49 protein-coding genes (1 of these 49 cut by a window edge) are annotated in these 57,124 nt (G+C 69.6%); 25 read left to right on the plus strand and 24 right to left on the minus strand.

Features of this window, described 5'->3' with window-relative positions; all coding sequences use genetic code 11:
• Positions 1–1,280 (minus strand): PAS domain-containing protein (locus AC07OC_RS24195; protein ID WP_492910597.1); only part of this gene is annotated, 1,280 nt, incomplete at its 3' end.
• A gap of 280 nt (positions 1,281–1,560) precedes the next feature.
• On the opposite strand from AC07OC_RS24195, the gene mutS reads away from it, so the two are divergent.
• Positions 1,561–4,179, plus strand: a complete 2,619-nt coding sequence (gene mutS, locus AC07OC_RS24200) for a DNA mismatch repair protein MutS (protein ID WP_218341644.1) — start codon at positions 1,561–1,563, stop codon at positions 4,177–4,179.
• A gap of 57 nt (positions 4,180–4,236) precedes the next feature.
• Here the strand turns inward: mutS and AC07OC_RS24205 are convergent, their stop codons facing one another.
• Entirely contained in the window at positions 4,237–5,448 is a 1,212-nt protein-coding gene (locus tag AC07OC_RS24205; RefSeq protein WP_370627878.1) for an alpha/beta hydrolase family protein, read from the minus strand.
• 319 nt (positions 5,449–5,767) lie between these two features.
• On the opposite strand from AC07OC_RS24205, the gene AC07OC_RS24210 reads away from it, so the two are divergent.
• The 7 genes from AC07OC_RS24210 to AC07OC_RS24240 all read left to right on the plus strand — a co-directional run bounded on the left by AC07OC_RS24210 (position 5,768) and on the right by AC07OC_RS24240 (position 15,320).
• Positions 5,768–6,595, plus strand: coding sequence for a proteasome-type protease (locus tag AC07OC_RS24210; RefSeq protein WP_218293832.1), 828 nt, complete (start codon positions 5,768–5,770; stop codon positions 6,593–6,595).
• Positions 6,596–6,642: 47 nt separating this feature from the next.
• On the plus strand, positions 6,643–7,455 hold the full coding sequence (locus AC07OC_RS24215; protein WP_492245753.1) for an alpha/beta fold hydrolase: 813 nt from the start codon (positions 6,643–6,645) through the stop codon (positions 7,453–7,455).
• Positions 7,456–7,584: 129 nt separating this feature from the next.
• Positions 7,585–8,406 carry a carotenoid biosynthesis protein gene (locus AC07OC_RS24220; RefSeq protein WP_218293830.1) on the plus strand — a complete coding sequence of 274 codons (822 nt, stop codon included), beginning with the start codon at positions 7,585–7,587 and terminating at the stop codon, positions 8,404–8,406.
• Positions 8,403–9,878 (plus strand): oxygenase MpaB family protein, encoded by a 1,476-nt coding sequence (locus AC07OC_RS24225; RefSeq protein ID WP_494602438.1) that lies wholly within the window; start codon positions 8,403–8,405, stop codon positions 9,876–9,878. Before AC07OC_RS24220 ends, AC07OC_RS24225 begins: the two co-directional genes overlap by 4 nt.
• A gap of 44 nt (positions 9,879–9,922) precedes the next feature.
• Entirely contained in the window at positions 9,923–11,680 is a 1,758-nt protein-coding gene (locus AC07OC_RS24230; RefSeq protein ID WP_494602483.1) for a diguanylate cyclase domain-containing protein, read from the plus strand.
• A 268-nt stretch (positions 11,681–11,948) separates the two neighbouring features.
• Positions 11,949–13,739, plus strand: coding sequence for a diguanylate cyclase (locus AC07OC_RS24235; RefSeq protein WP_218341647.1), 1,791 nt, complete (start codon positions 11,949–11,951; stop codon positions 13,737–13,739).
• A 93-nt stretch (positions 13,740–13,832) separates the two neighbouring features.
• Positions 13,833–15,320 carry an FAD-binding oxidoreductase gene (locus AC07OC_RS24240; protein WP_218341648.1) on the plus strand — a complete coding sequence of 496 codons (1,488 nt, stop codon included), beginning with the start codon at positions 13,833–13,835 and terminating at the stop codon, positions 15,318–15,320.
• Positions 15,321–15,372: 52 nt separating this feature from the next.
• On the opposite strand, the gene AC07OC_RS24245 is transcribed toward AC07OC_RS24240, so the two are convergent.
• From AC07OC_RS24245 to AC07OC_RS24275, 7 genes are all read right to left on the minus strand, one after another.
• Positions 15,373–16,704, minus strand: coding sequence for a diguanylate cyclase domain-containing protein (locus tag AC07OC_RS24245; RefSeq protein ID WP_218293826.1), 1,332 nt, complete (start codon positions 16,702–16,704; stop codon positions 15,373–15,375).
• Positions 16,705–16,920: 216 nt separating this feature from the next.
• On the minus strand, positions 16,921–17,766 hold the full coding sequence (locus AC07OC_RS24250) for a MipA/OmpV family protein (RefSeq protein ID WP_255591799.1): 846 nt from the start codon (positions 17,764–17,766) through the stop codon (positions 16,921–16,923).
• A gap of 10 nt (positions 17,767–17,776) precedes the next feature.
• Entirely contained in the window at positions 17,777–18,601 is an 825-nt protein-coding gene (locus AC07OC_RS24255) for an undecaprenyl-diphosphate phosphatase (protein WP_218293825.1), read from the minus strand.
• Positions 18,602–18,708: 107 nt separating this feature from the next.
• Complete coding sequence (locus AC07OC_RS24260; protein ID WP_494602485.1) at positions 18,709–20,151, minus strand: efflux transporter outer membrane subunit; 1,443 nt, start codon at positions 20,149–20,151, stop codon at positions 18,709–18,711.
• An 87-nt stretch (positions 20,152–20,238) separates the two neighbouring features.
• On the minus strand, positions 20,239–23,421 hold the full coding sequence (locus AC07OC_RS24265) for an efflux RND transporter permease subunit (protein ID WP_218341649.1): 3,183 nt from the start codon (positions 23,419–23,421) through the stop codon (positions 20,239–20,241).
• Positions 23,418–26,522: an efflux RND transporter permease subunit gene (locus AC07OC_RS24270; protein ID WP_218293823.1), complete on the minus strand. Its 3,105-nt coding sequence runs from the start codon at positions 26,520–26,522 to the stop codon at positions 23,418–23,420. The genes AC07OC_RS24265 and AC07OC_RS24270 overlap by 4 nt, the downstream gene beginning before the upstream one ends.
• Positions 26,523–26,534: 12 nt before the next feature.
• Complete coding sequence (locus AC07OC_RS24275) at positions 26,535–27,869, minus strand: efflux RND transporter periplasmic adaptor subunit (RefSeq protein ID WP_218293822.1); 1,335 nt, start codon at positions 27,867–27,869, stop codon at positions 26,535–26,537.
• A gap of 349 nt (positions 27,870–28,218) precedes the next feature.
• Here AC07OC_RS24275 and AC07OC_RS24280 point away from each other — a divergent pair, with 349 nt between their 5' ends.
• From AC07OC_RS24280 to AC07OC_RS24310, 7 genes are all read left to right on the plus strand, one after another.
• The gene (locus AC07OC_RS24280) at positions 28,219–28,629 is read left to right on the plus strand and encodes a DUF2306 domain-containing protein (RefSeq protein ID WP_492245757.1); all 411 of its coding nucleotides are present in this window, start codon (positions 28,219–28,221) and stop codon (positions 28,627–28,629) included.
• A 50-nt stretch (positions 28,630–28,679) separates the two neighbouring features.
• On the plus strand, positions 28,680–29,252 hold the full coding sequence (locus tag AC07OC_RS24285) for a DUF6622 family protein (RefSeq protein WP_218293820.1): 573 nt from the start codon (positions 28,680–28,682) through the stop codon (positions 29,250–29,252).
• A 67-nt stretch (positions 29,253–29,319) separates the two neighbouring features.
• A complete protein-coding gene (locus AC07OC_RS24290; protein ID WP_218293819.1) occupies positions 29,320–29,613 on the plus strand; it encodes a 2TM domain-containing protein in 294 nt (97 codons plus the stop codon).
• 10 nt (positions 29,614–29,623) lie between these two features.
• Complete coding sequence (locus AC07OC_RS24295) at positions 29,624–30,697, plus strand: alpha/beta hydrolase family protein (RefSeq protein WP_494602442.1); 1,074 nt, start codon at positions 29,624–29,626, stop codon at positions 30,695–30,697.
• A 127-nt stretch (positions 30,698–30,824) separates the two neighbouring features.
• Entirely contained in the window at positions 30,825–31,130 is a 306-nt protein-coding gene (locus AC07OC_RS24300; RefSeq protein WP_218293817.1) for a 2TM domain-containing protein, read from the plus strand.
• A 41-nt stretch (positions 31,131–31,171) separates the two neighbouring features.
• The gene (locus AC07OC_RS24305; protein ID WP_494602444.1) at positions 31,172–32,242 is read left to right on the plus strand and encodes a sensor histidine kinase; all 1,071 of its coding nucleotides are present in this window, start codon (positions 31,172–31,174) and stop codon (positions 32,240–32,242) included.
• Positions 32,239–33,087, plus strand: coding sequence for a LytR/AlgR family response regulator transcription factor (locus AC07OC_RS24310; RefSeq protein ID WP_494602446.1), 849 nt, complete (start codon positions 32,239–32,241; stop codon positions 33,085–33,087). The genes AC07OC_RS24305 and AC07OC_RS24310 overlap by 4 nt, the downstream gene beginning before the upstream one ends.
• A gap of 21 nt (positions 33,088–33,108) precedes the next feature.
• On the opposite strand, the gene AC07OC_RS24315 is transcribed toward AC07OC_RS24310, so the two are convergent.
• The 7 genes from AC07OC_RS24315 to AC07OC_RS24345 all read right to left on the minus strand — a co-directional run bounded on the left by AC07OC_RS24315 (position 33,109) and on the right by AC07OC_RS24345 (position 39,669).
• Positions 33,109–33,741: a LysE family translocator gene (locus tag AC07OC_RS24315; protein ID WP_218293814.1), complete on the minus strand. Its 633-nt coding sequence runs from the start codon at positions 33,739–33,741 to the stop codon at positions 33,109–33,111.
• A gap of 176 nt (positions 33,742–33,917) precedes the next feature.
• Complete coding sequence (locus tag AC07OC_RS24320) at positions 33,918–34,556, minus strand: ABC transporter ATP-binding protein (RefSeq protein WP_255591800.1); 639 nt, start codon at positions 34,554–34,556, stop codon at positions 33,918–33,920.
• A gap of 32 nt (positions 34,557–34,588) precedes the next feature.
• Positions 34,589–35,509 carry an EamA family transporter gene (locus AC07OC_RS24325; protein WP_218293813.1) on the minus strand — a complete coding sequence of 307 codons (921 nt, stop codon included), beginning with the start codon at positions 35,507–35,509 and terminating at the stop codon, positions 34,589–34,591.
• Positions 35,506–36,498, minus strand: coding sequence for an SDR family oxidoreductase (locus AC07OC_RS24330; protein ID WP_218341657.1), 993 nt, complete (start codon positions 36,496–36,498; stop codon positions 35,506–35,508). Before AC07OC_RS24330 ends, AC07OC_RS24325 begins: the two co-directional genes overlap by 4 nt.
• A complete protein-coding gene (locus AC07OC_RS24335) occupies positions 36,495–37,424 on the minus strand; it encodes a bile acid:sodium symporter family protein (protein ID WP_218293811.1) in 930 nt (309 codons plus the stop codon). Before AC07OC_RS24335 ends, AC07OC_RS24330 begins: the two co-directional genes overlap by 4 nt.
• 31 nt (positions 37,425–37,455) lie before the next feature.
• Positions 37,456–38,790, minus strand: coding sequence for a flavin-containing monooxygenase (locus AC07OC_RS24340; RefSeq protein ID WP_218293810.1), 1,335 nt, complete (start codon positions 38,788–38,790; stop codon positions 37,456–37,458).
• A gap of 54 nt (positions 38,791–38,844) precedes the next feature.
• A complete protein-coding gene (locus tag AC07OC_RS24345; RefSeq protein ID WP_218293809.1) occupies positions 38,845–39,669 on the minus strand; it encodes an SDR family oxidoreductase in 825 nt (274 codons plus the stop codon).
• A gap of 97 nt (positions 39,670–39,766) precedes the next feature.
• On the opposite strand from AC07OC_RS24345, the gene AC07OC_RS24350 reads away from it, so the two are divergent.
• The 5 genes from AC07OC_RS24350 (at position 39,767) to AC07OC_RS24370 (ending at position 43,376) form a co-directional block, all read left to right on the plus strand.
• Positions 39,767–40,519: an IclR family transcriptional regulator gene (locus tag AC07OC_RS24350; RefSeq protein WP_218293808.1), complete on the plus strand. Its 753-nt coding sequence runs from the start codon at positions 39,767–39,769 to the stop codon at positions 40,517–40,519.
• A gap of 32 nt (positions 40,520–40,551) precedes the next feature.
• Complete coding sequence (locus AC07OC_RS24355) at positions 40,552–40,920, plus strand: hypothetical protein (RefSeq protein ID WP_492808298.1); 369 nt, start codon at positions 40,552–40,554, stop codon at positions 40,918–40,920.
• A gap of 371 nt (positions 40,921–41,291) precedes the next feature.
• Positions 41,292–42,179: a transglutaminase-like domain-containing protein gene (locus tag AC07OC_RS24360; protein WP_218294433.1), complete on the plus strand. Its 888-nt coding sequence runs from the start codon at positions 41,292–41,294 to the stop codon at positions 42,177–42,179.
• A 153-nt stretch (positions 42,180–42,332) separates the two neighbouring features.
• Positions 42,333–42,503: a hypothetical protein gene (locus AC07OC_RS24365; RefSeq protein WP_162995995.1), complete on the plus strand. Its 171-nt coding sequence runs from the start codon at positions 42,333–42,335 to the stop codon at positions 42,501–42,503.
• 180 nt (positions 42,504–42,683) lie between these two features.
• On the plus strand, positions 42,684–43,376 hold the full coding sequence (locus AC07OC_RS24370) for a glutathione S-transferase family protein (protein WP_494602449.1): 693 nt from the start codon (positions 42,684–42,686) through the stop codon (positions 43,374–43,376).
• A 30-nt stretch (positions 43,377–43,406) separates the two neighbouring features.
• Here the strand turns inward: AC07OC_RS24370 and AC07OC_RS24375 are convergent, their stop codons facing one another.
• The 7 genes from AC07OC_RS24375 to AC07OC_RS24405 all read right to left on the minus strand — a co-directional run bounded on the left by AC07OC_RS24375 (position 43,407) and on the right by AC07OC_RS24405 (position 51,239).
• Complete coding sequence (locus tag AC07OC_RS24375; protein WP_218293805.1) at positions 43,407–44,489, minus strand: XdhC family protein; 1,083 nt, start codon at positions 44,487–44,489, stop codon at positions 43,407–43,409.
• A gap of 101 nt (positions 44,490–44,590) precedes the next feature.
• The gene (locus tag AC07OC_RS24380) at positions 44,591–45,229 is read right to left on the minus strand and encodes an SRPBCC family protein (RefSeq protein ID WP_218293804.1); all 639 of its coding nucleotides are present in this window, start codon (positions 45,227–45,229) and stop codon (positions 44,591–44,593) included.
• 58 nt (positions 45,230–45,287) lie between these two features.
• Entirely contained in the window at positions 45,288–46,502 is a 1,215-nt protein-coding gene (locus AC07OC_RS24385; protein WP_494602451.1) for a vWA domain-containing protein, read from the minus strand.
• Between the two features lie 11 nt (positions 46,503–46,513).
• Positions 46,514–47,452, minus strand: coding sequence for an AAA family ATPase (locus AC07OC_RS24390; RefSeq protein ID WP_494602453.1), 939 nt, complete (start codon positions 47,450–47,452; stop codon positions 46,514–46,516).
• Between the two features lie 111 nt (positions 47,453–47,563).
• Entirely contained in the window at positions 47,564–48,355 is a 792-nt protein-coding gene (locus tag AC07OC_RS24395) for an FAD binding domain-containing protein (RefSeq protein WP_218293801.1), read from the minus strand.
• A gap of 11 nt (positions 48,356–48,366) precedes the next feature.
• Positions 48,367–50,754 carry a xanthine dehydrogenase family protein molybdopterin-binding subunit gene (locus AC07OC_RS24400; protein ID WP_494602455.1) on the minus strand — a complete coding sequence of 796 codons (2,388 nt, stop codon included), beginning with the start codon at positions 50,752–50,754 and terminating at the stop codon, positions 48,367–48,369.
• Between the two features lie 14 nt (positions 50,755–50,768).
• On the minus strand, positions 50,769–51,239 hold the full coding sequence (locus AC07OC_RS24405; protein WP_218293798.1) for a (2Fe-2S)-binding protein: 471 nt from the start codon (positions 51,237–51,239) through the stop codon (positions 50,769–50,771).
• A 205-nt stretch (positions 51,240–51,444) separates the two neighbouring features.
• Between AC07OC_RS24405 and AC07OC_RS24410 the strand changes: the two genes are divergently transcribed.
• Entirely contained in the window at positions 51,445–52,626 is a 1,182-nt protein-coding gene (locus AC07OC_RS24410) for a helix-turn-helix domain-containing protein (protein ID WP_494602457.1), read from the plus strand.
• Positions 52,627–52,796: 170 nt separating this feature from the next.
• On the opposite strand, the gene AC07OC_RS24415 is transcribed toward AC07OC_RS24410, so the two are convergent.
• Positions 52,797–53,612: a TOBE domain-containing protein gene (locus tag AC07OC_RS24415; protein ID WP_218341666.1), complete on the minus strand. Its 816-nt coding sequence runs from the start codon at positions 53,610–53,612 to the stop codon at positions 52,797–52,799.
• 309 nt (positions 53,613–53,921) lie between these two features.
• On the opposite strand from AC07OC_RS24415, the gene modA reads away from it, so the two are divergent.
• The 4 genes from modA to AC07OC_RS24435 form a co-directional block, all read left to right on the plus strand.
• A complete protein-coding gene (gene modA / locus AC07OC_RS24420; RefSeq protein WP_255591847.1) occupies positions 53,922–54,629 on the plus strand; it encodes a molybdate ABC transporter substrate-binding protein in 708 nt (235 codons plus the stop codon).
• A 75-nt stretch (positions 54,630–54,704) separates the two neighbouring features.
• A complete protein-coding gene (gene modB, locus AC07OC_RS24425; protein WP_218293791.1) occupies positions 54,705–55,388 on the plus strand; it encodes a molybdate ABC transporter permease subunit in 684 nt (227 codons plus the stop codon).
• Positions 55,389–55,399: 11 nt separating this feature from the next.
• Positions 55,400–56,503 carry a molybdenum ABC transporter ATP-binding protein gene (gene modC / locus AC07OC_RS24430; protein ID WP_218341668.1) on the plus strand — a complete coding sequence of 368 codons (1,104 nt, stop codon included), beginning with the start codon at positions 55,400–55,402 and terminating at the stop codon, positions 56,501–56,503.
• Between the two features lie 95 nt (positions 56,504–56,598).
• On the plus strand, positions 56,599–57,124 hold the 5' portion of the coding sequence (locus tag AC07OC_RS24435) for an EAL domain-containing protein (protein WP_492808313.1). 1,181 nt of this gene lie beyond the right edge of the window; only the first 526 of its 1,707 coding nucleotides appear in the window; it begins with the start codon at positions 56,599–56,601; the stop codon falls past the right edge of the window.

Raw genomic sequence — 57,124 nt, forward strand, 5'->3', positions numbered from 1 at the left:
TTGGGCAGGCCCGTCAGCGCGTCGAAGAACGCCAGGCGCTCGATCTCCTGCTCCGCTCGCTTGCGGTCCGTGATGTCCATCGTGAAGCCGTGCGATACCACCGAGCCATCGGGCTCGCGGTGCGGAATGGCATTGGTCATGTGCCAGCGGACGCTGCCGTCGGGCATGCGCACGCGGTATTCGCACTGCCAGGGCACCAGCTTGCGCACCGAGGTGATGGCGGAGCGCTGCACCTGGGGCAGATCCTCGGCCAGCACGCGGTGCATGAGCACGCCGTGGTCGGCCGTGACCTCGTGCGGCTCCACGCCCATGAATTCGCGCACCGCATCGCTGATGTACTGCACGCTGGTGCCGCCATCCGCGTGCAGGCGGTATTCGTAGATGAAGCCCGGAATGCGGCTGGCGATGCGCTGGATGAACAGCAGCTGTTCGCGCAACTGCTCGGCGGCGCGGTGCTCGTCCGTCACGTCCTGCACCACGCCCATCACCACCTGCACCCCGTCGCGCGGGAGCGTGCGCCGCACGCGGGAACGCATCCACCGCACCTCGCCATCGGGACGGCGCCAGCGGTATTCCACATCCCCGCCGGCTCCACGCTCGCGCACCTTGTCGAACACCTGGCGGTCTTCGGGCAGGATGCCGCTCACGGCGCGCTCCGGGTCCACCCATTCCTGCTGCTCGAAACCCGCGATCTCGCACAGCCCCGGGGACCACAGCAGCACCGTCTCGCCCGGGTCTTCGATGCGGCGCCAGTGGCCGGTGCGCGCCAGGCTCTCCATGGCGTTGAAGACCTCGGTCTGCTCGCGCAGCTCGCGGCGCACCTCCTCCAGCGCGCGTTCGGAAGCGGCCAGCGCCGAGCGCAGGGTTTCGGCCTCGGTGGCATCGCGCACCGTGACCACGATGCAGTCATTGGTCACGCGGCGGGCAGAAAGATCCCAGGCCAGCAGCAGCCGGCCCGGCTCGCGCACCACCTGGCGGCATTCGAGCGGCGCCCCCACCCGGACCACGCCGTGCAGCTGGTCCAGCAGCGCCGTGCCTTCCAGCAGGTCGAACACCTCGCTCGCATCCGCGCCCGGGTTGCGCACGGCGCCCAGGCCGGGCATGCGGCGGGCGGCGGCGTTGGCGGCCAACAGCAGCAAGCGGCCCCGCTGCAGCCGGAACTCCATCAATGCCACCGGAACGGCATCGACCAGGGCCTGCAAGCGCGCCTGCGCCATGGGCTCTATGGGGCCCTCACCAGCGGGGGCGAGGAGATCGGTCAACAGTTCGGACGAGATCACGGTCGCTCTGGAACCTCTGAAGCCTGCGGTTGGGATGGGTCCCGCCTGCGCAGGGCGGGGCCGACGGTCAAAAGCCAAAGTGCCAGCATACAGGCAAGAGTATGTCTAAACGTAACATTCGTTCAAAACCTGGGGCATTTCCCCAAGGGAAAACCCGAGGCCCGCCGGACACGCCGCAGGGACCGGCACGGGCCCGCCGCCAGGTTTCGCCGCGCGGGGCCCGCGGCGGCGCGTGCCGGGCGAACTGCTACAGTCCACGCCTCATTTCCCGGCCCCCCGCATGTCCGACACGCTCGAACACCACACCCCCATGATGCAGCAGTACCTGGCCCTGAAGGCCGGGTATCCCGAAACGCTTGTGTTCTACCGCATGGGCGATTTCTACGAGGTGTTCTATGGCGACGCCGAAAAGGCGGCGCGCCTGCTCGACATCACCCTCACGCAGCGCGGCCAGTCGGGCGGCCAGCCGGTGACCATGGCGGGCGTTCCCTTCCATGCGCTGGAGAACTACCTGGCCCGCCTCATCAAGATGGGCGAGTCGGTGGCCATCGCCGAGCAGGTGGGCGAAGTGGGCGCGGCCAAGGGGCCGGTGGAGCGCAAGGTGGTGCGGGTGGTCACGCCCGGCACGCTGACCGACACGGAGCTGCTGTCCGACAAGTCCGAATCGCTGCTCATGGCCGTGCACCAGGCGCCGCGCGCGCGCTGCGGCCTGGCGTGGCTGAGCGTGACGCAAGGGCGCGTGTACCTGGCCGAATGCGCGCAGGACGAACTGGGCGGGTGGATCGCGCGCGTGGGCCCCAGCGAGCTGATCTACAGCGCGGGCGTGACGGACCGCTTCGAGCAGCAGCTGCAGGCGCTGCGCCAGGGCGGCGCCTTCAACTGCCCCATGAGCCCCCGGCCCGACTGGCAGTTCGACAGCGCCCTGGGCGAGCGCAAGCTGCTCGAAAACCTGGGCGCCGCCAGCCTGCAGGCCTGGGGCGCGCAGGACCTGGGCGAGGCGCACGCCGCCGCGGCCGGCCTGCTGGCCTATGCCGAGCACACCCAGGGCCGCACGCTCACGCACGTGCACAGCGTGCAGGTGCAGCGCGGCGACGACCTCATCGACCTGCCCGCCACCACGCGGCGCAACCTGGAGCTCGTGAAGACCCTGCGCGGCGACGACGCGCCCACGCTGTTCTCGCTGCTGGACACCTGCATGACCGGCATGGGCAGCCGCCTGCTCAAGACCTGGCTGCTGGAGCCGCGCCGCGACCGCGCCGAGGCACGCCAGCGCCTGTCGGCCACCACAGCCTTGCGGGGTGCGGGCGGCGCAGGCGGCGGTGCGGGCCCCTGGTCCACACTGCGCGGCGAGCTCAAGGGCGTGAGCGATGTGGAGCGCATCACCGCCCGCATCGCGCTGCGCCAGGTGCGCCCGCGCGAGCTGGTCGCGCTCTGCAAGACGCTACAAAAATCAGAGCTGCTAGCGCTTTCTGGTCAAGCGCCAGAGCCCTATTTGATTCAGATCTTCAGCCACCTGCATCCGCCCGAGGGCTGCACCGCCCTGCTGTGCGCGGCCATCGCCGAGGAGCCCGCCGCGCTGGTGCGCGACGGCGGCGTGATCGCCCCGGGCTTCGACACCGAGCTCGACGAACTGCGCGCCATCCAGACCAACTGCGATGCCTTTCTGCTGGACCTGGAAACGCGCGAGAAAACCCGCACCGGCATCGCCAACCTGCGCGTGCAGTTCAACAAGGTGCACGGCTTCTATATCGAAGTGACAAGCAGCAACCTTGGCCGGGTGCCCGACGACTACCGCCGCCGCCAGACCCTGAAGAACGCCGAGCGCTTCATCACGCCCGAGCTCAAGGCCTTCGAGGACAAGGCGCTGTCGGCCAACGAGCGCGCCCTGTCGCGCGAGAAGTGGCTGTACGAGCAGATCCTCGACCAGCTCCAGCCCCACGTGCCCGCGCTCACCCGCCTGGCGCAGGCCCTGGCCACGCTGGACGTGCTGTGCACGCTGGCCGAGCGCTCGCTCACGCTGAACTGGTGCGCGCCGCAGTTCGTGCCCGAGCCCTGCATCGAGATCGAAGGGGGCCGCCACCCCGTGGTCGAGGCACGCCTGGCCGAGACGTCGAGCGGCAGCTTCATCGCCAACCACACGCGGCTGAACGCCAATACGCGCATGCAGGTCATCACCGGCCCCAACATGGGCGGCAAGTCGACCTACATGCGGCAGGTGGCGCTGATCGTGCTGCTGGCCAGCATGGGCAGCCACGTGCCGGCCGCGAGCTGCCGGCTGGGGCCCATCGACGCGATCCACACCCGCATCGGCGCGGCGGACGACCTGGCCAACGCGCAGTCGACCTTCATGCTGGAGATGACCGAGGCCGCGCAGATCCTGCACGCGGCCACGCCCCACAGCCTGGTGCTGATGGACGAGATCGGCCGGGGCACCAGCACCTTCGACGGCCTGGCGCTGGCCAGCGGCATCGCCACGCACCTGCACGACAAGACCCGCGCGTTCGCGCTCTTTGCCACGCACTACTTCGAACTGACCGAGCTGCCCGCCAAGGCGCGCCACGCGATCAACATGCACGTGAGCGCCACCGAGTCGGGCGCGGACATCGTGTTCCTGCACGAGATCCAGCCCGGGCCGGCCAGCCGCAGCTACGGGATCCAGGTGGCCAAGCTCGCGGGCATGCCCTCGCCGGTGCTGCACCACGCCCGCCATGCGCTGGCCGCGCTGGAGGAGCGCGCGGGCGAGAACGACCTGCAGGTGGACCTGTTCGCCACCCCGGCCGCGCCCGAGGGCGCGGGCGCCAGCCCGGTGGAGGCCGCGCTGGCCGGCATCAATCCCGATGCGCTGAGCCCGCGCGAGGCGCTGGATGCGCTCTACCAGCTCAAGAAGATGGCGGGCTGAGGCGACGCCACAAGGCTCCCGGCCCGGCGCCCCGGAAGGCCACCGCGGCGCCCCGGCTCAAAGATCCTGCGCCACTGGCGCCAGCTGCCCGAGCATGAAGGTGATGAACGGCGGCACACACTGCAGATGCCCGGCCACCGGTCGTGCGCGGCACTCGGTCAGGCCGGCCAGGTCGCCCGCGCCGCGATTCTGCATGGCGCGCACGGTGCTGACCGAGCTGGCGTAGGGCACCGTGCGGTCGTCGCGGCCGTGGTACAGGCGCACGGGCACGTTGGGTTTCCAGTCGTAGACGTTGCTGGCGCTGGCCAGGGCCTGCACATCGTCGGCCAGGAAGTGGTCGATGAAGCGCGTGTCGTAGGCCACGTCGGCATCGCCCGGGATGAGCGCACGCAGCAGCAGGCGGCGCACCTCGCGCTGCACGCTGCCGCCCAGGTAGCGCAGGAAGCCCGGGTTGATGAGTGCGCCGATCACCGGCTGTTCTTGCCGCACCAGGTCCACCAGGCCATCCATGGTGGTCTGCACGTTGTAGGGCCCCGCGCCCGGCACCACCATGCGCAGCTGCTGCAGGTGCGGCGATCCGCCCGCCTGCAGCGCGCGGTGCGTGGCCATGGTGACGTAGCCGCCCTCGGAGTAGCCGGTCAGAAAGAGCTGACCGTTGTCCGCCACGTTGGCCTGGCCGCGCCAGGTGCGGGCGGCCGTCAGAAAATCCGCCGTGGCGGCCGCCGAGGGCGCCGCCAGCAGGTAGGGGTGGGGCGTGCCCTTGGAGGCGCCAAAACCCACGTAGTCGGGCGCCAGCACGATGTAGCCCAGCGATGCGAGCACCACCGACACCTCCGACGCCACCGCGTTGTTGCTGGGCGCCTCGGCATCGCGGAAGATGGTGCCGTGCTGGTAGCTGAGCACCGGGCTTTTCGCACCGGCGGGCTTTTGCGGCACGCTGACCAGGCCGGAGGCGCGCACCTCCTTGCCGTCGGCATCGGTGGTGAGGTATTCGAGCCGGTAGGAGGCGACGCTGTAGCGCGGCACCACGTCCTGGGCCAGCGACTCCTTGGCGGCCAGGGCCGCGGCGATGTCGGCGGTCGGCACGGTGCCCAGCGCGGCGGCGGATTCAAGCTGGCCGGAGCGCACCGGGGCGGGCGGTGGCGCTGGCGGATTGCCACCATCGCCAGGTTCTTCCGTGCCGCCCCCGCCGCAGGCCGCCAGCAATGCAACCAGGGCCAGCGCGCAGGCGCGGCGGGTTCCAGACAGGATCAGTGGATTCTTCAACACGGCAGGGCCCTTCAGGTGAAGCGGCGGATGATAGGAGCGGCGGGCGCATGCTGCCTGGCCTGGGAGGAATAGCCCTTTGCCCCCGCGGCGGACCTTGCCTTGCCAACTGCTGTGGCCACGGGTTGGCGGCGGGGGGTTGAAGCAAGCCGATTTTTAATAAAAATAGCCTGCAGCGCTTGTCCATCCATCCTCCATTGCTATCAATTTCGCATACCCGCCACAGAGCACAGGAGAGCCGTCCGGCACCACCTCCCGAGGGGGCCTTCCCACGCCAGACTAAACTCGCGGGTTCCTCTCTTCCAACGACCCCACTTTTTCCATGACGTATTGCGTCGCCATCAAACTCAACGCCGGGCTGGTTTTCCTGTCCGATTCGCGCACCAACGCCGGCCTGGACCAGATCAGCTCTTTCCGCAAGATGATGGTGTATGAGAAGGCGGGCGACCGCTTCATGGTGCTGTTGTCGGCGGGCAACCTGTCCATTTCGCAGTCGGTGCGCGAGATCCTGCAGACCGAGCAGCTCAAGGACGGTGACTCGGGCGAGACGATCTCCATCTGGAACGCCAAGAGCATGTTCGACGCGGCCCGCGTGCTGGGCGCCGCCGTGCGCCACGTGCACGAGCGCGACGGCGCGGCGCTCAAGCGCTCGGGCGTGGACTTCAATGTGTCCATGGTGTTCGGCGGCCAGATCAAGGGCGAGGGCATGCGCCTGTTCCAGGTGTATTCGGCCGGCAACTTCATCGAGGCGACGTCCGAGACGCCGTACTTCCAGGTCGGCGAATCCAAGTACGGCAAGCCCGTGCTCGACCGCGTGCTGACGCCCGAAACACCGCTGGACGAAGCCGCCAAGTGCGCGCTGGTCTCCATGGACAGCACGCTCAAGTCCAACCTCTCGGTGGGCCTGCCGCTGGACCTCGTCGTCTATGAGGTGGACCGTTTCTCGACCGAGAAAGTGGTGTGCATCGACGAGAACAATCCCTACTTCCGCATGCTGCACGACAGCTGGGGCCAGAAGCTGCGCCAGGTGTTCGACAGCATCGAAGACCCCGCCTGGGGCGGCGGCGTGACCACCGTGCCCATCATGGTTAACCCGGCGCGCAGCAAGCCGCTCAAGAAGATCACCAACCATCTGGACAAGCTGATCTGACGGCCGCGGGGCCGCAGCGCCCGACCTTCCCTCCTGCCGGGTACCCCATGCTTCCCATCGTCTTTTCGCACGCCAACAGCTTCCCAGCGAGCACCTACCGCGTCCTTTTCAAGCACCTGCGGGCCCGCGGGTTCGAAGTGAGCGCGGTGGATCGGTATGGGCACGACCCCAGGTACCCCGTCACCAACAACTGGCCGCACCTGGTGCAGCAGCTCGCCGACTTCGCCACGGCGCAGGTCCAGCGCCTGGGTGCGCCAGTGTTTCTGGCAGGGCATTCGCTCGGCGGTTTCCTGAGCGTGATGGCAGCGGCCCGCCACCCCGAGCTCGTGCGCGGCGTGCTGCTGATCGACTCGCCCCTGCTGGGCGGCTGGAAGGCCAACGCTGTCGGCGTGGCCAAGCGCACGCAGGTGGTGGGCTCCATCTCGCCCGGCAAGATCAGCCGGCAGCGGCGCTTCAGCTGGGCCAGCAATGACGAGGCGCTGGAACACTTCCGCAAGAAGAAGGCCTTTGCACAGTGGCATCCGGACGTGTTGCAGGACTACATCAGCCACGGACTGCAGGACCACGATGGCAAGCGCGTGCTCGGATTCGACCGTGCGGTGGAAACCGCCATCTACAACACGCTGCCGCACAACCTGGGCCGGCTGCTCGGCACCCATCCGCTGCAATGCCCGGCCGCCTTCATCGGCGGGCGGGACTCGGACGAAATGAAGCAGGTGGGCATGGCCATGACGCTGCGCATCACCCAGGGCCGCACGATGATGCTCGACGGCAGCCACCTTTTCCCCATGGAGCAGCCGCTGGCCACGGCCGCCGCCATGGAGGCCTCCCTGCTCAACCTGGCGTCGCTGACCCCCTGAGCCCAGCGGTATAGCACCGGAACAGCCGCCAAAAGCGCCGAAAAAGCGCGCTGATGCGCAGGACACACAGGCCGCGCCATTTTGGGCTCCATCCTCTACACTGGAGGTTTGTTACAGCGTGATACACACATGCCTGCACGGACCCCACTGGCCGCGCGCCTGCCGGCGCTGAGCTTTGCCCTGCTGGCCGCCTTCCTGGTGGCCACGGCGGTGCGCACCCACAACGACACCACCATCGCCATCGTCACGGCCTCGGTGCTCATGTTCGCGTGCTGCTGGGCCAGCGCCACGCACCTGCTGGGCGCCCGGCCCGCGCTGCAGTTCGTGCTGATCGCCCTGGGCTTGGGCTGGTTCGCCGAGCAGATGGGTACCACGCATGGCTGGTTCTTCGGGCACTACACCTACACCGAGGTACTGGGCGCGCGGTTTGTGGATGTTCCCATCGTCATTCCCATGATGTGGTTCGCGCTGACGTATGCGGGCTACGTGATCAGCAACCTCATCGTCTGGCAGTCGCCGGTGGACGGCGCGCCGGGGCTGGGCCACGCCGCGATGCTGTCGTTCCTGGCGGCGATGATCGTCACCGCGTTCGACCTGGGCGCCGACCCCTACCTGGTCTACACCCTGAAAGCCTGGATCATGGCCAAGACCGACGGCGCCTGGTTTGGCGAAACGGTGCAGGGCTTCTTTGGCTGGGTGTTCGTGGCCTTCGTGATCATCTTTGGCTTTCGCATGTCGGTGCGCAAACTCGCGCTTCGCCCGACCAGCCCCTTCCTGCGCCGCCATGCGCTGGTGCCACTGGCCATCTACGCATCGGGCATGGTGTTCCAGATGATCCTGGGCAATCCGGTGGAGATCCGCTCGATCGCGCCGTTCGCCATGGGCATCCCGTTGCTGTGCGCCCTGGCGGGCTTTCAGCGCTGGCGCGCAACCACGGAGACCGCAGCATGAACCACGGCAAGACCCTCTCACCATCCCCGCTGTCCGATTCGGAGCTTGCAGGCATGCAGCGCCACGCCGACCCGCTGGCCGACCAGACCATCGCCGACATCCTGGGCGACTGGCCCGAAGGGGACGTGGCGATGGACGCACCGCAATGGTCGCGCATCGACACCGTGAACCGCCTGTTCGGTCAGTGGGCGGACAACGCGAGCCTGGTGGGCTGGACCGCCCAGGGCGAGGGCGTGGATGCGGCCATGTCCAAGGCCCTGGACCACTACGTGCAGACCGCCCAGGTGCTGCCGCCCTGGGCCGATGCCCGCAAGATCGAGCGCGCCGAGAAGCTGTTCATGGAACACGGGGCGCTGTCATGCATCCTGCTGTTCTGCGCCAGCCTGCCCGAGTGCTACGTGATTCCCGACCTGTCGAGCGTGCTGCACACCTCCGGCCAGCTGGAGCAGAACGCGGAGTACCGCATCCGCTCCACCGCCGCGATGATCTTTCCGGTGATGATGCATGGTGGCCTCAGCCAGCGCGGCGCCGGCGTGGCGCAGGTGCTCAAGGTACGCCTGATCCACGCCACCATCCGCAACCTGATCCTGCATGGCAGCCCCCAGAATGCCGTCAGGGACCTGCTGGCGGGCGGCGCGGGGCGTATTGCGCCGCAGGCCCTGCAGACCCAGGGCGGACGCCAGGCCATGTTCCAGACGCTGTATGCCCGTGGCTGGAACCTCCAAGGTGACGGCCTGCCCTGCAACCAGGAAGAACTGGCCTACACCCTGCTCACGTTTGGCTATGTGTTCCTGCGCAGCCTGCGCCGCCTGGGCATCGGTTTGCGGGCGGCCGACGAGGAAGCCTATCTGCATGCCTGGAACGTGGTGGGCCACATCCTGGGCATCGACCGCGCCCTGATGGTGGACACCATGGACCAGGGCAAGGCCCTGATGGCGCGGATGCAGGCCCGCGGCCGCGCCGAACCCGTCACGCCAGACCCCCGTCCCGCCCTGGGCCAGGCCCTGATGCAGACCATGGAGAACGCCCTGCCCTGGCCCATCGTGAAGCCCTTTCCCCGGCTCATGACCCGCTACCTGTGCGGGCGTGACACGGCGAGCGATCTGGGCCTGACACAGCCCGTGCCCTGGCCGTCGGCGCTGCTGTTCTGGGGAGTGCTGCTGCTGGCGCGGGCCGTCGACGTGGCTGCGCGGATGGTGCTCCCCCGCTTCTCCATCGTGCGGGCCCTCACCCGCATCCTGGGCTACCACTTCATGAGCAAGGTGCTCATGAGCCAGACCCGCCCCCTCCAGCTGCCCACCGAGCTGCTCAACCAGGTGGACGAAGTGATGCACAGCTGGAGCGATGACCCCCACGCCCCCCGCTGGCTCAACCGCATCGAGGACCGGCTGACCACCCATGGCAGCTGGAGCCTGGGCCTGGCCGGGAAGGCGCAGGCCGCCAGCGCGGGCCCGGCGCGGCAAGCCACGTAGCCGTTGTTCTCACGCCGATGCACCTGCTGCCCCGCGTTCTCCTGATGCTGGCCCGGCTTTGGCGCGCGCATTGCCGCAGGGCATCCATCCTGCTGTGGCTGCTCGCTCCCCTGGCCCTGCCCGTGGGCGCGCAGGCGGGCATGCCCCTGGTGCTCACGCAGGAGAGGCCGCAAGTGAATGCATGGGAGGCCATCACGCTCAAGGCCGACCCCACGTACCAGCTCTCGGCGCAGGACATGCTGGGCCGCCTGGACGAATTCGAGGCGCCCGCGCGGCGCGGCGGCTCGCTGGGCGTGCACAAGGCAGCGATGTGGCTGCACATCCCCATCATTGCGCCCGAGGCGCCGCGCACCCCCTGGGTGGTCAATATCGGCTACAGCTCGCTGCAGGCCGAAATGTACCTGGCCAGCGGAGGCCAGGTGCTTCAACAGGTCCGTACAAGCCCGTCTGACCAGACGCAGCGGTCCAGCCGCACGCCGGCGATGGTGTTCGACCTGCGGGCCGGGCAGCCCTACGACCTGTTGATACGCGTGCAGGCCACCGGTCCGCTGATCCTGCCCATCACGGTCAGCGAAATGCCCATTCACATGCGCCAGGCCCTGGGCGAGCAGATGCTGCAGGGCCTGCTCAACGGGCTGGCGCTCTGCCTGCTGATGTACAGCCTGATGCAGTGGGTCACGCAGCGCGATCCCATGTTCGGCTTCTATGCGCTGGTGGTGCTGGGCAGCGCGGGCTTTTCGCTGCAGTTCTTCGGCATCGGTCCGCAGTACCTGTGGCCTGGCAATCCATGGATGGATCGGTATTCGGGCCTGGTGGCGGGGCTGGCGGCCCTCGCGGGCTCGTTCCTCTTCCTGGGCCACACCCTGGCCGGCCACACGCAGGGCAGCCGGTACGCACGCACCATGCGGGCGGGCGCCGCAATCACGGCCATGGTCTGCGCAGCCGTCGTGTTCGGCTGGTTGAGCGTGCCCATCGCCATCGCGTTCATGAGCCTGGCGGGCACCCTGCCTTCCCTCATCAGCCTGCCTGCCGCCGTCGCGCGGGTGCGGCAGAAAGACCCCATCGGCGCCACCCTGCTGGTGGCCTGGATCGCCTTCGGCGTGGCCGCCGCCGTGATGGTGTGCCTGGTCCAGGGCTGGGTGCCCGCGAACTTCTGGACCCTGCACTCGTTCCAGTTCGGCGCCACGGCGGACATGCTGCTCTTCTTTCGCGTGCTGGGCCTGCGCGCCCAGGCCGCCAAGGCACAGGCCCAGGAGGCCATGCGAGAGCGCGACGTGATGCACTCGCTGGCCCACACCGATCCACTCACGGGACTGAGCAACCGGCGCGACCTGCAGCACGCCCTGGAGGCCGCGCTGGCCCAGTGTTCGCCGCAGCGGCTGGTGGCGCTGTACCTCATGGACCTGGATGGATTCAAGCCCGTGAACGACGCGCACGGCCACGATGTGGGCGACGATTTGCTCGTGGCCGTGGGCCGGCGCCTGCAGGCCAACGTGCGGCACCAGACCGACCTCGTGGCCCGGCTCGGCGGCGATGAATTCATCATCATGGCCCGCGACCTGGCGACCCCCGAGCAGGCCGAAGATCTGGGCCGCTCGCTGTTGCGGGCCTTCGAGCAGCCTTTCACATTGAGCCACCTGCACATCCAGGTGGGGCTGACCATCGGGTACGCACTGGCGCCCCTGGACAGTGATGACCCGCAGGCCCTGATGCGGCACGCAGACGCCGCGATGTACGCGGGCAAACAAGGCGGCAAGCACTCGGTGCGGCGCATCACCACCACACCGGCGCTGGCGGGATGATGGAGCACCGCAGCCCCTTGTCGCCCTGCAGGCCGGGGAGCAACATGGCAAGCACAGATGGCAACGCGCCCGCCGTGAATCCATGCTCGCGCAGTGGCACGCTGGCCGCTGTGGCGAACATCCGACAGCGCGCCCACAGCGTCCGGACGGGCGGGGCCGGCGGGGCGGGCATCACATCCTCCCTGGAAGCGCGGGACCCCGGCGTGCGCAAATACCGCGTGCCAGGCGTTGCGGGCCTTCCTATACTCACAGCGCATTGACGAGCACCATGCGCCCAGTCCCTTCCCTGCTCCCGTGGCAATGGCTGCCGGCCCCGGCCTGGCAATGGGTGCTGGGATGCCTGCTGCTGCTCGTGCACGCGGGCGAGGGCTGCCAGGCCGCCACGGACCGGCTGCTTCTGCGCGACGACGTGCCTTCGGTCAACGTCTGGCCAGCGGTCACGGTGCTGGCCGATCCCACCCGGCTGCAGTCGGTGCAGGATGCGATGGCCCGCGCCCCGGATTTCTCCGCGCCGCCCGGAACCAGCGGAACACTGGGCGTGCGGTCCGACGCCATGTGGATCCGCATCCCGCTGACGGTATCGCCCACCTCCGACGGCATCTGGATCGCCGACATCGACTACCCGGTTCTCAACCGCGTCGAGGTCTATCTCACCACAGACGGCCATGTCAGCCAGCAGGCCACGCTGGGCAGCCTGCAGCCTTTTTCACAAAGACCTCTGCGCAGCCGCACCCACGCCCTGGCCCTCGCCATGCAGCCCGGGCACGACTACGACCTGCTGCTGCGCGTGGAAACCCGGGGCGCCATGGTGCTGCCGGTCACGCTGAACAAACCCACCGCATGGCACAGCGCCGCGATGAACGAGCAGATGCTGCAGGGCATCCTGACGGGCCTGGCACTGTGCCTGCTGGTTTACAGCCTGGCGCAATGGATCAATCTGCGGGACGTGCTGTTCATCCAGTACGCGCTGCTGCTCACGGGCAGCCTGCTGTTCTCACTGCATCTCTTCGGCCTGGGCACGCAGTACCTCTGGCAGGACAGCCTCTGGTTCGAAGTCCACGCGGCGGGCCTGTCCGCGCTGATGGCCACCTGCGGATCGTTTCTCTTCATCAGCCAGGCCCTCGTGGGGCACCGCCCCAAGAGCCTCCTGCTGCGCACGATGCGCGGTGGCGCCCTGCTGTGCGTGCTGCTGGCTTTCATCCATGCGCTGGACATCCTGAGCACGCCGGCCGTTGCCGCCATCGTGAGTATCCTCGGCCTGGTTCCCGCGCTCATGGGCATCCCGGGCGCCGTGCGCCGCGCGCGCCAGGGCGACCCCGTGGGCAGCAGCCTGCTGCTGGCGTGGCTGGTCTACTTCGCGGCCACGGCCACGGTGATCGGCGTGATCCGTGGCTGGGTGCCGGTGAACTTCTGGACCCTGCACTCCTTCGAGTTCGGCGCGACGCTGGACATGCTGCTCTTCATGCGCGTGCTGGGCCTGCGCACCAAGGCACTGCGCCTGGAGGCGCTGGACGCCAACCGCGAGCGCGACGCCATGCGCTCCCTCGCGCACACGGACCCCTTGACCGGCCTGCCCAACCGGCGCGGCCTGAACATCGCGCTGGCATCCGCACTGGCGCGCTGCGGGCCCGACAAGCTGCTGGCCGTGTACGTGATGGACCTGGATGGGTTCAAGCCCGTGAACGACCAGCACGGCCACGACGTGGGCGACGAATTGCTCGTCGCGGTGACCCGGCGCCTGCAGGGCCACGTGCGCCAGAGCGACGTGGTGGCCCGCCTGGGGGGTGATGAGTTCGTCGTGATGACGGGCCACCTGGGCAGCGAACAACAGGCGCAGGAGCTGGGGCACAAGCTACTGGACGCATTCCGCTCGCCCTTCTCGCTGGGCAACGTGCGGGTGGAAGTGGGCCTGACCATCGGCTATGCCATTGCCCCGGACGACAGCAACGATGCCATCGGTCTTCTGAAGCTGGCGGATGCGGCCATGTACAGCGGCAAGCAGGGCGGCAAATTCTGCCTTCGGCGCAATACCGGCGACCTCGCACTGTCCTCCGCCTGAGCACCGCCGGCAACACGGGCCATTCCGAACTGGTCAAACAGCCTGGCTTCAGTTAAACACGGGACTTCGCGTTTTCACGAAGGATTGTTCGCCATGGCCCATCGCAAAAGTCCCGCCCGCGTTGCCAAAGACGCCCGCATCGCGCACTTCCGGTCGCTTGCCGCCCGGCAGGCCACCGCCCAGAACGCGCCCGGCGCGACACTCACCTGGGACGCGGTCGCTGCGCTGGAGGCCAGGCTGGTGGGCCGCATCGTGCTGCCATCGAGCCCCGACTACAACGCGGCCCGCCAGGAGTCCAATCCCGCGTTTCAGGCCTATCCCGAGATCATCGTGTACTGCGCGTGCGAGAACGATGTGCTCGAATGCCTTTCCGTCGCGCGCACCTATCAGGTCTGGGTGGCCGTGCGTTGCGGCGGTCACAGCACGGCGGGCTATTCCGTCAACAGCGGCATGGTGGTGGACCTGAGCGAACTGCAGGGCGTGGTGCTCGATCCCGCCCGGGAACGCGTCTACGTGCTGCCGGGTACGGATTTCGATCATTTCAACGGCGCCCTGAACCACACCGGCTGGCACGTGCCCACCGGGGCATGCGGCAGCGTCTGCGTGGGCGGGTTCGTGCAGGGGGGCGGCTACGGCTATACGTCGCGCGCCTTCGGCATCCAGAGCGACCTCGTGGAGTCGTTGCGGGTGGCGCTGGCCGACGGCACCATCGTCACCGCCAGCGCGCAGGAGAACCCCGATCTCTACTGGGCACTGCGGGGCGGCACGGGCGGCAACTTCGGGGTGCTGCTGCAGGTCACCTACCGCATGCTGAGGCTGGACCAGGTGTGGGCCTGGGCCATCAGCTGGGATGCGGCGCACGCGGCGGACGTGCTCACGACAATGCAGGCCCACTACATGAAAACCGGGGCCCCCGATGCGCTGGGCTACATGATGAATCTGGGCTACCAGAACGGTGTGCCGGTCTATATGGCGCAAGGCATGTTCTGCGGCACGCGCGAGGCGGGCATGCAGGCCATCGCACGGCTGATGGCGATCCCGAGCGCGCAGCTGCTGGTCGACAAGACGGGCACCTACCCCGAGATGAACATCTGGCTCGAGGACCATCCCTACACCTTGCCGGACAACCTGCCCGACGGCGTGGCGGAGACCAAGGCCAGCGGCTACATCAGCGCGCCTTTGTCGCGCTCGGACTGGCAGCGCATCATCGACTACTTCCAGACCTCCCCCAATCCCTGGTCGCTCGCATACCTGGAGCCCTATGGCGGCGCCATCAACCGCTACCCGGTGGCCGACAGCGCCTTCATCCACCGCCATGTCGATGCAGACCTGGTGGTGGACGTGTTCTGGACCAATGCTCAGGAGCGCACCCAGATGGAAGCCTGGCTCGATGGCTTCATGAACCTGGTCAAGCCGTTCCTGAACGGGCATGTGTACCAGAACTACCCGGACGCGAGCCTGCAGGACTTCCCCACGGCCTACTGGGGCCCGGCCTATCCGCGCCTTCAGCAGGTCAAGGCGCGGTACGACCCCTCGAACTTCTTCCACTTCCAGCAGAGCATCCGGCTGCCCAACGGCTGAGCAAGCCGCGCGGCCCCGGCGCCGGGGCCAGGGCCCCCGATCCGGCAGGCTCTCAAGGGCAGACGGCGTCCGCGTAGTGCAGCCGGCCCTTGCCCGCGCGCTTGGCGGAATACATCGCCTGGTCCGCCCGGTTCATCAGGGCATCGATGTCGCCCTCCAGCGGGGGGTGCACCGCGACACCGATGCTGGCGCCGACGAACAGATCCCGCCCTTCCACGGTCATGGCCTGGTGCAGCGCGTCAATGATGCGCTGGCCGATGGTGTCGGTCACATCGCGCGTCACGTCCCGGTCCAGCATGACAAGGAATTCGTCGCCGCCCAGGCGCGCCAGGGTGTCGCCCGCACGCACCGTGCTGGCAATGCGCTGGGCGACGATGCGCAGCACCTCGTCGCCGGCGCGATGGCCTTCGGAATCGTTCACGCCCTTGAAGCCGTCCAGGTCGATGAACAGCAGCGCCACGGAGCCCGCATTGCGCCGCGCCTGGCTCAGGGATTGCTCCAGCCGGTTCTGAAAGGCCGCCCGGTTGAAAAGGCCCGTGAGCGAATCATGGTTGGCCAGGTAGTGCTGCTGGCGTGCGATCTGGATCTTGGCCGAGACGTCCTGCACCAGCGCCATGATCGAAGTGACCTGGCCCTGGGCATCGGTCAACGCGGAGTTGAACCACTCGCAATGCACCTCGGTCCCGTCCTCCCGCGTGAAGCAGGTCTCCGCGCGGTTCTGGGACTCCTGCCCGGACTGCAGGCGCTGCAGGGCATGCTCGAGCCCATCGTCCTGGGACGACAGGTCCACGAGCTCCGTCAGCAGCCGCCCCTCCAGCCCCGCCACATGCAGCCAGCCCATGAGCTGCACGGCACGCTGCGAACAATGCAGGAGCTTGAGGTTGTGGTCCATCTCCAGCACCGCGAGCGGGCTGTTTTCCATGTGCGAGGAAAGCCGCTGGTTGGCGGCGCGCAGCGCGTTCATGGTGACCTGCAGCTCATGGACGTCGAGCGCCGTGGTAATGAAGCCATCGATCACGCCGTGCGGGTTGTGCCAGGGCGTCAGGCAGATGGTGCGCCATTCGTCAAAGCCATAGGGCGTGCGCAGCAGGCGCTGGTACTGCACGCGCTCGCCCTGCAGCACGCGCTCGACAAAGGGCATGAAGCGCGCGCAATCGATCTCGCCGTACACCTCCACCAGGGACTTTCCGATCAGGTGGTGGGGCACGGTGCCGAACCACCGGGCATACTCATCGTTGACATAGATCATGGTCAGGCTGCGGTCCACCACAGCCATGGTCGCCCCGGCGCTGCGGGTGATCAGATCGAGCAATTCCGCTTTGGACCAGGACTCCTTGCGGGCGGCGTAGGCGGGCGGCGGCAACTCAGGCTCGTCTTGCATCATGCGGCGAAAGCCCCCGGCGGGGAAAGGATCATCAACAGATGAGGCAACACGCGCCGGCCCCGCCGTGGCGGAACGCGTTTCGCATTGCCCTGCTACAGGTAACAGTGTGTCTACCCCAGCTTATCACTTTCGATGGGCACCCGTCCCCGGCCTGCCTGCGGGTGCTCTCGCCCCCACCGCGTTCTTTCGCACCGGCGGCCAGGTCCGCCCACGCCGCTACCGGCAGCAGCGGTACGCCAGGCCCACGGTCACGGAGTACCCCGTGGGCTCCACCGTCAGCGGGCTGCGGCGTGCGTCGCCCTTGAGCTGCGACACGCGCGCGGCACCCAGCACGACCCAGTGGCGATTGATGGCGGACATGACCTCCACGCCCGCATCCACGCTGTACAGCCCGGCGCCGGGGTCAAATGCCGGCAAGGGGCTGGCACCGCCCGCCGGCACGCCGAAATGGCCGCGCAGGTAGCTGCGGTCGCCAAAGCTGGCACCCGCGCCGAAGGTCACCGTGGTCTGCGCGGTGACGGGCCATGCATACCCGACGCTGGCGGACATCTGCGCGCCCCCGTCGCGCCCGAGAATGTCCTGCGAGAAGCCCGCGCCCACGGACCACCGCGGCGTCAGCGCATACCCGGCACTCACCCTCGCGCGCAAGGTGGAGCGCACCGAGGGCAGCCCCACGAGGATGGGCGCATCCGATCCATCGCGCCCCTTGTCGATGCGCAGCGACGCGCCCAGGTGAAATTGGTCCCCCTGCGCCAGCGTAGCACTGGCGCCCGATTCGCGTGGACCGAGCCCGTGGCCCATGAAGGCGCTCCCGCGCGATGTGCTGAGCCGAAAGCGCCCATACTCGATCGCCCATGCCGGCCGCAGGCTGTTCTTGCGGCCATCGCCCCCCGCATAGTCGGGGCTGGAGCCCATGATGGCGCCCAGCGCATAGTTGAACTGGGGGGCGGGCGGCCCCTCGGCAGCGCGCGATTGCGCGCCGCGCGCCAGCGGCGTGGCGCCCAGGCACGCCAGCGCCGCAGCACAGGACCACAGACAGGCAAACGGAACAGGACGGTTCATGCGCGGATTATCAGCCCGCCCATTGCACCCAGCCCGTCCATGCGGTCGCCAGGACGACGATGCCGAACACGATACGGTAGTATGCAAACGGCACGAAGCTGTGGCTGCTGATGTAGCGCAGCAGCCAGCGCACGCAGAGCCAGGCGCTGACGAACGAGAACACCAGGCCGGTCGCGAACATCGGAATGTCGGCCACCGACAGCAGCGCGCGCTCCTTGTACAGGCTGTACACCCCGGCACCGATCAGCGTGGGGATGGCCAGGAAGAACGAGAAGTCCGTGGCCGCCTTGCGCGACAGGCCCAGCAGCATCCCGCCGATGATGGTGGCGCCGCTGCGGCTGGTGCCCGGCACCATGGCCAGGCACTGCACCAGGCCGACCTTGAGCGCATCGAGCGGCGTCATCTCATCCACCGTCTGGATGCGCGTGGCGGACGGCGGGCGGCGCTCGGCCCACAGGATGATGAAGCCGCCGACGATGAAGGTGCTGGCCACCACGACCGGCGTGAAGAGGTGCGCCTTGATCATCTTGCCAAGCAGCAGGCCCAGCACCACGGCCGGCAGGAAGCCGATCAGCACGTTGAGCGCGAACCGCTGCGCCTGGCGCTCGGTGGGCAGGGCCACGAGCGTCTCGCGGATCTTCTGCCAGTACACCAGGATGACGGCGAAGATGGCGCCCGTCTGGATGGCGATGTCGAACACCTTGGCCTTGGCGTCGTCGAAACCCAGCAGCGAGCCCGCCAGGATCAGGTGCCCCGTGGAGGAAATGGGCAGGAACTCGGTCAGGCCTTCGACCACGCCCATGATGGCGGCCTTGACCAGCAATACAACGTCCACGCGCGCTCCTTGAGAAAACTTTAAGTCAAATCAGCCCCTACCGCTTATCTGACAAGCGCTAGCAGCTATCAAAACAGGAGTATATGCGCAGCGGGACCTGGCACCCCTCAGGACCGTGCCTGCGGGAGCGTCTGCCCAGTTGTCTGTTGCGGCACCTGCCACGGTGCCTGCCACCCGCCGCCCAGCGCCTGCACCAGCGTCACCACCGCGAGCTGGCGGTTGACCTGCAGCTGCAGCAGCGCGCGCTGCGCAGAGAGTGCCGAGACCTGGGCCGTCACGACCTCCGTGTAGCTCACCTGCCCTTCGCGGTAGCGGTTGAGCAGTTGCTGCGCGGTGCGCTCCGCCGCGGCCACCGCCTCGCGGCGCAGGGGCTCCTGCTCCTGCAGCGTGCGCAGCACCGTGAGCTGGTCTTCCGCCGTCTGGAAGGCCGTCAGCACCGTCTGGCGGTAGACCGCCACGCGGCCCTCGCGCGCGGCCTGGGCTTCTTCCACGCGGGCCGCGGTGGCCCCGGCATCGAAGATCGTCTGCGCCACCGACAGCCCGAGCGACCACACCAGCGTGGACGCCTTGAACAGGTCGGCCACGCTGCTGCCCCCGCTGCCCACCGACGCGCCCAGGCTCAGGTTCGGAAAGTAGCCCGCGCGCTGGATGCCGATCTGCGCATTGGCGGCCGCCACCGCGCGCTCGGCCGCCGCGATGTCGGGCCGGCGCTGCAGCAGCGTCGAGGGCACGCCCAGCGGAACCTCGGGCACCGCCGCCACCCACTGCGCGCGCGGCAGCGAAAAATCGGCCGGGGCGCGCCCGGTCAGCACGGCCAGCGCATGCTCGAAGCGCGCGCGGTTTTGCCGCACGGTGGCCAGGTCGGCGCGCGCATTGGCCAGCTGGGTCTGTGCCTGCAGCACATCGGTCTGGGCCACCACGCCCGCGCCGTAACGGTTGCGGGCGATCTGCAGGCTGCGCTCATAGCCCTCCACCGTGGCCTGCAGCAGCTCGATCTCCGCATCCGCCTCGCGCAGCTGGAAGTAGGCCGAGGCCAGCGTGCCCACGGCCGACAGGCGCGCGGAGGCCAGGTCCGCCTCGCTCGCCTGCGCGCTGGCCTGGGCGCTGTTCACGCCGCTTTGCAGGCGTCCCCAGAGGTCCGGCGCCCAGTCCACCCCCAGCGATGCCTGGGTGGACAGGCCCGAGCGCGTGGCGCCCTCGCCGCCCGTGCGCGTGGCGCCGCCCGAGAGGCTCACGGACGGCAGCAGGCCCGCGCGCTGTTGCCGCACCACGGCCTGCGCCTGCGCGTAGGCCGCCACGGCGGCGGCGATGTTCTGGTTGGACAGCTGCACCTGCTCGGCCAGGCGGTTGAGCTCGGCATCCTGGAACAGCTCCCACCAGGGGCCACGGTCCAGCGCGTCGGCAGGCGCCGCGGGGGCCCAGGTGGCACCCGCCTCCTTGAACGACGTGGGCACCGCCATGTCGGGTTGCTGGTAAGGCGGCGTGACCGAGCAGGCGGACAGCAGGGCCGCGATGGCCACCACCAGCGCCAGGGAGGCCGGACGGGCCATGGGGCGTGGCGCAGGGTGGCGGGCGGCGCGGCGCGCCGTGGGCGCGCCGGGTGTGAGCGGGGCATGGAAATGTGTCATGGGCACCGATCAGGTGGCCGTGCCGGGGGCTCCGGCGCGGCTCAGGTGTTGTTCGTTGGGGGCGGGCGTGCGCAGCTTGTCGAGCAGCACGTAGACCACCGGGGTGGTGAGCAGGGTCAGCAGCTGGCTGGCGATCAGCCCGCCGATGATCGCCACGCCCAGGGGCTGGCGCAGCTCGGACCCCTGGCCGAAGCCGATGGCCAGCGGCAAGGCGCCCAGCGCGGCGGCCATGGTGGTCATCAGGATGGGGCGAAAGCGCAGCACACAGGCCTCGCGCACGGCCTCCAGCGCCGTCAAGCCGCGGGCACGCTCGGCCTCCAGGGCAAAGTCGATGATCATGATGGCGTTCTTCTTCACGATCCCGATGAGAAGAAACACCCCGATGAGCGCGATGATGGTGAACTGCATGTTGAACAGCAGGAGGGCCAGCACGGCCCCCACCCCCGCCGAGGGCAGGGTGGTGAGCACGGTGACCGGATGGATCAGGCTTTCATACAGCACGCCCAGCACGATGTAGATCACCACGACGGCCGTGATGATCAGGAACGCCTGCTGCCCCTGGGATTGCTGCGCGCTCAGCGCCGTGCCCTGGAAGCTGCCACGCACATTGGTCGGCATGGCGATGTCGGCCTCCGCCTGCTCGATCACCTGGCGCGCCTGGCCCAGCGTGGTACCGGGGTCGATGTTGAACGAGATGGTGGTGGCCAGTTCACCGTCCTGGTGGCTGATGGAGGTGGGCGAGGCCCTTTCCACCACGCGCGCGATGGCGCTGAGCGGCACCATGGTGGAGGGCGTGGTGCTGATCACCTGCCCCGTGGACGCGCCGCGCTGTCCCGGGTTCGCCGCCGTCCCCGTGGCGCCGGTCGGGTTGGACGCCACGTAGATGTCCTTGAGCGCCGGCGGACCCCGCGTGTATTCGGGCGCCCACTCCATGATGACGGCGTACTGGTTGAGTTCGCCATAGATCGTGGCCACGGAGCGCTGGCCGAACGCGTTGTACAGCGCGTTGTCGACGGCCGATGAACTCACCCCCAGGCGCGAGGCACTGGCGCGGTCCACCTCCACATAGGTCTCCACGCCATTTTCCGCCTGGTCCGTGTCCACGTCCTTGAGCAGCGGTTCATCCTTGAGCCGCTCCGCCAGCTTGCCGGCCCATTGCTTGAGGTCCGCCATGTTGTCGCTCTTGAGCGTGTACTGGTAGGTGGAATTGCTGGAGCGCCCGCCCATCCGCAGGTCCTGCACCGGGTTCAGGAACACGCGCAGCCCCGTGATCTGGTTGAGCTGCGGCCGCAGGCGCGCGATGACGGCCGGCGTGCTGTCCGTGCGCTGCGCCAGGGGCTTGAGATTCACGAACATGAAGCCGCCCCCCGCGCGGCTGCCCCCCGAGAAGCCCACCACGGTATCGACCGCTGGATCCTTGCGGATGATCTCCACGGCCTCGCGCAGCTTGCGCGCCAGCGCGTCGGACGAGATGCTCTGGTCGGCCCGCAGGCCCGCATTGAGCTGTCCGTTGTCCTGCTCGGGGAAGTACCCCTTGGGAATCTTGGCGAACAGGTACACGTTGAGCCCGATCACCGCCAGCAGGATGAGAACCACCAGCGCCTTGCTGGCCAGCGCCCAGTCCAGGCTGTGCTCGTAGCCGCGCAGCACGCCCTGGTAGCCGCGCTCGGCCCATCGCGCCAGGCGCGACGGCGGCTTGTCGCTGGCAGGATCATGCTCGCGCAGCAGCCACGCGCACATCATGGGCGTGGTGGTGAGCGAGATCACCAGCGAGATCATCACCGCCGCCGACAGCGTGATCGCGAACTCACGGAACAGCCGCCCCACCTGCCCGTCCATGAACAGCAGCGGAATGAACACCGCCACCAGCGACAGGCTGATCGAGAGCACGGTGAACCCCACTTCGCGCGCGCCGCGCAGCGCGGCCTCCATGCGGCCCATGCCGGCCTCGATGTGCCGCATGGTGTTTTCCAGCACCACGATGGCATCGTCCACCACGAAGCCGGTGGCCACCGTCAGCGCCATCAGGCTCAGGTTGTTCAGGCTGAAGCCCAGGAAATACATGACGCCGAAAGTGCCCAGCAGGGACACCACCGTGGCGACCGCCGGAATCACGGTGGCGCGCGCCTTGCGCAGAAAGAGGCCCACCACCAGCACCACGAGGGCGATGGACACCATCAGGGTGAGCTCGATCTCGTGCAGGGACGAACGGATGGAATTGGTGCTGTCGGACGCCACCGCCACCTGGATGTCCTGCGGCAGCTGCGCCTGCAGATCGGGCAGCAGGGCGCGCACGGCATCCACGGTCTCGATGATGTTGGCGCCGGGCTGGCGCGTGACCAGCACGATGATGGCGGGCTCGCCATTGAACAGCCCCACGGTGCGCAGGTTCTCCACGCCATCCACCACGCGCGCCACATCCCCGAGCCGGACGGCGGCGTTGTTGCGCCAGGCGACGATCAGCGATTCGTACTCGGCGGCCTTGCGCGCGGGCGACGGCGTGTAGATCTGCAGCCGGCGGCCATCGCCCTCGATGGCGCCCTTGGGGCGGTTGGCGTTCGATGCCTGGATCGCCGCGCGCACATCCTCGGTGCTGATGCCGTAGCGGTTGAGCGCGAACGGCAGCAGCTCCACCCGCACGGCGGGCAGCGAGCCGCCACCGATCTCCACCTCGCCCACACCCTCCACCTGCGACAGGCGCTGGCTCACCACGTTGGAGACGGCATCGTAGATCTCGCCCGGCGTGCGGGTCTTGGACGTCAGCGCGAGGATGATGACGGGCGACGCCGCCGAGTTGCGCTTTCTGTAGGTGGGGTTGCTGCGCAGCGTGGCGGGCAGGTCGGCGCGGGCGGCGTTGATGGCGGCCTGCACCTCCCGCGCCGCCGCGTCGATATCGCGGTTCAGGTCGAACTGCAGGCTGACGCGCGCCGAGCCATTGGAACTGGACGAGGTCATTTCATTGACCCCCGCGATCACCCCCAGCCGCCGCTCCAGCGGCGTGGCCACGCTGGTGGCCATGGTCTCGGGGCTGGCCCCCGCCAGGCTGGCCGATACCGAAATGGCAGGATAGTCCACCTGCGGCAAAGGCGAGACCGGCAGCACGAAAAAAGCCGCGATCCCCGCCAGCGCCATGCCGATGGTGAGCAGCACGGTCGCGACCGGCCGCTCGACAAAGGGGCGCGACAGGTTCATGGCGCCTCTCCTGCCTGCAAGGGCGCCGCCGCCGTGCCCCTGCCCGTCCATCGGCGGCCCAGCCGGTCAAACGCCAGGTAGATCACCGGCGTGGTGAACAGCGTGAGCATCTGGCTCAGGATGAGCCCCCCGAAAATCGCGAGCCCGAGCGGGCGGCGCAGTTCGGCGCCCTCGCCCCAGCCCAGCATCAGCGGCAGCGCCGCGAACAGCGCCGCCAGGGTCGTCATGAGAATGGGCCGAAAGCGCAGCAGCGCGGCCTGGTGGATGGCCTGCTGCGGCGGCATGTTCTGGTGGCGTTCCGCGTCGATGGCGAAGTCGATCATCATGATCGCGTTCTTCTTGACGATGCCGATCAGCAGGATGATCCCGATGATGCCGATCACGCCCAGGTCGTTGCCCGACACCATGAGCGCCAGCAGCGCCCCCACCCCGGCAGATGGCAGCGTGGAGAGGATCGTCACGGGGTGGATGTAGCTTTCGTAGAGCACGCCCAGCACGATGTAGACGCACACCATCGCCGCCAGGATCAGCCACAGCTGGCTGGAGAGCGACTTTTCGTAGGCCCCCGCGGCCCCCAGGAACTCCATCGACAGCCCCGGCGGCACACCGATTTCCTTGGCCGCGGCGCGGATCGCGTCCACCGCGCTGCCCAGGGACACGCCTTCGGCCTTGTCAAATCCCAGCGTCGCGGCCGGGTACTGGGCCACGCGCGTCACCTGCAGCGGAGCCAGCTGTTCCCGGATGGTGGCCACGGCCGCCAGCGGGGTCGGGGTGCCGGAGCCGGTGCGCAGCTGCAGCGTGCCAAGCGCCTCGGGCGTATTGAGCTGCTCCTGCTGCGCCTCCAGGATCACCCGGTACTGGTTGGTCTCGGTGAAGATCGTGGACACGATGCGCTGGCCAAACGCGCTGTACAGCGTGTCGTCCACGGTGCTGGCCGTGACCGACAGGCGCGACGCCGTGTTGCGGTCGATGTCCACATAGGCCGACAGGCCCTGCGCGCCCGCATCGGTGGTGGCGTTGCGCACCTTGGGTTCGCTCTGCAGCCGCTCGACCAGCTTGCGCGTCCAGTCGTTGACCTGCGCGGAATCCACGCCGCCGATGGATACGCGGTACTCGGTCGGCCCCGTCTCCGCGTCGATCGTCAGGTCCTGCGTGGGCTGCAGGTACAGCGTGACCCCCGCCACCGCCTGAACCCGCTCGCGCAGCCGCAGCATGATCGCCTCCTGCGCGTCGCGCCGGGGCTGGAGGTTGATCAGCATGCGCCCGGCGTTGAGCATGGTGTTGTTGGCGGCATCCACGCCCACGAAAGAGCTGAGCGACAACACGTCCGGGTCCTGCAGGATGGCGCGCACGGCCGCCTGCTGGAGTTCGCTCATGCGGTCGTACGAAACGTCCTGCGAAGCCTCGATGCGCGCCTGCAGCTGGCCGGTGTCCTGCGTGGGAAACAGGCCCTTCGGAATCACCACATACAGCAGGGCCGTGAGCGCCAGCGTGAGCACCGCCACCGCCAGGGTCACGCCCTGGTGGCGCAGCACCCACTGCAGCCAGCGGTCGTAGCCCGCGATCACCCGCTCGAACCCCCGGTTGATGCGCCCCGCCATCCCCCGGGGGCCGCCCACGGGTTCGGCACGCAGCCAGCGCGCGGCCATCATGGGCACCAGCGTGAGCGACACGATGCCGGAGATGAGGATGGTGATGGCGAGCGTGACCGCGAATTCGCGGAACAGGCGGCCGACCACATCGCTCATGAACAGCAGCGGGATGAGCACCGCGATCAGCGACACGGTCAGCGAGATGATGGTGAAGCCGATCTGCGTGGCGCCCTTGAGCGCGGCCTGGAACGGCGGCTCGCCCTCCTCCAGGTAGCGCGCGATGTTCTCGATCATCACGATGGCATCGTCCACCACGAAGCCGGTGGCGATGGTCAGCGCCATCAGGCTCAGGTTGTTGAGGCTGTAGCCCAGCAGGTACATTACCCCGCAGGTGCCGATGAGCGAGATGGGCACGGCCAGGCTGGCGATGACCGTGGCCCGCAGGCTGTGCAGGAAGAAGAAGATCACCAGCACGACCATGAGCACGGCCAGGACCAGCTCCATCTCCACATGGTGCACCGAGGCGCGGATGCCCGTGGTGCGGTCGGACAGCACTTGGACCTTGAGCGACGCGGGCAGGCCCGCCTGCAGCTCGGGCAGCAGCTTCTTGATGTTGTCCACCGTGGCGATCACGTTGGCGCCCGGCTGGCGCTGCACGTTCAGGATGATGGCCGGGGTCTCGTTGGCCCAGGCGCCCAGGCGGTTGTTCTCGGCGCTGTCGACCACGCGCGCCACCTCCAGCATGCGCACCGGCGCGCCGTTGCGCCAGGACACGATGAGGTTCTTGTAGTCGTCCACCGTCAGCAGCTGGTCGTTGGCGTTGATGGTGTAGGAGCGCTGCGGCCCGTCGAAACTGCCCTTGGCGCTGTTGGCATTGGCCGAGGTGATGGCCGTGCGCAGGGTATCGAGGCCAATGCCGTACGACGCCAGCGCCTTGCTGTCGGCCTGGATGCGCACCGCGGGGCGCTGCCCGCCCGCCAGCGACACCAGCCCCACGCCACTGACCTGGCTGATCTTCTGCGCCAGGCGGGTGTTGACCAGGTTCTGCACCTCGGTCAGCGGCAGCGTGTCCGAGCTGATGGCCAGCGTGAGCACCGGCGCATCGGCGGGGTTCACCTTGGCATACACCGGCGGCGCGGGCAAGTCGGCGGGCAGCAGCGAGTTGCCGGCGTTGATGGCCGCCTGCACCTCCTGCTCGGCCACGTCCAGCGCCAGGCCCAGGCCGAACTGCAGGGTGATGATGGACACGCCCGAGGCGCTGGTCGAGGCCATGCGCTCCAGCCCCGGCATCTGGCCGAACTGCCGCTCCAGCGGCGCGCTCACGGTGCGGCTCATCACTTCGGGACTTGCGCCCGGGTACAGCGTCTGGACCTGGATGGTGGGGTAGTCCACCTCGGGCAGGGCGGACAGCGGCAGGAAGCGGAAACCCAGCAGCCCGGCGAGCACGATGGCCACCATCAGGAGCGCGGTGGCCACGGGCCTTTCGATGAAGGGACGTGAAGGACTCATGCTGGTGGCGGCTCAGGGGTTCTGCGCGGGGCGCTGGCGGCGCTGCTGGCCTTCACCGGAGGCACCGCCACGCGGCCCGCTCGCTCCCGAGCGGGGCCCGCTGGCGCCCGGGCGGGGGCCGCGCGCGGCCGCAGGGGCACCGGGCAGCTGCACGGCCATGCCGTCCTGCAGGCGGTCCCCGCCCTCGGTCACCACGCGTTCGCCCTCCCGGAGCCCTTCGGCGATGGCCATGAGCCCCACGGTCGCCTGGCCGCGCTTGACCTTGCGCAGGGACACGGTGCGGTCTTCGTTGATGACATAGACATAGTCGCCATTGGCGCCCGTGCGCACGGCCGTCACCGGGACCACCACCGCGGGCACGTTGCGCAGCAGCAGCTGCACGTTCACGAACTGGTTGGGAAACAGCGCCCCCGCCGCGTTCTCGAAGCGCGCCTTGGCCTTGACGGTACCTGTGGTGGTGTCCACCTGGTTGTCCAGCGTGGAAAAAAGGCCCTTGTCGAGTTCGGCCTTGCGCGTGCGGTCCAGCGCCGTCACGGCCAGCGTGGGCGCCGCGCCCTGCGCCGCCCGGACATCGCCCACGCGGTCCTGCGGGACCGAGAACTGCACGTCGATCGGGGCCACCTGGGTGATGGTGGCGATGCCCGTCGCATCGCCCGATGTCACATAGTTGCCCGCATCCACCGTGCGCAGCCCGATGCGGCCCGTGGCGGGCGAGGTGATGCGCGTGTAGTCCAGGTTCAGGCGCGCCGTGCCTTCCTGGGCCTTGTCGGTCATCACCGTGCCTTCAAGCTGCTTGACCAGCGCGGCCTGCGTGTCCACGTCCTGGCGGGCGATGGAGTCCTGCGACAGCAGGGTGCGGTAGCGCTCCAGCGTGAGGCGCGCATTCTCCAGCTGGGCCTCGTCCCGCTGCCGGGTGCCCTGGGCCTGCATCAGCGCCTGCTCGAAGGGCCTGGGGTCGATCTGCGCCAGCACCTGCCCCTTCTTGACCATCTGGCCCTCGGTGAAAAGCACCTGCGTGAGCATGCCCGACACCTGGGGCCGCAGCGTGACGGTGGTGGCGGGGATCACGGTGCCCAGCGCGTCGATGACCACGGGCAGCTCCGCCCTGCGCGCCACCGCGTCGCCCACGGTGACCATGGGGCGCCCGCCCCCGGGCATGCCCCGGCCGGGCCCGGCGCCCTGCTCGCCGCCGGAACGCTGGACGAGGTACCAGGCAGCCCCGCCGACAAGGCCCACCAGCACCAGGGCCAGCAGGCTGCCCACCCATCGCGAGCGCCGGGGCGGTGGGGCCGCGGGGGCGGGCGGAATGGCCGATGGCGGGGGCGCGTTGACGTCTTGCGGGTTCATGGCGGTCCTGATTCGTGTTCTTGGGCTGCGGGCCGGACTGGGGGAATGGCAACAGGCGGCGGCGGGGATCGCGCCATGCCTGATCGTAGAGAGTCAATTCAAGCTTTGCCTTGAACGCTGTGCGAAGAAAAGTAAACCTGGGAGGCCGGGCGCCAGGGCACCTTCCGTTCCGGGCGGCCGGCGTCCCCACATTCCCCGGAGTTTGCATGAAATCGGGGGCCCAAGGCCCTGCAGGCCGCACCGCCATCCTGCATTTCGCGGCAGCCAGGCCGCGTTTCGTCGCAAGGCGCTGGCGGCCCCGGGCGGGCGGCGGCACAGTCCGCTCCATCGAACGCGCCAGGAGCACCCCATGCAACTCACCCCCGTCATCGCCATCCACCTCGCCGCCGCCCTCGCCGCCACGGCCATCGGCCCCCTCGCCCTGTGGGCGCGCAAGGGCGCCACCCAGCGCCCCCGCCTGCACCGCGCCGCCGGATATGCCTGGGTCACCCTCATGGTGGCCACCGCGGTCTCCGCCATCTTCATCAGCGGCGGCAATGGTCCCCGCTGGGGGAGCTTCGGGCTCATCCACCTGCTGATCCCGGTGACGCTGGGGATGCTGGTGCTGTCCTTCATCTACCTGGCCCGGCGCAACATCGCCGGCCACCGCGTGGTCATGCAGCGCATCTACATCGGCGCCTGCATCGTCGCAGGCGGCTTCACCCTGTTGCCCGGGCGTTTTCTGGGGCACTCGCTCTGGAGCCAGCTGGGCCTGCTCTGACCCCGCCCCTTTCCAGCCCCCACATCCCCTCCACACCAAGGAACCACACCATGCTGCTCAATGTGATTGTTCACCAGCCCCAGGCACTGATCCAGATCGTCACGCACACTCCCTACTGGGTCTGGGGCCTGCTGGCCGCCCTCGTGGGGCTGGGGGCCAGCCAGCTGTGCGACCGCACCGCCAGCCTGCGCCGGACCCTGCTCATGCCCGTGGGCATGGCCATCTTCTCCGTGGCGGGCGTCGTGTCGGCGTTTGGCGGCGCGGGCCAGACGGCGGCGCAGGCGGTCGGCGCCTGGCTCGTGGCCGCGGTGCTGATCGGCGCGCTGGCCCTGTGGTTCCAGCCCACCGCGCCGGCCGGCACGCTCTACGCGGCCTCCTCGCGCAGCTTCCACGTTCCGGGCAGCGCGATGCCGCTGGCGCTGATCATCGGCATCTTCCTGACCAAGTACTTCGTGGGCGCCGAGCTGGCCCTGCAGCCCTCCCTGGCCCGGGACGGCGCGTTTGCCCTGCAGATCTCCGCCCTCTACGGCGTGTTCAACGGCCTGTTCGCCGCCCGGGCACTGCGTCTGTGGCGCCTGGCGCAGCACAGCGCGGTCTTCGGCGCCTCGCCGGTGGGCACCTGAACCCCGGCCATGCCCGTTGCCTGCCCTCCCCTTCCCTGCCTTGCCTGACTGTTTAGGAGAACCCGCCATGCGCCAAGAACCGACCTTCAACGACCCCATCGAACGCCTGGCCCGCAAACGTGCCGGCGCCAAGCTGGGCTGGTACATGCACGCCAGCGTCTATCTTCTGGTCAACCTGCTGCTCGTCACGCTGTCCGCCAGCAGCGGCCGCCACTGGGCCGTCTACCCCGCGCTGGGCTGGGGCATCGGCCTGGCCGTGCACGGCATCGTGGTGTTTCTGCTGGCTGGCGGGTCCGGCCTGCACGAGCGCATGGTGCAGGCCGAGCGCGACCGCATTGCCCAGAACCACAACCCATCCTGAGCGAGGCTCCATGAAACAGCTGCACATCCACCACCACGTTTCCCTGATCCTGGCGGGCCTGCTCGCCGTGTGCGCCAGCCTGGCGCAGGCGGGTACGGGCCTCATGGAGATTCCGGGCATGCAGGGCGACGGCCCCGTCACCGTGTACTACCCCAGCAGCGCACCCGACGAGGCACTGCAGCGCGGCCCCTTCAGCCTCCAGGCGGCCTGGCAAGGCGCTCCGGCGGCGGGCAACGGCCGGCTGGTCGTGGTGTCGCACGGCTCCGGCGGCAACCCGTGGGTGCACTCGGACCTGGCGCGCGCCCTGGTGGGCGCGGGCTTCGTGGTGGCCCTGCCCGAACACGCCGGCGATAACGCGAAAGACCCGTCGACCCCCGGCCCCGAAAGCTGGAAGCGGCGCCCGGCCGAGGTCTCGCGCGCCATCGACGCCATCGCCAAGGACGCGGCCCTGGCGCCCCTGCTGTCGCTGGACCGGGTGGGCATGTACGGCATGTCCGCCGGCGGCCACACCGCCCTCAGCCTGGCTGGCGGACGCTGGTCGCCCGCCTTGTTCCGGCAGCACTGCGAAGCCCACATCGCGGACGACTTCGCGACCTGCGTGGGGCTTGCCACCGAACTCAAGGGCAACCTCCTCGACGGCGTGAAGAAGGCCGTGGCGCTGGGCGTCATCCGCCAGCGTTTTGACGACGCCGCCTGGCAGGCCCATGGCGAACCGCGCATCGCGGCCGTGGTGGCGGGGGTGCCGGCCGCGGCGGATTTCGACATGGAGTCACTGGCCAGGCCGCGCGTGCCCCTGGCGCTGATCACCTCCGGGCACGACCTGTGGCTGGTGCCCCGCTTTCACAGCGACCGTGTGCTCCAGGCCTGCGCCGACCGCTGCACCGTGCTGGCCGCCCTGCCCGACGCCGGCCACGGCGCGCTGCTCTCCCCACCGCCGCCCCGGGACCGGATGTCCGCGCTGGCGGCGCGGCTGCTGGGCGACCCGCCGGGCTTCGACCGCAGCCAGATGCACGCTGTCGACCTGCGGATCGTGCGCTACTTCGAGCAGCACCTGCTGCCGCTGCCGCGCCGTGGCGCTCCGTGACCGCATGACGCGGCACACCGGCGTGAACCACATCGGCCTCACGCTGAACGCGTTGGCCGTGCGCACCATCGCCCACGCCTGCCAGGGCTGAGCCTGCGCGGCGCCCGCCTAGAATCGACCCCTCACCATGCCCCAACCCATGACCCCCGACGACATCGAACAACTGGCCCGCCGGCGCGCTGGCGCCAAGCTGGGCTGGTATGTGCACGCCGCCGCCTTCGTCGTGGTCAACCTGGTGCTGTTCAGCCTGTCGCGCTACGGCTTCGGCAACCGGCCGTGGTCGGTGTTCCCGCTGCTGGGCTGGGGCCTGGGGCTGGCGCTGCACGGCATCTCGGTGTTCGTGCTGGGCACCGGCAGCGGCCTGCGCGAGCGCATGGTGCAAAAGGAGCGCGAGCGGCTTTTGCGCGACCAGCAAGAGCGCAACCAGCGCTAGGCCCCACGGCCTGCGCCTTCGACCACCACGCCCGCGCCGCCATGAAAATCGACTGGATCGAGAAGTTGCAGCACCTGCTGCAGGTGCTGGCCTTCTGCCTGGCCATCGCGGCCCTGCAGTACGCCTTCCAGCCCGAGAAGGCCTACGACATCCCGGCCCGCTACTCGCTGGCCATCGGCTCGCTGACCTGGGCGCTGATCGACTTCGGCCGGCACCTGTTTCCGTCCAGCAAGGAGACGGGCTGGCCCACGGGCCTGTCCGGGTTCCTGCTGCCGTTTGCCAGCATCGTGCTGGGCTACCTGGGCGGCACGCTGCTGGGCGACTGGTGGTGCGGCAGCTCGTCGTGGGACCAGGGTGGCCGTGCGCAGCTGCGCATCTCCATCGGCATCACCGTGGTGGCGGGGTTCCTGGGCACCTACTACTTCTACACCAAGAGCAAAAGCGCCTGGCTGCTGGCCAAGGTCAACGAGGTGCGCAGCCAGGCGAGCGAAGCGCAGCTCAAGCTGCTGGAAACGCAGCTCGAACCCCACATGCTGTTCAACACCCTGGCCAACCTGCGCATGCTGATCGGCACCGACCCGGCCCGCGCGCAGGAGATGCTGGACCGCATGATCGGCTACCTGCGCGCCACGCTCAGCGCCTCGCGCAGCACCCAACACCGGCTGGAGAACGAGTTCGAGCGCCTGCGTGACTACCTGGAGCTGATGGCGGTGCGCATGGGCCCGCGCCTGGCCTACACGCTGGACCTGCCCGACGCGCTGCGCGATGTGCCCGTGCCGCCGCTGCTGCTGCAGCCCCTGGTGGAAAACGCCATCCGCCACGGGTTGGAGCCGCAGGTCGAGGGCGGGCACATCACCGTGCGTGCCAGCACGCGGCAGAGTGACAGCGGGGCGCTATTGGTGCTGGATGTGACCGACACCGGCGCGGGCCTGCCCGACACCCTGCCCACCCCGGGGCCGGGGCAGAGCTTTGGCCTGGCCCAGGCGCGTGAGCGGCTGGCCACACTGCACGGAACGGCGGGCACTCTGAAATTGATAGCTGGCAGCGCTGGCGGGACAAGCGCTACGGTCACTTTTCCCTTGAAATCGAGCCCATCGAGCACCACCCCATGACCCAGCCTGCCGTGCGCGCCCTGATCGCTGAAGACGAACCCCTGCTCGCCGCCGCGCTGCAGCAAGAGCTGGCCCGCGCCTGGCCCGGGCTGCAGGTCGTGGCCACCGTGGGCGACGGTCTGTCCGCCGTGCGCCAGGCCCTGGCGCTGCAGCCGGACGTGCTGTTCTTCGACATCCGCATGCCCGGCCAGAGCGGGCTGGACGCGGCCGTGGAACTGGCCGACGCCTGGCCAACGGAAGGCCCCGCGGGCAGCCCCTTCCCGGCGCTGGTGTTCGTGACCGCCTACGACCAGTACGCCGTGCAGGCGTTCGAAGCGCAGGCGGTGGACTACCTGCTCAAGCCCGTGCAGGCCGCGCGGCTGCAAAAAACGGTGCAAAAACTGCAGCTGGCGCTTGCCAGCAAAGCGCCAGCCGCTATGGATTTTGAAGCAACCATGGCCCAGTTGCGGAACCTGCTGGTGGCGCCCGGGGTGGCGGCCCCCGTTGCCGCAGCTGCGCCCGCTGCACCGGCGACGGGCACGCCGCTCACGCTCATCCAGGCCAGCAGCGGCAGCCAGATCCACATGGTGCCGGTGGCCGACGTGCTGTATTTCGAGGCGGCCGACAAGTACGTGCGGGTGCTGACCGCAGCGCGTGAGTACCTGATCCGCACCCCGCTCAAGGACCTGATCGGCCAGCTCGACACCCAGGTGTTCTGGCAGATCCACCGCAGCACGCTGGTGCGCGCCAGTTGCATCACCACCGTGACCCGCGACGAGGTGGGCAAGCTGCACCTGGAGCTGGCCGGACGGCCCGAGAAGCTGCCCGTGAGCCGCCTCTACGCCCACCTGTTCAAGGCGATGTAGCGGCGCGCCCGCGCCCCGGTGTCAGCGATTGGTGGCCAGCAGCAGGCCGCCCGCCCCCATGAAGAAACCGCCCGTGGCCTTGTTCAGCCGGACCACGCCGCGCGAAGTGCGGATGAACCGGCGGATCTGGCGCCCGCCGGCGGCATACACGGCCGTGGAGACGAACTCCGCCGCCAGGTACACGGCGCCCAGCACCACGAACTGGCGCACGGCCGGCTGGCTCGGGTCGATGAACTGCGGGAAGATCGCCGCGAACAGGATGATGGCCTTGGGGTTGGTGATGCCCAGCAGGAACTCCTGGGTGATGAGCGCCTTCAGCCGCACCGGGGCGCCGGAGGATTTCACGTCGCCGCCCTCGACCACCTCCAGCCCGCTGAACTCACGGCTGCGCCATGCCTTCCAGCCCAGCCAGAAGAGGTAGCAGGCGCCCACCCACTTGACGACCGTGAACGCCATCTCGGATGCCAGCAGCATCGCCCCCAGGCCCACTGCCGAGATGGTCAGGAAGATGGCGAACGCCGCCACCCGCCCCAGCGTGGCCACCAGCGCCGCGCCGATGCCCGCGCGGATGCCGTTGTTGAGGCCGCAGAAGTTGTTGGGGCCGGGCGTGAGCGCAATGGCCACGGCCACCGGGGCGAAGAGGAGCGCGTCCATGGGGTGTCCTTCAAGAGAAATGGGCAGGCAGGGTCGCCCAGTTTAGGGCTGTCAGCACTATTTTTGCTGGCATCGCAACCCGAAGGGGAGGCCGCCCACTGCATCCAGGCCACTCGTCGTTGCGTTCCTAGCCAAGGCCCCGGCCTTGGCACTGGCGAAAACAGTGTTGACAGGCCCTAGCGAGGCCGGGCCAATGTCGCCACGCTGTCCCAGGGCACGCCCGGCAGCGCCTCGTAGTGCGCCACCACCACCAGCCGCGCCGGCTGGCGCGCGGCTTCGGCCAGGGCCTGGCCGAGGTAGCTGACCGAAGGCTTGTCGAGCCCCGCCACCGGCTCGTCGATGAGCGTGAGCGCGGCCCCGCTGGCCAGCGCGGCGGCCATCAGCGCCTTGCGCCGGCTGCCGGTGGACAAGGCAAAAAAAGGCTTGTCCAGATGAGGTTCCAGCGAGAACCCCTCCACATGCGCCGCCAGGGCGGCGGCGTCCCACTGCGCGCAGTGCGCAGGCAGGCTGCCCAGCCACTGGCGCACCGTGAGCGGGTCCAGCGCCGTGGCGCGCGGGTCCTGCCAGAACACCTGCGCGCGCCAGGCCGCGGCAGGCACCGCCCCCCGGCGCACGCCGCGCAGCGTGATATCGCCCGCCTGGGGCGCCAGCTCACCCGCCAGCACGCGCAGCAGCGTGGTCTTGCCCGTGCTCTCGTCGCCCTGCACCAGCGCCAGCCCCGCGGGCCATGCGAGGCTGAAGCCCTCCAGCACCGCGCACTCCGGGTAGGCAAACCGCAACCCCTGCACCTGCAACACCACGCTGTCGGCCACCATGCATCCTTGCGAAAAGAAGAAAAGAGGGGATTCTAGGAGGCCGCCGGCCTCGCGCGCCGCGCCCGCAGCCAGCCCCCGGCCTGGTTGACCACGAGCCCGCAGAGCACGGCCCCCGCTCCCGCCCACTGCAGCGGCGCGGGCTGCTCTCCCAGAAAGGCATATGCGGCCCACAGCCCGACCACCGGCACCAGCAGCGAAAACGGAGTGACCCGCCCGGCGGGGTGGCGCTGCAACAGCTGCGTCCACAACGTGTAGGCGAGCAAGGTGGCCAGCAGGGCGAGGTACAGCACGGCCGCCAGCGCCACGCCGTCCACCGCCCGCAGCTGCGCGAGCACGCCCTGCGCGCCATCGGTCCACAGCGCCAGCGCGAAGAAAGGCACGATCGGCACCGTGCTGCTCCACACGATGAACGGGAACGGCCCGTACGGCCCCGCCGTCGCGGCACGGCGCGCCACGAGATTGGACACCGCCCACATGAAGGCGGCCGCCAGCGTGAGCACGAAGCCCGCGAGCGTCATCTGCCCGGGGCCTTCGCCATGGGCGAGCCCGATGGTCATCAGCCCCGCGAAGGCCAGCGTGAGGCCCCACCACTGCCAGGGCCGGGCGCGCTCGCCCAGCAGCGGGGCGGCCAGCAGCAGCGTGAAGAAGGCCTGCGTCTGCATGACGACCGACGCCATGCCCGCCGTCATCCCCAGCTGCAACCCCAGGAACAGGAATCCGAACTGGCCCAGGCCCTGGGCCAGCCCATAGCCCAGCACGAACCGCCAGGGGAGCGCCGGGCGCGGCACGAACAGCAGGAAGGGCAGCGACGCGGCCGAGAACCGCAGCGCCCCCAGCAGCATGGGGCTAAGCCCCTGCAGGCCCAGCTTCATCACCACGAAGTTCAGCCCCCAGATGACCACCACCGCCAAGGCGCGCAGCAGGTCGCCCCGGCTCAGCGCGGCGGCATTCATGCGGACACCACGCGGCTGCCCGCCGCCACCGGACGCCCCTGGCGTTCGCGCGCGGCCACGAAGGCGTCGAAGGCCTCGCTGCTGGTCTTGGCCGGCACGTAGCCCAGCACCTCCTTGAGCGCGGTGTTGAGCAGCACCGGGCGATAGCGCAGAAAGTCGAGCTGCTCGGGCCCGTAGCGGCTCACGCCCAGGGCCGACCCCATCGCCAGCGCGGCGCGCAGCAGGCCCGCCGGCAGGTCCAGCACCGGTTTGCCCAGGCGCGCCGCGATCTCGCGCAGCGGCAGCGCGCCATCGCCCGCGAGGTTGAAGCACCCGGCGCGGCGCGTGCGCAGCGCGTGCACGATGGCACCGGTGACATCCTCGTCCCAGATGAACACGAACGGACTGGCGCTGCCCCGGATGGCCAGCAGGCGCCGCTTCTCGAACAGCGCCGTGATCTGGTTGTCCACCCGCTCGCCCAGGATGGTGCCGATGCGCAACACGGTCTGCGCGAGTTGCGGATGCTCTATGCGGTAGCGCGCCAGCATCTCCTCCACCAGGCGCTTGTGGTGCGCATAGGCAAAGACTTCGTTCCCCCGCAGCGCATCCGTTTCGCGCAGCCAGTCGGGATTGTCGGCGTGGTAGCCATAGGCCGCGCCGCTGGAGCTGACGACCAGGTGCCGCACGCCCGTGGCCACGCAGGCGTCGAGCACGTTCTGGCTGCCCAGCACGTCCACGGAGTATTCGAATTCGCGGTTGGAGCCCTTGCCGGGCGTGACGATGGAGGCCAGGTGCACCACGCTGTCGATGGCGTGCTCGGCCAGCGTTTGCGCCAGCGCCGGGTCGCGCACGTCCTGCACCACGTAGGTGACGCCGGGCAGGCGGCGCTCGGCGGGCACTTCGCGCACGTCGGCGGCGACGATGACGGGGGCGCCCTCGCGCGCCAGGGCCGCCACCACGCCGCGGCCCAGGAAACCGTCGGCCCCGGTCACGAGAATGCGTGCCATCATGCGCCGCCCTCCCGCACGGCATGGGGCACCACGGGCGGCCGGCGCCCCCACCATCCCGCCAGCGCCAGGCCCGCGATGATGTCCCAGAAGCCCCAGACGCCCGCCACCACGGCCATGCCGCCCAGGCCGCCGAAGAAGCTGAAGATCAGCACCAGGCCCAGCCCGGCATTGCGGATGCCGACTTCGATGCTCACGGCGCGCCGGTCGTAGTCGGACAGGCCGCTCAGCCGTGCACAGGCATACCCGGTGCCGAAGGCCAGCGCATCGTGCAGCGCCACCGCCAGCAGCACCAGCCCCACGTAGTCGAGAAAATAGCGCCAGTTGCCCGCCACCGCACCGATGATGAAGCCGATCAGGCAGACGAAGCTCAGGATGCGCACGGGCTTGTGCACCCGCCGCGTGAAGCGGGGCAGCTTCTCGGCACACAGGATGCCCAGCACGAACGGCAGCCCGATGATGGCCACGATGTGGCCCGCCATCTCCAGCGGGTCCAGTGCGATGCTGCGCAGCAGCGGCGCCGCCGTGGGGTGCATGCCGCCCCAGAAGGCGAAGTTCAGCGGCATGAGCACGATGGCCAGCGCGTTGGAGATCGCCGTCATCGACACCGACAGCGCCACATTGCCCCCCGCGCGGTGCGTGAGGATGTTGCTCACGTTGCCCGGCGGGCAGCAGGCCACGAGGATCATGCCCAGCGCGATGCTGGGGCCGGGCGAAAGCAGCAGCGTGAGCACGAAGGTCACCGCCGGCAGCACGATGAACTGCGCGGCCACGCCCACCGCCATGGCGCCTGGCATGCGCAGCACGCGCTTGAAGTCGGCCACGCGCGTGTCCAGCGCGATGCCGAACATGAGGAAGCCCAGCACCACGTTGAGCACCACGAGCGATGCGGGATTGAAATTGAGCCGGATTTCGTCGACAGGCAGCATGGTGGGCCCTTCGGAATAGTGGGGAGGGAATTCAGGCCAGCGCGGCAGACGCCGCGCGCACCGCGCTGCGGTAGGTGTCCTTGTGCACGTAGTACGCCATGCGTTCGAGCTTGAGGTACTTGAAGCCGCCCGAGAGGTCGGGGGCCGGGCCGGCCTTGGCCTGGCGCAGCGCATCGGCGCGGGGCGATCCCTCTGCCTGCGCCCTGAAGAAGCGCGCCACCAGTTCGGCCTGCTCGTAGCGGCCCTGCCAGCCGATGCCGCTGGCCTCGATCATGCCCATCACGGCCAGGTTGTCGAAGCGCGGCGAAAGGATGTTCAGGTACAGCTGCGGCGCCATGCCCTGCCAGTTGAGCAGGCTGTGGTCGATGAAGGGGTAGTGCAGCTTGTAGCCCGTGGCGCAGAGCACCAGGTCATAGTCCTGCGCGCTGCCGTCCTTGAAAAACACGGTGTGCCCCTGCAGGCGCGCGATGTCGGGTCGTACGTGGATGTCGCCGTGGCCCAGGTGGTGCAGCACCAGCGAGTTCACCACGGGGTGCGACTCGTACATCTTGTAGTCGGGCCTGGGCAGGCCAAAACGCACCGGGTCGCCCGTGAACCACTGCAGCACCACGCTGTCGACCTTCTGCTTGAGCCAGGGCGGCATCTTGAACTTGCCACCGAGCGTGTCGGAGGGCTTGCCAAACACGTACTTGGGCACGAAGTAGTAGCCGCGCCGCACCGACAGATCCACACTGCGCGCGTAGTGCACCGCATCCACGGCGATGTCGCAGCCCGAATTGCCCGCGCCCACCACCAGCACGCGTTTTCCCTTGAACAGCTCGGCGCTCTTGTAGGCGCTGGTGTGCAGCAGCTCGCCGTCGAACCGGCCCTCGAAACGCGGCATGCTGGGTTCGGCCAGCGTGCCGTTGGCAATGACCACGCCCTTGAACTGCGCGGTCTGCGCGGGGCCCCCGTGCTGGCTCCAGGTGATGCGCCACAAGGGGGCCGCCCCTTCCCCCGCCGGCTCCACGTTCAATACGCGGCAGCCGAACCAGTAGTGCGGGCGCAGCGCGAAGTGCTCCGCGAAATCAAAGAAATACTGCCGCATCTCGCGGTGGCTGGGGTAGTCGGCCACGCCGGCGCGCATGGGGAATTCGGTGAACTCCGTGGTGGTCTTGCTGGAGATCAGGTGCGCGGATTCGTAGACGGTGCTGCGCGGGTTCTCGATGTTCCACAGCCCCCCCACGTCCGTGTGGGCCTCGAAGCCCTGGAATGGCACGCCCAGCTTCTGCAGGTTGCGCGCCGCCGCCAGTCCGCTGGGGCCGGCGCCGATGAGCGCGATCTGTGTGCGGGTGTCCACCACGGTGGGGGTTGTCTCCGGTGTCATGTCTTTTTTGCTTTCTGTCGGCATTTTTTTGGGGCCCATCCCGCCATGGGCAGGTCAGGCGCGGGGGTCGGTGGGGGGCGCCAGGCCCGGTATCGGCGTGGCACCCGCCTCGCCCCTGCGCGGCTTGCGCGGCTGGCCCAGCAGCAGGCGGTCGTGCAGGGCGCCGGGCAAGAGGTTGAGCAGCCGCGCCAGCCAGCCAATGCGCGCGGGCAGAACGATGTGGGTGCGGCCCCGCGCGATGCCAGCCAGCATGGCGCGCGCGGCGGCATCGGGCTCCATGAGGCCGGGCATGGCAAACCGGTTGCCCGCCGTGAGGGCCGTGCGCAGGTAGCCCGGGCTCACCGTGACCACCGCCACGGGCCCGCCGCGCATTTCGGCGCGCAGGCTCTCCAGGTAGCGGATCAGGCCGCCCTTGCTGGCGCAATAGGCGCCGTTGCCCGGCATGCCGCGCCATCCCGCGATGCTGGCCACGCCCACCAGGGCCCCGCGCCGCTGCGAGCGCATCGCGGTCACGAACGGCTGGAAGGTGGTGGCGGCGCCCAGGAGGTTGATCTCCAGCATGCGGCGCAGCACGGCCAGGTCGTCCGCCTGCGCGGTGTCATAGCCGCCGGCCACGCCGGCGTTGGCGATCACCAGGTCGGGCGCGCCCGCGCGCGCCATCCAGTCGGCCGCCATGGCCTGCATGGCGGCACTGTCCGCCACGTCGGGCGTGTACACGGCGCAGCGCTCTGGCGCGAGCGCGGCCAGCGCCTGCAGCGTGGGCAGGTGCAGCCCCACCAGCGCCACCGCGGCGCCCCGTGCGATCAGTTCCCGCGCCAATGCCTGGCCCAGGCCGCCACAGGCGCCCGTCAGTACCGCGTTCTGGAATGAGGCTGTCATGGACATGTGTTGTTCAAGGGGATATGGGTTTGCAGCTTAGCCACAGTGCGGAATAATCTCGGAATGATTTATGAATTCGTCTCGAATTCCGGTATTTATGACAGAAACATCCCCCAGCCTGCGGCTCTTTGAGTTGCTCGAGATCCTGTGCGCCCAGGGCCGCCCGTTCACGCTGGCCAATGCGGTGGAGGCCTGCGGCTGGCCCAAGCCCAGCGTGCACCGCATGCTGGGCCAGCTGGAGGGCGGCGGGCTGCTCGCGCGCGAACCGGGCGGGCGCCGCTACGCTCCGGCGCCCCGCCTGCTGCGGCTGGCCGAAAGCGCGCTGAGCGCGGGCACGCAGCAAAGCGTGCGCCACGCGGTGCTGCGCCAGCTGGTGGCCGACATCGGCGAGAGCTGCAACCTGACCGCCCTGAGCGGCGCCGAAGTGATCTACCTGGACCGCGTGGAATCAGCGTTTCCGCTGCGCCTGGAGCTGCGGCCGGGCACCCGCGTGCCCATCCACTGCTCGGCCAGCGGCAAGCTTTTCCTGGCCTACCTGTCGGCGGCGCGGCGCGGCGCCATCCTGGACGGGTTGCCGCTCACGCGCCACACGGCCACCACCCTCACCGACCGCAAGGCCCTGGAGGCCGAACTGGAGCAGATCGCGCGCCAGGGCTATGCCACCGACGCCGAGGAGTTCGTGGATGGGCTGGTGTGCGTGGCGGTGCCCGTGCCGGCGGGGGGGCGGCGCAGCGTGCACAGCGCGGTGGCGCTGCAGGCCCCGGCAGTGCGCATGCCGCTGGCGCGGGCCCTGCAGCAGGTGCCCCGGCTCAGCGAAGCGGCGCAGGCCCTCGCCCGCACCTGGACATGAACCCGGACCGCAACCACGAGACACCACACCCCATGCCACTTCACTACCTGGACTTTGACTACAGCGAAGACACGGACGGCACCGGCACCTTCGATGCCATGGCCAGCGTGTCGCCCGCGCAGATGCCCGCCCTGCACGCCGAGATCGCGCAGGTGCTGCGCTGGGCCCACGCGCAGTACCCCGACGCCTGCGGTCCCTCGGAGGAAAGTGGCGAATGGCAATACGACCTGCAGGGCGTGCAGGAGGTGAGCACGCCGCTGGCGCTGGACTTCGATGCAGCGAGCGGGCGCATCGCCACCGTGCCCGGCACCCCGGCCCCTCCCCGGACCACGGTCACGCTGTCGCTCAGCGGGCATGCGGGCTTCTGCGGCGCCCTGCGCGAAGCGTTCGCCATCGACTGACGCGGCGGCGCGGTGCGGGGCTGCCTCGCATGCCTGCGTGAGCGCGGGCCGTCCGCCTACACCGCCCCCGGGGTCCGCGCCCTATCCTCGGATCACGCCGCCGTGTCGGATGCCCCGACGCGCAGCGCACGAAGGATATTTCCATGGAAAGCACCCCGTCCCGCGCCCCTGCCCGGTCCCAGCCTTTTCTTCGAGGCTGCGGCGGCAGCACGGCTTCACCCCTGGCCCTGCCCACTGGCGCGGTCCGTGAAAACACCCTGGCGCAGGGCGGTGAAGCCACTCTTCCCTCGCTGCCGCCCTCCACCCAGCCCGTTGCGGCCAGCCCGGTGGCGCGCGCGCCGGCGATCCACCAGGGCCACGGCCGGGTGCGCATGGAGTTGCAGATCGACCTGAGCTATGAGATCGACCAGTACGGCGCGGACTTCGTGTTCAACATCCATGCCGCACAGACGCCCAGCCAGGCGGTCAGCAGCGAACGGCTCGTCATCAACCAGGACATTCCCCACAATATCCATACCGACCCGGCCACCGGCAACCGCTATCTGCGCCTGCACGGCGAACCCGGCATCCTGGAAGTGTCGTATTCCGCCACGGTGGACATCACCCACTACCGCACCGACCCCTCCCAGCTGGCGGAGGTCCCCGTGCGGCGCCTGCCGCAGGAAGTCATGGGGTACATCTACCCCAGCCGGTACTGCCAGTCCGACCGCCTGCTGCGCCTTGCCCTCAACGAGTTTGGCGGGCTCTGGCAAGGCCACAGCCGCGTGCAGGCGATCCGGGACTGGGTCCAGCGGCATGTGGCGTTCACCTCGAACACGTCCAACTCCAACACCTCGGCGGTCGATACCCTGGTCGAGCAGGTGGGGGTGTGCCGCGATTTCGCGCACCTGATGATTGCCCTGTGCCGCGCCGTGAACATTCCCGCGCGCTTCACCACCGGCACCGACTACGGTGCCGACCCGGCCCTGGGCCCGCCGGACTTCCATGCCTACGTCGAGGCCTACCTGGGAGACCGGTGGTACATCTTCGACCCCTCGGGCACCGCCATACCCATGGGGTTGCTGCGCTTTGGCACCGGCCGCGATGCGGCGGACGTGGCGTTCGCCACCATCTTCGGCGGCGTGCGGGCACAGCCCCCGGTGATACGGACCCAGGCCGTGGAAGACGCCGCACGGGGTTTCGTGCTGCCCTGCCATTGCACCGATGCGCTCTCCACCGACCACGGTGCGGGCGTGGCGGCGGGTTTCATCGCGCCGTGAAGGGGTGCCGGTGCGCCCGCGCACCGTGCTTTTTCGCGCCCCATGGGCCGCCAAACCCCTGGGTCCGGGGGGCGGATGGCGGTGGCCGGGAAGCCCCCCCACCCCGGCTGTGGCCTAATATCACTCTTTTTTCCACTATCTCAGAGACCTACCATGGGCAACAAGATCGTCACCGAAGCAGACCGCAAGCGCACCCCCCGGCCCACGCCGGTGCCCGGCTACACCCTCGCCACCCCTGGCCGCGGCCAGCGCGTGAGCCTGGAGCGCGGTGTTGCCACCCGCAGCAAGAAGAACCCCGGCAAGCGCTCCAAGAAGGGCGGCTGATCGCCAGATCGCCACGGCCGGCTGCGCCGGCCCCCGCAAAAGCCCTCGCCAGAGGGCTTTTTGCTTTCTGGCCCCCGCCAGGGCCGGCGCGGGCAAGGCCCCCCAGGCTTGCGGGCGCGAACATCGTGCAGGCGACACCAACCCGGCCCCGAACCGCCGTGGACAGGTTCTAATCCGCCCATGATCACCGTTCACCACCTCGAAACCTCGCGCTCGCAGCGCGTCCTGTGGCTCCTGGAAGAACTGGGCGTGCCCTACGAGCTCAAGATCTACCAGCGCGACAAGGCCACCCGGCTGGCCCCGCCCGAGCTCAAGAAGATCCATCCACTGGGCAAGTCGCCCGTGATCACCGACGGCGGCGAGGTGATCGCCGAATCCGCCGCGATCATCGAATACCTGGTGGAAACCTACGGCGCCCGCGCCAGCGGGGACCTGGCCCACCTGCAGCCCGCCCCCGGCACGCCCGAATACCGCCAGTGCCGGTTCTGGATGCACTACGCCGAGGGCTCGCTCATGAACTGGCTCGTGATGAAGCTGGTGTTCATGACCATTCCCACGCAGCCCATGCCCTTTTTCGTGAAGCCCATCGCCCGGGCGCTGTGCGGCAAGGTGCAGGACAAGGTGATCGACCCCAACGTGGCCACCGCGCTGGCCTTCATGGAAGAGCACCTGGGCCGGCACACCTGGTTCGCGGGCGAGCACCTCACCATGGCCGACTTCCAGATGAGCTTCGCGGTGGAAGCCGCGCTCTCGCGCGCCAGCACGGCCGGCAACTGCCCGCGCCTGCAGGCCTACCGCCAGCGCATGGAGGCACGCCCGGCGTACCAGCGCGGCATCGCCAAGGGCGGGCCGGTGGTGATGGGCGCTGCCTGACGGCGCCACGGCGGGAAGGGGCGGGCCGCGCTAGCGCAGCCCGCACACCAGCGGCCCGGGGTCGTTCCGCGCCAGTTCCCGCTCGTTCTTGGCCTGCGCCACCTCCACGTCGCGCGGCAGGGCCACGCCGTTCTTCACGGCCAGGATTTCCGCCATCACGCTCACCGCGATCTCGGGCGGCGTCTTGCTGCCGATGTAGATGCCGATCGGGCCGCGCAGGCGGGCCAGGCTCTCGGCGGTCTGCCCGAAATGCTCCATCATCCGGGCACGGCGCGCTTCGTTGTTGCGGCGCGAGCCAATGCCGCCCACATAGAACGCCTCGGTGTCCAGCGCCTCCAGCAGCGCCAGGTCGTCGAGCTTGGGGTCGTGCGTGAGCGCCACCACGCAACTGCGCCGGTCGGGCCTGAAGGCCAGCACCACATCGTCGGGCATGCCGCTCACCAGCGTGGCCGCGGGCACGTTCCAGCTGCCGCGGTATTCCTCGCGCGGGTCGCACACCGTGACCGCGAAGCCGTTGAACAGCGCCATGGTGGCCAGGTATTCCGCCAGCTGGCCGGCGCCGATCAGCAGCATCCGGTACTCCGGGCCGAAGGTGTTGGTCAGCTGCCGGGTGTCCACCGCCAGCTCGGCGGGGGCCGCGGCGGGCTGCACGGTGGCCAGCCCGTCGGCCAGGCGCACGGTGCGCTGCATGAGCCGCCCGCCCTCCAGCGCAAGGATCAGCTCGCGGAGGCTGGCCGGGTCGGGGTCGTATTCCAGCAGCAGCTCCAGCGTGCCGCCGCAGGGCAGCCCGAACCGGTGCGCCTCGTCGGCCGTGACGCCGTATTTGACAAACGCGGGAGGTCCGCTCGGAATGCGCCTATCGCCGCCATCGCCCGTGCCGGCCTGCGCCGCCGCCTGCGCATAGGCCCGCGTGTGGCGGTCGATCAGGTCGTCCTCGATGCACCCGCCCGAGACCGATCCCACCACCGAGCCGTCTTCACACAGCGCCATGATCGAACCCACCGGCCGGGGCGAGGAGCCCCAGGTCCGCACCACCGTGGCCAGCAGCGCCCGCCGGCCCGCGGCCCGCCAGCCCTGCAGCGTGCGCAGCACCATCACATCCAGGTTTTCCATTTGCTTCGTTGCCCATTCATTTCTACGGCCCCTGCCTCCGGCCCCGCAGCCCACACAGGGTGCGCGCGGCGCCTCGGGCGGGGCTCAAAACCTGCAGGGGCTCAGTTCCACCACCACGCTAACAGCACCAGCGCCGCCGCGCCCACCACCCACACCCAGACCGGAATGCCACTGGGGGGATTGTCCTCACCCGCCGATGCCGCCAGCGCGCCCGACGCCGCCACGGCGCCCCCGCCCCCCGCCCCGGGCTCGGGGTCGTCGGCCACGGGCGCGCGCGGATGGCGGCGCTGCATCTCGGTGTCAAAGCGCTTGAAGAAATCCTCGGCCATGCCCTTGGCCGCGCCATCGATGAGGCGCTGGCCGAGCTGGGCGATCTTGCCGCCCACGGTGGCGTGCACGGTGTAGTGCAGCTCACAGCTGTCCTGCCCGGCCGCATCGGCCGGCAGCGGCACCAGCTTGACCTGGGCGCTGCCCTTGCCAAACCCGGCCACGCCGCCCGATCCGTCGAAGGCGATGGTGTAGCTTTCGGGCGGCACGATCTCGGAGAGCGTGATCTTGCCCGCGAACTTGGCGGACACCGGGCCGATCTTGAGCGCCATCGCCACGCTGTACTGGTGCTCGCCCGTGGGCTCGACCTTGTCGCAGCCAGGGATGCACAGCTTGAGCACCTCGGGATCGTTGAGCGCGTCCCAGGCCTGCTGCTGGCTGACGGCGAGGGTTCGGCTGGCTTGCATTTCCATGGTGGAGTCCTCCGGGTTCCTGAACAATGGGGGGGCTGTGCGCGTGCGGGCCACGCGCTCACTGGCGCAGCACTTCGGCCAGGCTGCCAGCCAGGTCCTGCAGGCGGCTGAGGTTGTGCACAGCGACCATGCCGTGGGCCTGGCGGTGCAGCACCGCGGCGCCACGCGCCGTGGGCGCATAGCCCTCGAAGCGCAGCAGGGGGTTGAGCCACAGCAGCCGGCCGCAGTGCCGGCGCAGCCAGCCCAGCTCCCGCTCCAGCACCTCGGGCGCGCCGGTATCGAGCCCGTCGCTGACCAGCAGCACCAGCGTGCGCCGCCCCACGAGCCGGCGCGCGTGCTGCACGCGCAACCGGGCCAGGCTGTCGCCCAGGCGCGTGCCGCCGGCAAAGTCAGGGATCGCCTGGCTGGCCGCCTCCAGCATCGCATCGGTATCGGCCAGGCGGAACGCGGGCGTGAGGTCGGTGAGGCCGGTGCCGAACGCGAACACGTCGCGGCGCAGGCCCGCGCCTGCGTGGCGGGGCGCGGTGGCGGCATGCAGAAACGCAAGCAAAAGCCGCGCGTAGCGCTCCATGGAGCCGGACACATCGACCAGCACGCACAGCGGCAATGGCTGCCGGCGCCGCTGCAGCAAAGGCACGCGCAGCACCTCGCCGCCCGTCCGCGCGGCCTGCTGCATGGCGCCCGGCCAGTGGGGACGCCCGCCGCGCGTGCCCGGGCGGGTGCGGCGGGCCGCATAGCGCGGCAGGGGCAAGGGAATTTCACGCGCCAGCCGCTCCACCAGCCTGTATTCGCTGGCCGAAAGCTGGTTGAAGTCGGCGTGCCGCAGGCGCTGCAGGTCGCTGGCGGTCATGGCGGCGTCGAGGTCGATCTTGTCATCCTCGCGCGGCGCTGGCGCATCGCGCGCGGCGCGCACCGGGGCCAGCGCCTCGCTCACGCGCGGGCGGCGTTTGGCGGGCTCGGCCCTGGACTCGGCACTGGGCAGCATCTGGGCCAGCAGCTTATGTGCGATGCCGGGGTTCTTGAAATAGGCGTCGAACAGCTCGCGGAACACCTGCCGGTCCTGCTCGCGGCTGATGAGCACGGACTCCAGCGCGGCGCCGAAGTCCTCCCGCCCCACGCCCACCAGCATCACGGCCTGTTGCGCCAGGGCCATGCGGGCCGCATCCACGGGCACGCCGGCACGGCGCAGCGTGCGGCCAAAACCCGTGAGGTTGTCGGCCAGCTTGCCGGTGCGGGCATCCCCCAGCTGCGAGATCGTCGTGCCCTCAGCCATGGCGCGAGCCTTCACGCATCCGTCTCGGCGGGCTGCAGCAGCTGCGCCGCCATGTCGCGCGTGAGGGCCGCCACGTCCTCGCGCTGCTTGAACAAAATGCCGGCGGTGTCGGACACCACCTCCGGGTCCACCACGATGGTGTCGAGCGCCACCAGCGCCTTGGCCCACTCCACGCTCTCCGCGATGCCCGGCGCGCGCTGGAAGGCGTTGGCGAACGGCTGGCTGCGCAGGCGGCCCACAAAATCCGCCACCTGGGTGGCCAAGGCCGCGCTGGCATGCGGCACCTGCACACGCACGATGGCCAGCTCGCGTTCGCGCTCGGGGTAGTCCAGCCAGTGGTACAGGCAGCGGCGCTTGACGGCGTCGTGCAGGTCGCGCGTGCGGTTGCTGGTGAGGATGGTGACCGGTGTGGCCGTGGCGCGCACGGTGCCGATCTCGGGAATGCTCACCTGGTACTCGCCCAGGTATTCGAGCAAAAACGCCTCGAAGGGCTCATCGGCACGGTCGACCTCGTCGATGAGCAGCACCGCACCGGGGGCTGGTGCCTGCAGCGCCTGCAACAGGGGGCGGCGGATGAGGTAGCGGTCCTGGTACACCTCGCGCTCCACCTGCGCCATGTCGGCACTGTCCTGGCCTTCCGCCGCACGCATGTGCAAGAGCTGGGCCGCGTAGTTCCATTCGTACAGCGCCTCGCGCTGCTCCAGCCCGTCGTAGCACTGCAGGCGGATCAGGCTGCGCGAGAGCACCTTGGCAAGTGCCTGGGCCAGCGCCGTCTTGCCCACGCCGGGTTCCCCTTCCAGCAGCAGCGGGCGCTGCAGCTGGAGCGCCAGGAACACGGCCGTGGCCAGCCGCCGGTCGGCAAAGTACCCGACGCCCTGCAAGGCCAGCACCAGGGCATCGATGGAGGACAGCGCGGGCGCGGTCACGGGCGCAGCAGGGGAAACGTTCATCACTATATTTTTAATAGCTACCAGCGCTTGACAGACAAGCGCTGGAGGCCAATTTCATTCAAACACCCGCTCCTGGATGCCGGACAGCGGCAGCGGGCACTCTCCCGCCCGTCAGCCCAGCATCTGCGCCACCGCCCGCTGGGTCTGCACGCTGATGAGGTTGGCGCGGTAGGCCGCGCTCGCGTGGATGTCCGCGTTGAGATCGCCCGCGTCAATCCTGACCGCCGCCGCAGATGCGGGCGTGAAGCTCTGGTTCAGCGCGGCCTCGAGCCCCGCGTGCCGGAACACGCTGCTGGCCGCACCCGTCACCGCCACGCGCACGCCGCCATCGGTCTGCGCCACGAACACGCCCACCAGCGAGAAGCGCGATGCCGCCTGCTTGAACTTCAGGTAGGCCGCGCGCTTGGGGATGGGGAAGCGGATGGCGGTGATGATCTCGCCCTCTTCCAGCGCCGTGGTGTACATGCCCACGAAGAAGTCGTCGGCCGCGATCTCGCGCTGGTTGGTGACGATGGTGGCGCCCAGGCCCAGCACGGCGCTGGGGTAGCAGGCCGCGGGGTCGTTGTTGGCCACCGACCCGCCCAGCGTGCCCCGCGCGCGCACCTGCCGGTCGCCGATGTGCGCGGCCAGGTCGGCCAGCGCAGGGATGGCGCTTTGGACCTCTGCACTGTTGGCCACGTCCATGTGGCGCGTCATGGCGCCGATCACCAGCGCATTGCCCTCGCGGCGGATGCCCGCCAGCTCGGGAATACTGTTCAGGTCGACGATCTTCTCGGGATTGGCCAGGCGCAGCCGCATCGACGGCAGCAGGCTTTGCCCGCCCGCCAGCAGCTTGCCGCCCTGGGCGATGAGCTGCGCGGCGGCTGCGGTGGACGATGGGTTTTCAAAGGTGAAGGCGTACATGGTGTGTCTCCTCAGGCCTTGGCTTGTTGGATGGCTTCCCACACGCGGTGCGGCGACGCGGGCATGTCGAACTCCTTCACGCCCAGCGGGTGCAGCGCGTCGAGCACGGCGTTGATCACCGCCGGTGGCGAGCCGATGGCCCCCGCCTCGCCGCAGCCCTTGGTGCCCAGCGGGTTGTGCGTGCAGGGCGTGCAGACATGGCCCAGCTTGAACTCGGGGAAGTCATCAGCGCGCGGCATGGCGTAGTCCATGAAGCTGCCCGTCAGCAGCTGGCCCGTCTCGCGGTCGTACACGCAGTTTTCCATCAATGCCTGGCCGATGCCCTGCACCAGGCCGCCATGCACCTGGCCTTCCACGATCATCGGGTTGATGATGGTGCCGAAGTCGTCCACCGCGGTGAACCTGTCCACGCGCGTGCTGCCGGTGGCGGGGTCCACCTCCACCTCGCAGATGTAGGTGCCTGCGGGGAAGGTGAAGTTGGTCGGGTCGTAGAACGCCGTCTCGTTGAGCCCCGGCTCCAGCTTGTCGAGCGGGTAGTTGTGCGGCACGTAGGCCGTGAGCGCCACCTGGCCGAACGGGATCTTCTTGTCCGTGCCGCGCACGGTGAACTCGCCGCCGCTGAAGTCGATGTCGGCGTCGCTGGCCTCCATCAGATGCGCGGCGATTTTCTTGGCCTTGGCCTCGATCTTGTCCAGCGCCTTCATGATGGCCGCGCCGCCCACGCTGATGGAGCGCGACCCGTAGGTGCCCATGCCGAACGGCACGCGGCCCGTGTCGCCGTGCACGATGTCCACGTTCTCCACCGGAATGCCCAGGCGCGCGGCCACCACCTGCGCAAAGGTGGTCTCGTGCCCCTGGCCGTGGCTGTGCGAGCCGGTGAACACCGTCACGCTGCCCGTGGGGTGCACGCGCACCTCCCCGCATTCGAACAGACCCGCGCGCGCACCCAGCGCCCCTGCGATGTTGGACGGCGCGATGCCGCAGGCCTCGATGTAGCTGCTGTAGCCGATGCCGCGCTTCAGGCCCTTGGCCTCGCTGGCCGCCTTGCGCGCCGCAAAGCCCGCCACGTCGGCCAGCTCTTGCGCCTGGTTCATGCAGGCGTGGTAGTCGCCCACGTCGTACTGCAGCGCCACCGGCGTCTGGTAGGGCCAGCTGGTGATGAAGTTGCGCTTGCGGATCTCGTCCTGCGACAGGTTCATCTCCCAGCCGCAGCGCGATACCAGGCGCTCGAGCAGGTAGGTGGCCTCGGGCCGGCCCGCGCCCCGGTAGGCATCGACCGGCGCGGTGTTGGTGAACCAGGCATCCACCTCCACATAGATCTGCGGCGTGGTGTACTGCCCCGCCAGCAGCGTAGCATAGAGGATGGTGGGCACGGCCGTGGCGAAGGTGGAGAGGTAGGCACCCAGGTTGGCGTCGGTGTGCACGCGCATGGCCAGGAACTTGCCATCCTTGTCCATCGCCATCTCGGCATGGCTCACATGGTCGCGGCCATGCGCGTCCGACAGGAAGGACTCGCTGCGGTCGGCCACCCACTTGATGTTGCGGTTGAGTTTCTTGGCCGCCCAGGTCAGGCACACGTCCTCGGCGTACAGGAAGATCTTGGAGCCGAAGCCGCCCCCCACGTCGGGCGCGATCACGCGCACCTTGTGCTCGGGCAGGCCCATCACGAAGGCCGTCATGAGCAGGCGCTCGACGTGCGGGTTCTGGTTGCTCACGTACAGCGTGTATTCGTCGTTGGCCCGGCTGTACGAGCCGATGGCCGTGCGCGGCTCCATCGCGTTGGGGATGAGGCGGTTGTTGACCAGGTCGAGCTGCGTCACGTGCGCGGCACTGGCGAACACCGAGTCCACCGCGCCCTTGTCGCCGATGGCCCACTTGTAGCAGTGGTTGTCCTCGGCGATGTCATGCAGGCCCGCGCCCGCCACCGTGCCTGCGGCGGCATCTGCCACGCTGACCACGGCGGGCAGCACGTCGTAATCCACCTCCACCAGCTCGGCCGCGTCGCGCGCCTGCTGCTGCGTGAGGGCGACCACCATGGCCACGTGGTCGCCCACGTAGCGCACCTTGCCCTGCGCCAGGATGGGATGCGGCGGCTCCTTCATGGGCTGGCCGTCGGTGCTGGTGATGAGCCAGCCGCAGGGCAGGCCGTTGATGTTGTCGGCCGCCACGTCGGCGCCCACGAACACGCCCAGCACGCCGGGCGCGGCCTTGGCGGCGTCCACGTTGATGCTGTTGATGCGCGCGTGCGCATGCGGCGAACGCACGAACACGGCATGGCTCTGCGCGGCCAGCACCACGTCGTCGGTGTACTGGCCGGCGCCGGTGAGGAAGCGGTAGTCTTCCTTGCGCTTGAGCGATTCGCCGATGTGCGGCAGCTTGGAAAAGTCGGATGCACCCATGGTCGTTCTCCTTTTTATGCCGATGCCATGGCTTTTTGGCCGACCTGCACCGCGCGCACGATGTTCTGGTAGCCGGTGCAGCGGCAGATGTTGCCTTCGAGCAGCTCGCGGATCTCGCCTTCGTTCGCCTGGGGATGGTGCTTGCACAGGTCCACCGCGCTCATCACCATGCCCGGCGTGCAGAAGCCGCACTGCAGGCCATGGCATTCCTTGAACGCCGCCTGCATGGGGTGCATGGTGCCGTCCGCGGCGGCCAGGCCTTCGATGGTCTGCACCTCGGCGCCCTGGGCCTGCACGGCCAGCATGGCGCAGGACTTCACGGCGCGGCCGTTCACGTGCACGGTGCACGCGCCGCACTGGCTGGTGTCGCAGCCCACGTGCGTGCCGGTGAGCAGCAGGTGCTCTCGCAGCGCATGGACAAGCAGGGTGTTGGGCGGGACGTCAACGCTGGCAGCGCGCCCGTTGACCGTGAACTGGACTTGCATCTGGCTGTCTCCTGGAAGAGTTTTGGCTGGATAGGCCGTTGAATCTTCTGCCTGCCCCCCGGCCCCACCCCTAGGGAGAACCCTAGATTCACGGGAGTGCGCGCGGGATATTCTCAAAATGAAACATGTTGCGCCGCACACCGGCGCATCATGCGCACGGCGTTCCGCGCGCCGCTCCGCCTTCCACGTCCCAGGGGTCTGTCCGATGCTTTCCGCTGCACCGCCGTTGCCGGCCGCCGACCGCCACGCGCTGATCGCGCAGGCCCGCCATGCGCTGCTGGCCGATGGCGCGGCCCCCGCGCGCGCCGATGTGGAGCCCTGGATCACGCGATCGTGGCAGCGCTGCCTGGCCCAGGGCCTGCGCCCCGCGCAGCACGTGGCGTTCGACATGGTCAGCGCCCCCGCGCTGCGCCGCAGCCGGGAACAGAACCACCCCCTGCTGCAGGCCGCGCGGCCGGTGCTCGCACAGCTCACCCGTGCCATCGCGGGCATGCGCTACTTCGCCATCCTGACCGATGCGCGCGGCATCGTGGTGGATGTGCAGGGCACCTTCGACCGCCGCGACCCGCGCGCCCGCGCCATCGGCCGCGTGGGCATCGACCTCTCGGAGGCCGCGGTGGGCACCACGGCCATCGGCGCCGCGCTGGCCGAGCTGCAGCCCGTCTGGCTGCACCGGGGCGAACACTTCTTTGACGACAACGCCAGCTACAGCTGCGCGGGCGCGCCGCTGTTCGATCCGCACGGCCACTGCATGGGCATGCTCGACCTGACCGGCGTGGACGTGCCCGAGCGCCCCGAGCTGCGGCACCTGGTGGCGCGCTCGGCCCGCGCCATGGAAGACGCGCTGCTGCTGCACATGCCCCATGCGTTGCTGCTGCGCCTGAACTGGCCCGGCTGCCCGCTGGGCGCCGAAGGCGACGGCCTGGTGGCGCTGGATGGCGATGGCTATGTGCTCGGCAGCAACAGCGTGGCCCGCCAGCTGCTGCCCCAGCCCCTGCGCGCGCCCGGCAGCCCGTTGCACTGCGGTGACCTCATCGCGCTGCCCTGGACCCTGCTGTTCGACGCCGCCCGCCAGCGCGGCGCGGCCAGGCCGCTGGATCTGCCCCTGTGGTCCGGCCTGCGGCTGCAGGGGCTGGCGCACCACGGCACGCGCGCGGCGGGTGTCCACGGCCTCGCGGCCGCGCCCCCGGGCGCGCAGGCCACCTTGCCCGCCAATGGGCCGCGCCTTGCCGGCGCAGCGGCCCCCGCGCCGCTGCGCGAGGCGGAAACCGCCCTCATCCGCCAGGCGGTGCAGGATGCCCGCGGCAACGTGGCGGAGGCAGCCCGCGCCCTGGGCATCAGCCGCGCCACCGTGTACCGCAAGCTGGGGGCGCACAGGGGGCACTGAGGGCGGGTCTTCGGGCCCGGCACGCAGGCAGCCAGGCCCGGCACAAGGACTGCGTTCATGCACGAAAATGCCGCACCGCGCCTGTCACACAAGCGGCTGCAGCTATTCAAACAATAGCAATCCCGCCAGCATGCCTGTCGGCGGCCCCCAGCGGCCGCCCTGCACCCGCCTCAGACCTCCGCCAGGGCCAGCACCACCGCGCTGTCATCGACGACCAGCACCACCTTGCTGCCGGCGCGCAGTCCGCTGCCCGCGGGGGCAAAACCCACCATCCGCACCCCCGCGGCCAGTTCGGCGGACACCTCGTCGCCCGACGCGCCGCGCACCACGCGCACCGCCCTGGCCGGCAGGCGGCAGCGGGCGGGCTCCTCCGTCCCCTGCGTGCCGGTCTCGGTGCACGGGCCCGCCAGGCGTTCCACCCGCACCGCCGTGGCCTTGCACAGTGCCTGCACCGCCAGCCCGGGCTGCAGGCCCAGCAGTTCGGCGCTCTCGCGCGTGATCCGCGAGATGAGCACGGCCGCCGCCGGGGCGCCCCCCCCGCCCTCCCCGGTCTCCAGCGCCAGGTGCACCCGCACGATCTGCCCCTGCACCTCCAGCCGCCGCACCACGCACGGCCACTGGTTGCGCATGCTGGTGCGCACGGCCAGCCGCGCCAGCGCGGGCCCGGCATGGGGCGTGGCCTGCCAGCGCGACAGCACCGCGCCGCGCGCCTGGGCCATGGCATCGGCGGCGGCGAGCAACTGCTGCCCCGCCTCGGTCAGCCGCGCCCCGCCGCCCCCCGCCCCACCCACGGCCCGCGCCACCAGCGCGCTGCCCGCGAGGTTGGTCAGGGTGTCCACCGCCTGCCAGGCCGCCTTGTAGCTCACCCCCACCACCCGGGCCGCCTGCGAGATCGAGCCCGTGGCGCCGATCTGCCGCAGGATGTCGATGCGCTTGTCGGTGAGGGCGTGGGTCAGCGCGGAAGAAATGGAAAGGGAGGAAGGCATGGTGAAGATCGGATTGGTGGCCAGGGCCGGCATGGGATTCTGACCGGACGGCGCACCACCCCCGCCCCGCCTTCGCGCCCCGGCGCAACGCGGCAGTGGCAACGGACCCGCCTGTTGACCTGGCGCAGGGACATCTCTCGCCAGTGCATGTCCGGGATGCGATTTTTTCTGCCGCCAGGCGCCGGGCCGCCGTGGCTTCATATACTCTCGCTATTCCATTAATGAATAGCGCACCTGCGCCACGCCGCCATGCCGTTCCGCTTCATTCCTGTGCCCCGCTCCCTTGCCGCCACCGCCATCTGCCTTGCGATGTTTCAGGCCGCCCATGCCGACAGCGTGTCGGTCGCCGTGGCCGCCAACTTCACCGCCCCCATGCAGAAGATCGCCGCGGCGTTTGAGGCCGACACCGGCCACAAGGCGGAGCTGTCCTTCGGCGCCACGGGCAAGTTCCATGCACAGATCACCAACGGTGCGCCGTTCCAGATCCTGCTGGCGGCCGATGACACCACCCCCGCCAGGCTGGAGAAGGAAGGCAAGGCCGTCGCCAACTCGCGCTTCACCTATGCCATCGGCACGCTGGTGCTGTGGAGCGCGCAGCCCGGCACCGTGGACGCTCAGGGCGCCGTGCTCAAGACCGGCGACTTCAAGCACCTGGCCATCGCCAACCCCAAGCTTGCCCCCTACGGCCTGGCCGCGATGCAGGTGATGGACAAGCTGGGCGTCACCGCGCGGCTGCAGCCGCGCTTCGTGCAGGGCGAGAACATTGCCCAGACCTACCAGTTCGTCTCCACGGGCAATGCGCAGCTGGGCTTCGTGGCGCTGTCGCAGGTGATGGCCGATGGCAAGATCACGGGCGGGTCCGCATGGCAGGTGCCGGCCGAACTGCACGAACCCATCCGCCAGGACGCGGCCCTGCTCACCCCCGGCAAGGACAGCGCCGCCGCCGCGGCACTGCTCCAGTACCTGCGCGGCGACAAGGCACGCGCCATCATCAGGTCCTACGGCTATAGTTTCTGAGCCGGCGGCCCGCACGCGCCGGCGCCGCGGCCCCGGCGATTTCCCTCCACCTCCCCATCCGCTTTTCAGCTATCCATGCCTTTTTCCAGCGCCGACCTTGCGGCCATCGGCCTCACGCTGCGCCTGGCGGGCACCACCATGGCACTGCTGCTGGTGCTGGGCACGCCGCTGGCCTGGTGGCTGGCGCACACGCCGTCGCGCTGGCGGGGCCCGGTGTCGGCCGTGGTGGCGCTGCCGCTGGTGCTGCCGCCCACGGTGATCGGCTTTTACCTGCTGGTCACGATGGGCCCCCACGGCCCGGTGGGCCAGTTCACGCAGTCGCTGGGGCTGGGCACGCTGCCCTTCACTTTCTGGGGGCTGGTGGCGGGCTCGCTCATCTACTCGCTGCCCTTCGCGGTGCAGCCGCTGCAGCACGCGTTCGAGGCCATCGGCCAGCGCCCGCTGGAAGCCGCCGCCACGCTTGGCGCCGGGCCCATGGACCGTTTTTTCACCGTGGCGCTGCCGCTCGCGCGCCCGGGCTTCGTGACCGCCGCCATCCTGAGCTTCGCCCACACGGTGGGCGAGTTTGGCGTGGTGCTGATGCTGGGCGGCAACATCCCCGGCGTGACGCGCGTGGTGTCCGTGCAAATTTACGACCATGTGGAGGCGCTGGAATACACGCAGGCCCACTGGCTGGCCGGCGGCATGGTGCTGTTCTCGTTCGTCGTACTGCTGGGGCTGAACCTCACGCGGCACCGGCCGGCGTCCATGGTGCAATGAGGGCCGGCGCGATGGCACCCCAGGACGAGACGCTCCCCCCGCAGATCACCGCCCGGCTGAAGCTGGAGCGCCCCGGCTTCACGCTGGACGTGGACCTGCGCCTGCCGGGGCGTGGCGTGACGGCCCTGTTCGGGCCCTCGGGCTGCGGCAAGACCACCTGCCTGCGCGCCGTCGCCGGGCTGGCGCGGGCGCAACCGGGCCGGGTGGAAGTCAACGGCGAGGTGTGGCAGGACGATGCGCTGCGGGTCTGGCGCGCCACGCACGAGCGCGCGCTGGGCTATGTGTTCCAGGAAGCCAGCCTGTTCGACCACCTGAGCGTGCGCGGCAACATCGGCTATGGCCTGCGGCGTACGCCCGCCGCGCGCCGCAAGGTGGCGCTGGAGCAGGCCGTGGAGCTGCTGGGCATCGGCCCGCTGATGGACCGCAAGCCCCATGCGCTGTCGGGCGGCGAACGCCAGCGCGTGGCGATGGCCCGCGCCCTGGCCACCAGTCCGCGCCTGCTGCTGATGGATGAACCCCTGGCCGCGCTGGACGCACAGCGCAAGGCCGAGGTGCTGCCTTACCTGGAGCGCCTGCACCGCACGCTGGACATCCCGGTGCTCTACGTCAGCCACTCCATCGACGAGGTGGCCCGGCTGGCGGGCCACATGGTGCTGATGCAGGCGGGCCGGGTGCAGGCCCAGGGCAGCACCCACGAGCTCATCGTCAGGCTGGACCTGCCCCTGGCCCATGGCGATGCGGCGGCCACGGTGATCGACGGCGAGGTGCTCGGGCACGACCCGGACGACCATGTCACCACGGTGGCGTTCGCGGGGCGGCGGCTGCTGCTGGTGAGCCCGGTGGCGCGCGCGGCCGGGGAGCCCATCCGCCTGCGCGTGCAGGCACGCGACGTGAGCCTGGCGCTCACCGAACCGGCACACACGAGCATCCTCAACGTCCTGCCCGCCACCGTGGCCCAGGTCGCCGAGGACAGCCCCGGGCAGCTCATGGTGGCGCTGGATCTGGGGCCCACGCGGCTGCTGGCGCGCATCACCCAGCGCTCGGCCCAGGCACTGGCGCTGGCGCCCGGCAAGGCGGTCTTCGCGCAGGTCAAGGGCATCGCCATCGTCAACTGAGTGTCGGACAGCCGACACTGTCCAGGGATGTGCCGCGAGGCGCCGGACCGGCCGCCCAACGGTCGTATGATGCCCCTCCACAACGAGGGCGGGACATGGTGGTTTCAATCTGGCACAACGCAGCGCAGGCGTTCGCGGTGGGGTTTCCGCCGCTGCTCCAGTGCCTGCTGTTCTGGCTGTTCGCGTCGCTGGTGGTGCATGTCTGCCAGCGGCTGGTGGAGCACACGGCATTTTCGGTCGATCCGTCCAGCCGGCGCATCAGCGCGTCGCACGCGGCCCTGTGCATCGGCTGCATCGTCTGGGCGCTCGATGTGGTCGGCCTGTTCATGTATGCGGAACTGGCGCACCACGCCGCGGCGCTGGACCTGGTGCCCGCCCTGAGCGGGCTGATCATCATGGTGGTCAGCGCGCGCCTGACGATTCCCACGCTCAGCACCGGTGCCAGCAAGGCGCGCATCGCGGTGGCGGGGCTGTGCCTGGCCGTCGGCATGCTGGTGGCGCATTTCACGATCACGCGGGACCAGGTGCAGGACTTCGCCTCGGTGAACTGGACGGCCATCGCGCTGGCCTTCGCCATCGCCATGGGCATCGCCACCGTCACGTCCATGCGCCACCGCTCGG

This window comes from Acidovorax sp. GW821-FHT10E04, from assembly GCF_059415185.1.

What these genes read in the sequence shown, in the direction of transcription:
- AC07OC_RS24335 (WP_218293811.1), bottom strand. Translation starts at nt 37,424, where the DNA reads ATGCTGCCTGTCGACGAAATCCGGCTCAATTTCAATCCCGCATCGCTC.
- AC07OC_RS24400 (WP_494602455.1), bottom strand. Translation starts at nt 50,754, where the DNA reads ATGGGTGCATCCGACTTTTCCAAGCTGCCGCACATCGGCGAATCGCTC.
- AC07OC_RS24355 (WP_492808298.1), top strand. Translation starts at nt 40,552, where the DNA reads ATGCCACTTCACTACCTGGACTTTGACTACAGCGAAGACACGGACGGC.
- AC07OC_RS24310 (WP_494602446.1), top strand. Translation starts at nt 32,239, where the DNA reads ATGACCCAGCCTGCCGTGCGCGCCCTGATCGCTGAAGACGAACCCCTG.
- mutS (WP_218341644.1), top strand. Translation starts at nt 1,561, where the DNA reads ATGTCCGACACGCTCGAACACCACACCCCCATGATGCAGCAGTACCTG.
- AC07OC_RS24370 (WP_494602449.1), top strand. Translation starts at nt 42,684, where the DNA reads ATGATCACCGTTCACCACCTCGAAACCTCGCGCTCGCAGCGCGTCCTG.
- AC07OC_RS24380 (WP_218293804.1), bottom strand. Translation starts at nt 45,229, where the DNA reads ATGGAAATGCAAGCCAGCCGAACCCTCGCCGTCAGCCAGCAGCAGGCC.
- AC07OC_RS24245 (WP_218293826.1), bottom strand. Translation starts at nt 16,704, where the DNA reads ATGATGCAAGACGAGCCTGAGTTGCCGCCGCCCGCCTACGCCGCCCGC.
- AC07OC_RS24240 (WP_218341648.1), top strand. Translation starts at nt 13,833, where the DNA reads ATGGCCCATCGCAAAAGTCCCGCCCGCGTTGCCAAAGACGCCCGCATC.
- AC07OC_RS24330 (WP_218341657.1), bottom strand. Translation starts at nt 36,498, where the DNA reads ATGATGGCACGCATTCTCGTGACCGGGGCCGACGGTTTCCTGGGCCGC.
- AC07OC_RS24220 (WP_218293830.1), top strand. Translation starts at nt 7,585, where the DNA reads ATGCCTGCACGGACCCCACTGGCCGCGCGCCTGCCGGCGCTGAGCTTT.
- AC07OC_RS24280 (WP_492245757.1), top strand. Translation starts at nt 28,219, where the DNA reads ATGCAACTCACCCCCGTCATCGCCATCCACCTCGCCGCCGCCCTCGCC.
- AC07OC_RS24375 (WP_218293805.1), bottom strand. Translation starts at nt 44,489, where the DNA reads ATGGAAAACCTGGATGTGATGGTGCTGCGCACGCTGCAGGGCTGGCGG.
- AC07OC_RS24290 (WP_218293819.1), top strand. Translation starts at nt 29,320, where the DNA reads ATGCGCCAAGAACCGACCTTCAACGACCCCATCGAACGCCTGGCCCGC.
- AC07OC_RS24320 (WP_255591800.1), bottom strand. Translation starts at nt 34,556, where the DNA reads ATGGTGGCCGACAGCGTGGTGTTGCAGGTGCAGGGGTTGCGGTTTGCC.
- AC07OC_RS24325 (WP_218293813.1), bottom strand. Translation starts at nt 35,509, where the DNA reads ATGAATGCCGCCGCGCTGAGCCGGGGCGACCTGCTGCGCGCCTTGGCG.
- AC07OC_RS24275 (WP_218293822.1), bottom strand. Translation starts at nt 27,869, where the DNA reads ATGAACCCGCAAGACGTCAACGCGCCCCCGCCATCGGCCATTCCGCCC.
- AC07OC_RS24360 (WP_218294433.1), top strand. Translation starts at nt 41,292, where the DNA reads ATGGAGTTGCAGATCGACCTGAGCTATGAGATCGACCAGTACGGCGCG.
- AC07OC_RS24210 (WP_218293832.1), top strand. Translation starts at nt 5,768, where the DNA reads ATGACGTATTGCGTCGCCATCAAACTCAACGCCGGGCTGGTTTTCCTG.
- AC07OC_RS24270 (WP_218293823.1), bottom strand. Translation starts at nt 26,522, where the DNA reads ATGAGTCCTTCACGTCCCTTCATCGAAAGGCCCGTGGCCACCGCGCTC.
- AC07OC_RS24215 (WP_492245753.1), top strand. Translation starts at nt 6,643, where the DNA reads ATGCTTCCCATCGTCTTTTCGCACGCCAACAGCTTCCCAGCGAGCACC.
- AC07OC_RS24265 (WP_218341649.1), bottom strand. Translation starts at nt 23,421, where the DNA reads ATGAACCTGTCGCGCCCCTTTGTCGAGCGGCCGGTCGCGACCGTGCTG.
- AC07OC_RS24385 (WP_494602451.1), bottom strand. Translation starts at nt 46,502, where the DNA reads ATGGCTGAGGGCACGACGATCTCGCAGCTGGGGGATGCCCGCACCGGC.
- AC07OC_RS24365 (WP_162995995.1), top strand. Translation starts at nt 42,333, where the DNA reads ATGGGCAACAAGATCGTCACCGAAGCAGACCGCAAGCGCACCCCCCGG.
- AC07OC_RS24410 (WP_494602457.1), top strand. Translation starts at nt 51,445, where the DNA reads ATGCTTTCCGCTGCACCGCCGTTGCCGGCCGCCGACCGCCACGCGCTG.
- AC07OC_RS24395 (WP_218293801.1), bottom strand. Translation starts at nt 48,355, where the DNA reads ATGTACGCCTTCACCTTTGAAAACCCATCGTCCACCGCAGCCGCCGCG.
- AC07OC_RS24285 (WP_218293820.1), top strand. Translation starts at nt 28,680, where the DNA reads ATGCTGCTCAATGTGATTGTTCACCAGCCCCAGGCACTGATCCAGATC.
- AC07OC_RS24230 (WP_494602483.1), top strand. Translation starts at nt 9,923, where the DNA reads ATGCTGGCCCGGCTTTGGCGCGCGCATTGCCGCAGGGCATCCATCCTG.
- AC07OC_RS24300 (WP_218293817.1), top strand. Translation starts at nt 30,825, where the DNA reads ATGCCCCAACCCATGACCCCCGACGACATCGAACAACTGGCCCGCCGG.
- modA (WP_255591847.1), top strand. Translation starts at nt 53,922, where the DNA reads ATGTTTCAGGCCGCCCATGCCGACAGCGTGTCGGTCGCCGTGGCCGCC.
- AC07OC_RS24305 (WP_494602444.1), top strand. Translation starts at nt 31,172, where the DNA reads ATGAAAATCGACTGGATCGAGAAGTTGCAGCACCTGCTGCAGGTGCTG.
- modC (WP_218341668.1), top strand. Translation starts at nt 55,400, where the DNA reads ATGGCACCCCAGGACGAGACGCTCCCCCCGCAGATCACCGCCCGGCTG.
- AC07OC_RS24350 (WP_218293808.1), top strand. Translation starts at nt 39,767, where the DNA reads ATGACAGAAACATCCCCCAGCCTGCGGCTCTTTGAGTTGCTCGAGATC.
- AC07OC_RS24315 (WP_218293814.1), bottom strand. Translation starts at nt 33,741, where the DNA reads ATGGACGCGCTCCTCTTCGCCCCGGTGGCCGTGGCCATTGCGCTCACG.
- modB (WP_218293791.1), top strand. Translation starts at nt 54,705, where the DNA reads ATGCCTTTTTCCAGCGCCGACCTTGCGGCCATCGGCCTCACGCTGCGC.
- AC07OC_RS24225 (WP_494602438.1), top strand. Translation starts at nt 8,403, where the DNA reads ATGAACCACGGCAAGACCCTCTCACCATCCCCGCTGTCCGATTCGGAG.
- AC07OC_RS24295 (WP_494602442.1), top strand. Translation starts at nt 29,624, where the DNA reads ATGAAACAGCTGCACATCCACCACCACGTTTCCCTGATCCTGGCGGGC.
- AC07OC_RS24250 (WP_255591799.1), bottom strand. Translation starts at nt 17,766, where the DNA reads ATGAACCGTCCTGTTCCGTTTGCCTGTCTGTGGTCCTGTGCTGCGGCG.
- AC07OC_RS24235 (WP_218341647.1), top strand. Translation starts at nt 11,949, where the DNA reads ATGCGCCCAGTCCCTTCCCTGCTCCCGTGGCAATGGCTGCCGGCCCCG.
- AC07OC_RS24345 (WP_218293809.1), bottom strand. Translation starts at nt 39,669, where the DNA reads ATGACAGCCTCATTCCAGAACGCGGTACTGACGGGCGCCTGTGGCGGC.
- AC07OC_RS24390 (WP_494602453.1), bottom strand. Translation starts at nt 47,452, where the DNA reads ATGAACGTTTCCCCTGCTGCGCCCGTGACCGCGCCCGCGCTGTCCTCC.
- AC07OC_RS24260 (WP_494602485.1), bottom strand. Translation starts at nt 20,151, where the DNA reads ATGGCCCGTCCGGCCTCCCTGGCGCTGGTGGTGGCCATCGCGGCCCTG.
- AC07OC_RS24340 (WP_218293810.1), bottom strand. Translation starts at nt 38,790, where the DNA reads ATGACACCGGAGACAACCCCCACCGTGGTGGACACCCGCACACAGATC.
- AC07OC_RS24405 (WP_218293798.1), bottom strand. Translation starts at nt 51,239, where the DNA reads ATGCAAGTCCAGTTCACGGTCAACGGGCGCGCTGCCAGCGTTGACGTC.
- AC07OC_RS24415 (WP_218341666.1), bottom strand. Translation starts at nt 53,612, where the DNA reads ATGCCTTCCTCCCTTTCCATTTCTTCCGCGCTGACCCACGCCCTCACC.